69 protein-coding genes, 4 tRNA genes and 1 other RNA gene (1 of these 74 running past the window's edge) are annotated in these 53441 nt (G+C 53.7%); 47 read left to right on the forward strand and 27 right to left on the reverse strand.

The features are described from left to right. Positions 1-626, forward strand: a 626-nt coding sequence (locus tag QXU72_04590; GenBank protein ID MEM0494537.1) for a TCP-1/cpn60 chaperonin family protein, incomplete at its 5' end; no start/stop codon positions are given. A gap of 55 nt (positions 627-681) precedes the next feature. After that, a complete protein-coding gene (locus QXU72_04595; protein MEM0494538.1) occupies positions 682-957 on the forward strand; it encodes a DNA-directed RNA polymerase subunit K in 276 nt (91 codons plus the stop codon). Here QXU72_04595 and QXU72_04600 read toward each other — a convergent pair. Beyond that, the gene (locus QXU72_04600; protein ID MEM0494539.1) at positions 954-1295 is read right to left on the reverse strand and encodes an arcadin 1; all 342 of its coding nucleotides are present in this window, start codon (positions 1293-1295) and stop codon (positions 954-956) included. The two genes, QXU72_04595 and QXU72_04600, sit on opposite strands and share 4 nt — an antisense overlap. A 107-nt stretch (positions 1296-1402) precedes the next feature. Further along, positions 1403-1502: transfer RNA gene (locus QXU72_04605), tRNA-Thr, on the reverse strand. Positions 1503-1721: 219 nt separating this feature from the next. Here QXU72_04605 and QXU72_04610 point away from each other — a divergent pair. The 5 genes from QXU72_04610 to QXU72_04630 all read left to right on the forward strand — a co-directional run bounded on the left by QXU72_04610 (position 1722) and on the right by QXU72_04630 (position 3795). Next, positions 1722-1813, forward strand: a tRNA-Val gene (locus tag QXU72_04610). Between the two features lie 146 nt (positions 1814-1959). After that, an RNA gene (gene rnpB, locus QXU72_04615) (RNase P RNA component) lies at positions 1960-2249 on the forward strand. A 27-nt stretch (positions 2250-2276) separates the two neighbouring features. After that, positions 2277-3260: a DNA cytosine methyltransferase gene (locus tag QXU72_04620; GenBank protein ID MEM0494540.1), complete on the forward strand. Its 984-nt coding sequence runs from the start codon at positions 2277-2279 to the stop codon at positions 3258-3260. Between the two features lie 54 nt (positions 3261-3314). After that, entirely contained in the window at positions 3315-3587 is a 273-nt protein-coding gene (locus QXU72_04625) for an LSm family protein (GenBank protein MEM0494541.1), read from the forward strand. A 10-nt stretch (positions 3588-3597) separates the two neighbouring features. Continuing rightward, entirely contained in the window at positions 3598-3795 is a 198-nt protein-coding gene (locus tag QXU72_04630; GenBank protein ID MEM0494542.1) for a 50S ribosomal protein L37e, read from the forward strand. On the opposite strand, the gene QXU72_04635 is transcribed toward QXU72_04630, so the two are convergent. Beyond that, entirely contained in the window at positions 3781-4254 is a 474-nt protein-coding gene (locus QXU72_04635; GenBank protein MEM0494543.1) for a RecB-family nuclease, read from the reverse strand. The genes QXU72_04630 and QXU72_04635 overlap by 15 nt on opposite strands. Positions 4255-4368: 114 nt before the next feature. On the opposite strand from QXU72_04635, the gene QXU72_04640 reads away from it, so the two are divergent. The 3 genes from QXU72_04640 (at position 4369) to rpsJ (ending at position 6739) form a co-directional block, all read left to right on the forward strand. Then, on the forward strand, positions 4369-4797 hold the full coding sequence (locus QXU72_04640) for a translation initiation factor IF-2 subunit beta (GenBank protein ID MEM0494544.1): 429 nt from the start codon (positions 4369-4371) through the stop codon (positions 4795-4797). Between the two features lie 265 nt (positions 4798-5062). Beyond that, positions 5063-6364: a translation elongation factor EF-1 subunit alpha gene (gene tuf / locus QXU72_04645; GenBank protein ID MEM0494545.1), complete on the forward strand. Its 1302-nt coding sequence runs from the start codon at positions 5063-5065 to the stop codon at positions 6362-6364. A gap of 66 nt (positions 6365-6430) precedes the next feature. Then, entirely contained in the window at positions 6431-6739 is a 309-nt protein-coding gene (gene rpsJ / locus QXU72_04650; protein ID MEM0494546.1) for a 30S ribosomal protein S10, read from the forward strand. 238 nt (positions 6740-6977) lie between these two features. On the opposite strand, the gene QXU72_04655 is transcribed toward rpsJ, so the two are convergent. Next, positions 6978-7085: transfer RNA gene (locus QXU72_04655), tRNA-Arg, on the reverse strand. A 101-nt stretch (positions 7086-7186) separates the two neighbouring features. Here QXU72_04655 and QXU72_04660 point away from each other — a divergent pair. Then, positions 7187-8011, forward strand: a complete 825-nt coding sequence (locus QXU72_04660) for a UbiA family prenyltransferase (protein MEM0494547.1) — start codon at positions 7187-7189, stop codon at positions 8009-8011. A gap of 284 nt (positions 8012-8295) precedes the next feature. Here the strand turns inward: QXU72_04660 and QXU72_04665 are convergent, their stop codons facing one another. After that, positions 8296-8433, reverse strand: coding sequence for a hypothetical protein (locus tag QXU72_04665; protein MEM0494548.1), 138 nt, complete (start codon positions 8431-8433; stop codon positions 8296-8298). 375 nt (positions 8434-8808) lie between these two features. On the opposite strand from QXU72_04665, the gene QXU72_04670 reads away from it, so the two are divergent. The 8 genes from QXU72_04670 to QXU72_04705 all read left to right on the forward strand — a co-directional run bounded on the left by QXU72_04670 (position 8809) and on the right by QXU72_04705 (position 12980). Further along, positions 8809-9153, forward strand: coding sequence for a hypothetical protein (locus tag QXU72_04670; GenBank protein MEM0494549.1), 345 nt, complete (start codon positions 8809-8811; stop codon positions 9151-9153). Positions 9154-9237: 84 nt separating this feature from the next. Then, positions 9238-9795: a hypothetical protein gene (locus QXU72_04675; protein ID MEM0494550.1), complete on the forward strand. Its 558-nt coding sequence runs from the start codon at positions 9238-9240 to the stop codon at positions 9793-9795. Between the two features lie 28 nt (positions 9796-9823). Then, on the forward strand, positions 9824-10363 hold the full coding sequence (locus QXU72_04680) for a hypothetical protein (GenBank protein MEM0494551.1): 540 nt from the start codon (positions 9824-9826) through the stop codon (positions 10361-10363). 35 nt (positions 10364-10398) lie between these two features. Then, positions 10399-10578: a hypothetical protein gene (locus QXU72_04685; protein MEM0494552.1), complete on the forward strand. Its 180-nt coding sequence runs from the start codon at positions 10399-10401 to the stop codon at positions 10576-10578. 149 nt (positions 10579-10727) lie between these two features. Continuing rightward, complete coding sequence (locus QXU72_04690; protein ID MEM0494553.1) at positions 10728-11276, forward strand: 50S ribosomal protein L16; 549 nt, start codon at positions 10728-10730, stop codon at positions 11274-11276. Further along, entirely contained in the window at positions 11260-12027 is a 768-nt protein-coding gene (locus tag QXU72_04695) for a DUF2192 domain-containing protein (protein ID MEM0494554.1), read from the forward strand. The genes QXU72_04690 and QXU72_04695 overlap by 17 nt, the downstream gene beginning before the upstream one ends. A gap of 38 nt (positions 12028-12065) precedes the next feature. Continuing rightward, positions 12066-12362 carry a 30S ribosomal protein S26e gene (locus QXU72_04700; protein ID MEM0494555.1) on the forward strand — a complete coding sequence of 99 codons (297 nt, stop codon included), beginning with the start codon at positions 12066-12068 and terminating at the stop codon, positions 12360-12362. Positions 12363-12365: 3 nt separating this feature from the next. Further along, positions 12366-12980, forward strand: coding sequence for a hypothetical protein (locus tag QXU72_04705; GenBank protein MEM0494556.1), 615 nt, complete (start codon positions 12366-12368; stop codon positions 12978-12980). A 28-nt stretch (positions 12981-13008) separates the two neighbouring features. Here QXU72_04705 and QXU72_04710 read toward each other — a convergent pair whose 3' ends face one another. Then, on the reverse strand, positions 13009-14784 hold the full coding sequence (locus QXU72_04710) for a helix-turn-helix domain-containing protein (protein MEM0494557.1): 1776 nt from the start codon (positions 14782-14784) through the stop codon (positions 13009-13011). A 157-nt stretch (positions 14785-14941) separates the two neighbouring features. On the opposite strand from QXU72_04710, the gene QXU72_04715 reads away from it, so the two are divergent. Genes QXU72_04715 through QXU72_04725 form a run of 3 tightly spaced genes read left to right on the forward strand, consistent with a single transcriptional unit; the run spans position 14942 to position 16708 of the window. Next, complete coding sequence (locus QXU72_04715) at positions 14942-15319, forward strand: hypothetical protein (protein MEM0494558.1); 378 nt, start codon at positions 14942-14944, stop codon at positions 15317-15319. Between the two features lie 31 nt (positions 15320-15350). Beyond that, positions 15351-15677: a hypothetical protein gene (locus tag QXU72_04720; GenBank protein ID MEM0494559.1), complete on the forward strand. Its 327-nt coding sequence runs from the start codon at positions 15351-15353 to the stop codon at positions 15675-15677. Between the two features lie 8 nt (positions 15678-15685). Then, on the forward strand, positions 15686-16708 hold the full coding sequence (locus tag QXU72_04725) for a THUMP domain-containing protein (protein MEM0494560.1): 1023 nt from the start codon (positions 15686-15688) through the stop codon (positions 16706-16708). Here QXU72_04725 and QXU72_04730 read toward each other — a convergent pair. Both QXU72_04730 and QXU72_04735 read right to left on the reverse strand, forming a co-directional pair. Then, positions 16666-17745: a hypothetical protein gene (locus QXU72_04730; protein ID MEM0494561.1), complete on the reverse strand. Its 1080-nt coding sequence runs from the start codon at positions 17743-17745 to the stop codon at positions 16666-16668. The two genes, QXU72_04725 and QXU72_04730, sit on opposite strands and share 43 nt — an antisense overlap. Beyond that, the gene (locus QXU72_04735; protein MEM0494562.1) at positions 17723-18454 is read right to left on the reverse strand and encodes a 16S rRNA methyltransferase; all 732 of its coding nucleotides are present in this window, start codon (positions 18452-18454) and stop codon (positions 17723-17725) included. Before QXU72_04735 ends, QXU72_04730 begins: the two co-directional genes overlap by 23 nt. 612 nt (positions 18455-19066) lie before the next feature. Here QXU72_04735 and QXU72_04740 point away from each other — a divergent pair. From QXU72_04740 to QXU72_04750, 3 genes are read left to right on the forward strand one after another with little or no spacing between them, the layout of a single operon-like run. After that, positions 19067-19453 carry a hypothetical protein gene (locus QXU72_04740; protein ID MEM0494563.1) on the forward strand — a complete coding sequence of 129 codons (387 nt, stop codon included), beginning with the start codon at positions 19067-19069 and terminating at the stop codon, positions 19451-19453. Next, positions 19440-20975, forward strand: a complete 1536-nt coding sequence (locus QXU72_04745) for a DUF402 domain-containing protein (GenBank protein ID MEM0494564.1) — start codon at positions 19440-19442, stop codon at positions 20973-20975. Before QXU72_04740 ends, QXU72_04745 begins: the two co-directional genes overlap by 14 nt. Beyond that, entirely contained in the window at positions 20935-21432 is a 498-nt protein-coding gene (locus QXU72_04750) for an HIT domain-containing protein (GenBank protein ID MEM0494565.1), read from the forward strand. The genes QXU72_04745 and QXU72_04750 overlap by 41 nt, the downstream gene beginning before the upstream one ends. Before the next feature lie 161 nt (positions 21433-21593). Here QXU72_04750 and QXU72_04755 read toward each other — a convergent pair whose 3' ends face one another. From QXU72_04755 to QXU72_04775, 5 genes are all read right to left on the reverse strand, one after another. After that, positions 21594-22859, reverse strand: coding sequence for a translation initiation factor IF-2 subunit gamma (locus QXU72_04755; GenBank protein MEM0494566.1), 1266 nt, complete (start codon positions 22857-22859; stop codon positions 21594-21596). Positions 22860-22986: 127 nt separating this feature from the next. Continuing rightward, entirely contained in the window at positions 22987-23538 is a 552-nt protein-coding gene (locus QXU72_04760; protein ID MEM0494567.1) for a hypothetical protein, read from the reverse strand. Next, positions 23535-24107, reverse strand: a complete 573-nt coding sequence (locus tag QXU72_04765; GenBank protein MEM0494568.1) for a phosphoribosyltransferase — start codon at positions 24105-24107, stop codon at positions 23535-23537. The genes QXU72_04760 and QXU72_04765 overlap by 4 nt, the downstream gene beginning before the upstream one ends. A gap of 107 nt (positions 24108-24214) precedes the next feature. Then, a complete protein-coding gene (gene prs, locus QXU72_04770; protein MEM0494569.1) occupies positions 24215-25108 on the reverse strand; it encodes a ribose-phosphate diphosphokinase in 894 nt (297 codons plus the stop codon). Between the two features lie 24 nt (positions 25109-25132). Continuing rightward, the gene (locus tag QXU72_04775) at positions 25133-25423 is read right to left on the reverse strand and encodes a Gar1/Naf1 family protein (GenBank protein ID MEM0494570.1); all 291 of its coding nucleotides are present in this window, start codon (positions 25421-25423) and stop codon (positions 25133-25135) included. A gap of 67 nt (positions 25424-25490) precedes the next feature. Between QXU72_04775 and QXU72_04780 the strand changes: the two genes are divergently transcribed. From QXU72_04780 to QXU72_04830, 11 genes are all read left to right on the forward strand, one after another. Further along, the gene (locus tag QXU72_04780) at positions 25491-26708 is read left to right on the forward strand and encodes a C/D box methylation guide ribonucleoprotein complex aNOP56 subunit (GenBank protein ID MEM0494571.1); all 1218 of its coding nucleotides are present in this window, start codon (positions 25491-25493) and stop codon (positions 26706-26708) included. Between the two features lie 18 nt (positions 26709-26726). Then, entirely contained in the window at positions 26727-27431 is a 705-nt protein-coding gene (locus QXU72_04785) for a fibrillarin-like rRNA/tRNA 2'-O-methyltransferase (protein MEM0494572.1), read from the forward strand. 71 nt (positions 27432-27502) lie between these two features. Further along, positions 27503-28420, forward strand: coding sequence for a helix-turn-helix domain-containing protein (locus QXU72_04790; GenBank protein ID MEM0494573.1), 918 nt, complete (start codon positions 27503-27505; stop codon positions 28418-28420). Then, positions 28417-29646, forward strand: coding sequence for a hypothetical protein (locus QXU72_04795; GenBank protein MEM0494574.1), 1230 nt, complete (start codon positions 28417-28419; stop codon positions 29644-29646). The genes QXU72_04790 and QXU72_04795 overlap by 4 nt, the downstream gene beginning before the upstream one ends. A gap of 92 nt (positions 29647-29738) precedes the next feature. Further along, a complete protein-coding gene (locus QXU72_04800) occupies positions 29739-30317 on the forward strand; it encodes a 50S ribosomal protein L15e (GenBank protein ID MEM0494575.1) in 579 nt (192 codons plus the stop codon). Beyond that, positions 30298-30708, forward strand: a complete 411-nt coding sequence (locus QXU72_04805; protein ID MEM0494576.1) for an RNA-binding domain-containing protein — start codon at positions 30298-30300, stop codon at positions 30706-30708. Before QXU72_04800 ends, QXU72_04805 begins: the two co-directional genes overlap by 20 nt. 17 nt (positions 30709-30725) lie before the next feature. Further along, positions 30726-31496, forward strand: coding sequence for an RNase P subunit p30 family protein (locus QXU72_04810; GenBank protein ID MEM0494577.1), 771 nt, complete (start codon positions 30726-30728; stop codon positions 31494-31496). Further along, positions 31486-31815 (forward strand): Rpp14/Pop5 family protein, encoded by a 330-nt coding sequence (locus QXU72_04815; protein ID MEM0494578.1) that lies wholly within the window; start codon positions 31486-31488, stop codon positions 31813-31815. Before QXU72_04810 ends, QXU72_04815 begins: the two co-directional genes overlap by 11 nt. A gap of 42 nt (positions 31816-31857) precedes the next feature. Further along, on the forward strand, positions 31858-32706 hold the full coding sequence (locus tag QXU72_04820) for a TFIIB-type zinc ribbon-containing protein (GenBank protein ID MEM0494579.1): 849 nt from the start codon (positions 31858-31860) through the stop codon (positions 32704-32706). Positions 32707-32858: 152 nt separating this feature from the next. Then, the gene (locus tag QXU72_04825; GenBank protein ID MEM0494580.1) at positions 32859-33773 is read left to right on the forward strand and encodes a hypothetical protein; all 915 of its coding nucleotides are present in this window, start codon (positions 32859-32861) and stop codon (positions 33771-33773) included. A gap of 283 nt (positions 33774-34056) precedes the next feature. Next, entirely contained in the window at positions 34057-36243 is a 2187-nt protein-coding gene (locus tag QXU72_04830) for an STT3 domain-containing protein (GenBank protein ID MEM0494581.1), read from the forward strand. Here QXU72_04830 and QXU72_04835 read toward each other — a convergent pair. The 4 genes from QXU72_04835 to QXU72_04850 form a co-directional block, all read right to left on the reverse strand. Next, entirely contained in the window at positions 36233-36439 is a 207-nt protein-coding gene (locus QXU72_04835) for an RNA-protein complex protein Nop10 (GenBank protein MEM0494582.1), read from the reverse strand. The two genes, QXU72_04830 and QXU72_04835, sit on opposite strands and share 11 nt — an antisense overlap. Before the next feature lie 6 nt (positions 36440-36445). Next, complete coding sequence (locus tag QXU72_04840) at positions 36446-37249, reverse strand: translation initiation factor IF-2 subunit alpha (GenBank protein MEM0494583.1); 804 nt, start codon at positions 37247-37249, stop codon at positions 36446-36448. 106 nt (positions 37250-37355) lie between these two features. Further along, the gene (locus QXU72_04845; protein MEM0494584.1) at positions 37356-37556 is read right to left on the reverse strand and encodes a 30S ribosomal protein S27e; all 201 of its coding nucleotides are present in this window, start codon (positions 37554-37556) and stop codon (positions 37356-37358) included. 1 nt (position 37557) lies between these two features. Continuing rightward, entirely contained in the window at positions 37558-37845 is a 288-nt protein-coding gene (locus tag QXU72_04850; GenBank protein ID MEM0494585.1) for a 50S ribosomal protein L44e, read from the reverse strand. An 84-nt stretch (positions 37846-37929) separates the two neighbouring features. Here QXU72_04850 and QXU72_04855 point away from each other — a divergent pair, with 84 nt between their 5' ends. The 6 genes from QXU72_04855 to QXU72_04880 all read left to right on the forward strand — a co-directional run bounded on the left by QXU72_04855 (position 37930) and on the right by QXU72_04880 (position 43202). Further along, positions 37930-38289 (forward strand): transcription factor S, encoded by a 360-nt coding sequence (locus tag QXU72_04855; protein MEM0494586.1) that lies wholly within the window; start codon positions 37930-37932, stop codon positions 38287-38289. Positions 38290-38368: 79 nt separating this feature from the next. Continuing rightward, positions 38369-39112, forward strand: a complete 744-nt coding sequence (pcn, locus tag QXU72_04860; protein ID MEM0494587.1) for a proliferating cell nuclear antigen (pcna) — start codon at positions 38369-38371, stop codon at positions 39110-39112. Beyond that, positions 39109-40173 carry a DNA primase large subunit PriL gene (locus tag QXU72_04865; protein MEM0494588.1) on the forward strand — a complete coding sequence of 355 codons (1065 nt, stop codon included), beginning with the start codon at positions 39109-39111 and terminating at the stop codon, positions 40171-40173. Before pcn ends, QXU72_04865 begins: the two co-directional genes overlap by 4 nt. A gap of 6 nt (positions 40174-40179) precedes the next feature. Beyond that, a complete protein-coding gene (locus QXU72_04870) occupies positions 40180-41319 on the forward strand; it encodes a DNA primase small subunit PriS (protein MEM0494589.1) in 1140 nt (379 codons plus the stop codon). Between the two features lie 48 nt (positions 41320-41367). Further along, positions 41368-42726, forward strand: coding sequence for a serine--tRNA ligase (serS, locus tag QXU72_04875; GenBank protein MEM0494590.1), 1359 nt, complete (start codon positions 41368-41370; stop codon positions 42724-42726). A 77-nt stretch (positions 42727-42803) separates the two neighbouring features. Beyond that, complete coding sequence (locus QXU72_04880) at positions 42804-43202, forward strand: translation initiation factor IF-5A (protein ID MEM0494591.1); 399 nt, start codon at positions 42804-42806, stop codon at positions 43200-43202. Positions 43203-43492: 290 nt separating this feature from the next. Here the strand turns inward: QXU72_04880 and QXU72_04885 are convergent, their stop codons facing one another. From QXU72_04885 to QXU72_04895, 3 genes are all read right to left on the reverse strand, one after another. Then, the gene (locus QXU72_04885) at positions 43493-44290 is read right to left on the reverse strand and encodes an S-methyl-5'-thioadenosine phosphorylase (GenBank protein ID MEM0494592.1); all 798 of its coding nucleotides are present in this window, start codon (positions 44288-44290) and stop codon (positions 43493-43495) included. A gap of 103 nt (positions 44291-44393) precedes the next feature. Beyond that, positions 44394-45353 (reverse strand): MBL fold metallo-hydrolase, encoded by a 960-nt coding sequence (locus QXU72_04890; protein ID MEM0494593.1) that lies wholly within the window; start codon positions 45351-45353, stop codon positions 44394-44396. After that, on the reverse strand, positions 45350-46024 hold the full coding sequence (locus tag QXU72_04895) for a phosphoribosyltransferase (GenBank protein MEM0494594.1): 675 nt from the start codon (positions 46022-46024) through the stop codon (positions 45350-45352). Before QXU72_04895 ends, QXU72_04890 begins: the two co-directional genes overlap by 4 nt. A 59-nt stretch (positions 46025-46083) precedes the next feature. On the opposite strand from QXU72_04895, the gene endA reads away from it, so the two are divergent. Both endA and QXU72_04905 read left to right on the forward strand, forming a co-directional pair. Next, on the forward strand, positions 46084-46659 hold the full coding sequence (gene endA / locus QXU72_04900) for a tRNA-intron lyase (protein MEM0494595.1): 576 nt from the start codon (positions 46084-46086) through the stop codon (positions 46657-46659). A gap of 70 nt (positions 46660-46729) precedes the next feature. Next, entirely contained in the window at positions 46730-47143 is a 414-nt protein-coding gene (locus QXU72_04905) for a hypothetical protein (protein ID MEM0494596.1), read from the forward strand. Positions 47144-47232: 89 nt separating this feature from the next. Here QXU72_04905 and QXU72_04910 read toward each other — a convergent pair whose 3' ends face one another. Then, entirely contained in the window at positions 47233-47547 is a 315-nt protein-coding gene (locus QXU72_04910) for an AbrB/MazE/SpoVT family DNA-binding domain-containing protein (protein ID MEM0494597.1), read from the reverse strand. Between the two features lie 87 nt (positions 47548-47634). Between QXU72_04910 and rsmA the strand changes: the two genes are divergently transcribed. Then, a complete protein-coding gene (rsmA, locus tag QXU72_04915) occupies positions 47635-48468 on the forward strand; it encodes a 16S rRNA (adenine(1518)-N(6)/adenine(1519)-N(6))-dimethyltransferase RsmA (protein MEM0494598.1) in 834 nt (277 codons plus the stop codon). Here the strand turns inward: rsmA and QXU72_04920 are convergent. Genes QXU72_04920 through rrp4 form a run of 4 tightly spaced genes read right to left on the reverse strand, consistent with a single transcriptional unit; the run spans position 48431 to position 51028 of the window. Then, positions 48431-48739 (reverse strand): 50S ribosomal protein L37ae, encoded by a 309-nt coding sequence (locus QXU72_04920; protein MEM0494599.1) that lies wholly within the window; start codon positions 48737-48739, stop codon positions 48431-48433. The genes rsmA and QXU72_04920 overlap by 38 nt on opposite strands. Positions 48740-48793: 54 nt before the next feature. After that, complete coding sequence (rrp42, locus tag QXU72_04925) at positions 48794-49606, reverse strand: exosome complex protein Rrp42 (GenBank protein MEM0494600.1); 813 nt, start codon at positions 49604-49606, stop codon at positions 48794-48796. A 1-nt stretch (position 49607) separates the two neighbouring features. Further along, a complete protein-coding gene (gene rrp41 / locus QXU72_04930; GenBank protein ID MEM0494601.1) occupies positions 49608-50345 on the reverse strand; it encodes an exosome complex exonuclease Rrp41 in 738 nt (245 codons plus the stop codon). Next, positions 50342-51028, reverse strand: a complete 687-nt coding sequence (gene rrp4 / locus QXU72_04935) for an exosome complex RNA-binding protein Rrp4 (protein MEM0494602.1) — start codon at positions 51026-51028, stop codon at positions 50342-50344. Before rrp4 ends, rrp41 begins: the two co-directional genes overlap by 4 nt. 151 nt (positions 51029-51179) lie before the next feature. On the opposite strand from rrp4, the gene QXU72_04940 reads away from it, so the two are divergent. Then, positions 51180-51365, forward strand: coding sequence for a zinc finger domain-containing protein (locus QXU72_04940; protein MEM0494603.1), 186 nt, complete (start codon positions 51180-51182; stop codon positions 51363-51365). A gap of 16 nt (positions 51366-51381) precedes the next feature. Next, positions 51382-51654 carry an elongation factor 1-beta gene (locus tag QXU72_04945; protein MEM0494604.1) on the forward strand — a complete coding sequence of 91 codons (273 nt, stop codon included), beginning with the start codon at positions 51382-51384 and terminating at the stop codon, positions 51652-51654. A gap of 150 nt (positions 51655-51804) precedes the next feature. Here QXU72_04945 and QXU72_04950 read toward each other — a convergent pair. Further along, positions 51805-51912, reverse strand: a tRNA-Arg gene (locus tag QXU72_04950). A gap of 123 nt (positions 51913-52035) precedes the next feature. Continuing rightward, a protein-coding gene (gene leuS / locus QXU72_04955) for a leucine--tRNA ligase (protein MEM0494605.1) crosses the window boundary here: on the reverse strand, positions 52036-53441 show its final stretch. Its footprint extends 1534 nt past the window's final position; 1406 of the gene's 2940 nt are visible here — the last part of the coding sequence; its start codon lies beyond the right edge, outside the window; its stop codon occupies positions 52036-52038.

The following is a 53441-nucleotide window of genomic DNA, read 5'->3' on the forward strand; positions in this document are numbered from 1 at the left end:
AGGATATTTCGCCGGAGGCGCTTGGCTTCGCGAAGCTAGTAGAGGAGAGGAAGGTTGCAGACGAGAAAATGGTCTTCGTAGAAGGGTGCCCCAACCCCAAGAGCGTCACCATCCTCGTCAGAGGCGGCGCGGACCACATAGTTGATGAAGCTGAAAGAGCGATTCACGACGCTCTCAGCGTTGTGAGGAACGTTATACGCGAGCCTGCCGTCGTTGCAGGAGGTGGCGCTGTCGAGATGGAGGTTGCGATGAAGCTGAGAGAGTTTGCGAGAACGCTGCCGAGCAAAGAGCAGCTGGCCGTGCTCCGGTACGCGGAAGCTGTCGAAAGCGTAGTATCAATACTTGCCCAGAACGCTGGCGCGGAGCCCATCGACATCCTCACCGAGCTCCGAAGGCTACACGCCAAGGGTGAAAAGTGGAGCGGAATTAACAGCTACACAGCTAAGGTTGAGAACATGTGGAATGCTAACGTCCTAGAGCCGGCTCTCGTCAAGAAGCAGGTGTTTAAGTCAGCAACAGAGGCAGCAATAATGATCCTAAGGATCGACGACGTGATCGCCGCTCAGCCGCCAAAGTCGAAGGGTAAGAAGGAGGAAAAAGAGGAGAAAACTCCCGAGTTTGACTAGAGCTGTTAGATAAAAACTTTTTATATACCGTTTAGCTCCCTCTTTCTCTGTTCTTATGACGGCAGAGCAGAGTGCTCACGAGGAGAAAATCAAAATTGAAATCGGACCACCTTGGCTAACCAGGTACGAGAAAGCGAGGATAATAGGGATAAGAGCGTTGCAGATCGCGCTTGGGGCACCAGTCCTAGTTAAAGCAGAGAGAGGGAGCAGTCCTGTAGAAATAGCTGAGAAAGAGCTTAGAGAGGGGGTACTCCCAATAATCATCGTACGCTGGACTCCTAGCGGGCGGTACCAGGAGATACCGCTCAAGTACTTGAGAATGCAGCCTTAGCTTTCCTTTCCGACTCCTATTTTACCGGTTTTAACCTCTACTTCAAACACGTCTCCTATGCTCGGCCTCTCGAGCAGTTTATCCCACTCGTCCTCCGTTAAGATTAAAGTCAACCTAGGTAGGCGGTAAGAACCTTGACTCATGCCCGGCAGCATTCTAAAGATCTGGCTAAGGACCGGCACGAGCTCTCTCGACAGCTCGCTTTCCTCTCTCTGGATTACTACGGGGCCGGGGAGCTCGCGCTCCTCGCTCAGCTCTATTCTCACGAGCTTCTCGCCTGTGGGTGAGTCTATGAGAGATATGTTCGTAACCCTTGCTCTGAATACTACTGCTGACATTACCCCTCTTGCCGACATCCGGCTGATAAATATGCTTGCGTTGTACTCTTCAGGAAACTTCGAAGGAATTGTATGGAAAAATTACCATGTAGGAAATAAAATTCTCGTGGAGCCCCGGCCGGGATTCGAACCCGGGACCTCCGGCTATCTTAGGAATTCTCTCACACCCTTACGAGGCCGGCGCTCTACCGGCTGAGCTACCGGGGCTCTTTAGGAAAGAAAGCCTCATGCTAATTTACTTTTCTCTAACCTACCGCTTCTTTGCGCGTAAGAAAGATAAGGCAAAGCGCCTCAAGGTTCTTAGCTGACGGACATCGGGTGTTGATGACTGACCTGCCGCCGGAGCTACAGCGATGACGACACAGTTTTTTCGCGGCAGTGAGGGGAAAAAGAAAAATACAAGAAACTAGCATCCAGAACGCGGCGGGGCCCGTCGTCTAGTGGCAGGATGCCGCCCTCACAAGGTTTGCTCCCGAGAGCGGCGGTGGTCCCGGGTTCGAGTCCCGGCGGGCCCACCAATCTTCTTCATCTAGCCTCCTGCAGCGATACAACCTCGGGAGACCTTAAAAGCTGCAGAGAAAAAAGCACGGTAACTTATTCCTTGAAACAAGCTTCACTTACCAGCAAAAGGGTTTTTACCGGTAGAACCCCTCTAAGGTAGGGGGTGGGCCGGCGGGCGGGCTACGGCTCACTTCGGCGACGAAGTGAGCTGTGGAACCCCCTCACCTCTGCGGCTCCGCGGCGGCGTAAGCCGCTCGGTGAAGAGCCGAGGGTGAGAAGCCCCGGCCACCAGTGGATATGACCCGGTAAGGGAGATGACGTGGCCGGTGTGCGTGAAAGAAGAATCCCCGCGGAGGAGGGTCAAGCAGCACCGATGAGGTGCCGCAGTGAGGTGCGGGTGGACCCTTAGACTAATCCCGCCTAGAAACAGAAGAGGGGGTACGACCGGCCCATCCCCGACAAGATTTTTTACGAGAGAGGATGGACGACCTTAGAGAATGCATCATGTACGAGGTGATTGATCTATTTGCGGGAGCCGGCGGGTTCTCCCGGGGGTTCAAGGAAGAGGGCTTCAGAATTGTAGCAGCTGTAGAGAATATGCCCCCTGTCGCAGAAACATACGAAGCTAACTTTCCCGAGGCTGCTGTAATTCAGGAAGATATAAAGAACGTGCACTCTCTGGACTTGCTGAGGATAGCTGGACGGAAACCTGATGTCGTGATCGGAGGACCCCCCTGCGAGGCTTTCTCGCGGGCTAATCCCAGAAGGCGGGAGGACCCCTATGAGAGGCTGTATGATGATCCTCTCGGCTCGCTGGTTTTGCACTTCATTAGAGTGGTGGGCGATCTCCAGCCTCGGGTTTTTGTAATGGAGAATGTGCCAGGCATAATGGACGATGGTCTTGACGGTGTCATTAGAGAAGAGTTCGCCCGCGTAGGTTACGATAGAGTGTACTTCAACGTCCTCCGCGCCGAGGATTACGGCACTCCTTCTCATAGGCTCCGTGTTTTCATCTCGAACATTCCAATTAGGCCTAAGCGCTCTGGGCGCTACGTGAGGGTGATAGACGCTATCGGAGACCTACCCGAGCCGGACCCCTCCTGCGAAATACCCAACCATGCTCCAGTACCTCTGAGCGCTAAGAAGCTAAAGCGGGTGGCAAAGCTTAGGTGGGGTGAAAGCCTTGTCCGCTATAGCGGCTATAGGGGGAGAATTCTAGGAAACATAACTAGGCTGCACCCCTATAGGCTTGCGCCGACAGTCATGGGCTCCTCCAGGTTTGTTCACCCCTTCGAGAACAGGCTCCTAACAGTACGCGAGCAGGCAAGGCTCATGGGCTTCCCCGATACGCACGTCTTCCTCGGGGGCCGTGACGTGCAGTTCAACGAGGTGGGTGAGGCTGTTCCTGTGCCTCTAGCTCGAGCAATCGCGAGGGTTGTGAAAGAGTACCTTGCAAGCAGCTAAGCAAGGCTTTTAAACACGAGTGCTAAGCTTGGCTGCTATCGAGGTGTGTAGAAGATGACAGATGTGTTTTCCGGCCTCTCCGGCAGTTCCGAGGAAGAAATGTTGCAGGTCAACGCGATAGACCTGCTCTCAGAATCGATAGGCAAGAGCGTGCTTGTCAGGCTAAAAGGTGGCCGCGAGCTGAGAGGGACTTTAAAGGGGTACGACTACCATCTGAACCTGGTGTTAGAGAATGCTGAAGAAACCAAGGGCTCGAAAACCCGACAGCTCGGAACAATCGTGATTCGCGGCGACAATATAGTACTCATAAGCCCTGGCCCAGAGTAGGTGGTACTTTATGGTCAAGGGTACAACGAGCTTTGGAAAGAGGGGTAGAGGAATAACGCACATACGATGCAGAAGGTGCGGCCGTCACAGCTACAATGTAAGGAAAGGCTACTGCGCCCACTGCGGCTTCGGCCGCTCCAGGAGAATACGAAAATATACTTGGCAGAACAAGAAACCAGTCACGCGGGTGCGACTACCGAGTAAGTAGGTTCCTGACCAAGTACATCGCTATCACGGCGAGTGCTGTCGGTCCGACATCCTGCTCGATACCGTCCACGTAGACCTGTTCCCCTAGAGCAGCTTCCCTTGCCGAAAGACCTGGTTCGGTCCCCCCAAACACGAGGAGAACGCGGCTCACGTTTCCTGAGGCAAGCTCCTTGAATCTCTGGGTCAATGGTTTATCGGAGAACCTCCTCTGAAGGACGAGAACCAGTGAATCCGCTTTCAAAACTTCTGCAGCATCCTCTAAGTCAGGTAGTACGAGAAGGCTTTTCCCCTCTCTCAGTGCCACTTTCTGCGCTTCAGGCACTCCAACTTGCGCTGCCGCTCCCGCAGGTTTCGTAACGACGAAGACCGGGAATCCCAGCCCGTACGCTGCTCTAGCGATCTCGACAACCCGCTGAGGGCTGTTCACGTTGTGCAGCACCGGTAAGACTTCTAGCCTCACCACGCTTCTTACAGGTCTCAACTCAGCAGAAATAAGTTACCCTGGCTGTGCACCGATGCGCCACTGTAAAGGCTTTAATAGCCGTGTGCTTCACAACCAGGAAAGGTGCTGCGAGTGACTGAGGCGAATTTTCCAAAGTACGAAGAGCTCCTTGAGAGAGCTTACAGGTTACTTCCCGAGAGGCGTGCAGGTACAGGAGAGAGATTTACGATGCCGAAGTTCGAGGTCTCGGTCACCGGGAGGAAGACATTCATACTGAACTTTTCGCAAGTTTGCGACTTTCTCAACCGCGATCCACGTCTCCTGAACAGGTACATTTTGAAGGAAATAGCTCTTCCGGGTTCCGTCGAGGGGCACACAGCGGTGATACAGGGAGAGGTGAGACCTCAGCTTCTAAACAAGCTTCTCGAGAGGTTCGTCAGAGAGTACGTTATCTGCCCTGTTTGCGGCAGCCCTGACACACAACTGCAGAAGGGCCAGCGGGGAGTGTTTCTAATGCGCTGCATGGCTTGCGGTGCAGTCACGCCCGTCAAGAGCTTCTAGCATGCTTGCCCCACGCCGATGCTCACCACCCATGGTTTTTCAGACCTCTGAGGGGCCGCCTTTGCGGCCTCCACGGTTTGGGCTGCGGGGAGAAATCACCCTCAGCGGGACCTGATGGCCGGTAACATGGGCCCCGGTGAAAAGAGCGCCGGAGGCAAAGGCCCAAGAGCCGTAAGGCCCGACCCCAGTGATATCTAGCATCTAATGCACTAGGGAGCAGTAAGTTTATAATCCGTGTAGTGTTAGGGTCTGCGGAGTGGAGAGTATGTCCCAGAAGAAGCCGCACCTAAACCTGGTAGTAATAGGGCACATTGACCACGGTAAGAGCACGCTGATGGGCCGCTTCCTTTACGAGGTCGGAGCTATAGATGCGAGAGTAATTCAGCAGTACGAGGAAGAAGCCAAAAAGCTGGGCAAAGAATCCTTCAAGTACGCCTGGGTTCTCGACAGATTAAAGGAGGAGCGGGAGAGGGGAATCACCATTGACCTGGGCTTCTACAAGTTCGAAACTCAGAAGTACTTCTTCACGCTCATAGACGCGCCCGGCCACAGGGACTTCGTGAAGAACATGATAACTGGCGCCAGCCAAGCCGACGTTGCTCTTCTGGTGGTCTCAGCGAAGGAGGGTGAGTTCGAAGCGGGCATCAGCCCCGCAGGCCAGACTAGGGAGCACGTTTTCCTCGCGAAGACGATGGGCATCGACCAGCTCCTCGTAGCTGTAAACAAGATGGACACGGTCAACTACAGCCAGCAGAGGTACGAGGAGATCAAAACCCAGCTCGTAAGGCTCCTCAGGATGGTCGGTTACAAGCCGGAGGAAACGCTATTCATTCCCACTTCCGCATGGGAGGGCGTAAACGTCAGCAAGAGAAGCCCTGATAAGACTCCGTGGTATAACGGCCCCTGCCTGTACGAGGCATTCGACAACTTCAAGGAGCCGCCTAGGCCCATCGACAAGCCGCTGCGTATACCGATTCAGGACGTGTACTCGATCAAGGGCGTGGGCACCGTACCCGTCGGCCGTGTCGAAACCGGTGTGCTCCGAGTAGGAGACAAGGTGATCATTAACCCGCCCAAGGCTGTCGGAGAGGTGAAATCCATCGAGACGCACCACACACCGCTTCAGGAGGCTATACCCGGCGACAACATAGGTTTCAACGTGAAGGGAGTTGAGAAGAGCCAGATTAGGAGGGGCGACGTGGCAGGGCCGCCGACCAACCCGCCGACGGTTGTCGACGAGTTTGTTGGAAGAATATTCGTAATCTACCATCCTACTGCGATTGCAGCGGGCTACACCCCGGTGCTCCACATCCACACGGCGACCGTACCCGTGACCTTCGCTGAGCTCATTCACAAACTCGACCCGCGGACAGGCTCTGTGCAGGAGGAGAACCCGCAGTACATCAAGCAAGGTGACTCCGCTGTTGTGAAGTTCAAGCCAAGGAAGCCCGTGGTCGTCGAGAAGTTCTCCGAGCTGCCTCAGCTGGGCCGCTTCGCCATCAGGGACTCCGGAAGAACAATCGCCGCCGGCATCGTAATCGACGTGAAGAAGGCCGAAGGGTATTAAGGGAAACCGAAGCATTCTCTCGCGGAAGTTTTTAATACCCCTTTTCTTGCTCGCAGAGGGGCATCCATGCCGGGTAAGATCAGGATCAAGCTCACGAGTACTTCAATAGAGGACCTTAACACAGTTTGTGAAGAGATAAAGGAGATAGCGAGACGCACAGGCGTTAATATGAAGGGGCCTATCCCCCTACCTGTTGAAAGACTGAAGGTGGTTACCAGGAGAGCACCTTCCGGCCAGGGCTACGAGACCTTCGACCGGTTCGAGCTTAGAATCCATAAGCGCCTAATAGACATGGACGCGGACGAGAGGGCTACACGGTTGCTCATGAGGACAAGGGTGCCTCCCACAGTCCGGATAGAGATAAAGGTTGTCTAGAGTACACAGAACACTCCTTGCAATTGCTGCAGCCCTTTCTACGTTTCTCAACGCTCTGAACCGCTGGAAGCTGCACTTCTCCTCTTTTCGAGTTCACTCTAGGTAAGGAAGCCTCAGCAGACACTGTACCGCGCAGAACAACGTTCCTACCTGCATTACAGCGCGGCAATTTCGAGGAAAAACACACTACTCGCGAAGAGAGAGCGCCATCTTCAGCAAGGAGAAAACTCTAAGCTTGTGGCGGGCCCGCCGGGATTCGAACCCGGGACCTACGGCTATCTTCTCGTATTAGGACAGCGGCGCCTGGAGGCGTGGCCGCCGCGCTTCCTGGCTGCGCTACGGGCCCTTCGCCAGGCTTGACAGGGGACGGTAGCCCTATAAGCTTTTTCCTCTAGAGCGCGCGAGCTCGCTGCGGAAGGTTTATCGCTTAAAGTGCCTTTCTATCCTGTGAAGTTGAGAGAGGTTGCACGGCTGATACGAGCCGAGCACGGTGTTATGGTCAGCATAGCTGTCTTAGCTGGTTACCTGGCCTCTGGAGGGAAAAGCCTCTTAGGAGCTCTTATCGCGTGCATAGCAACCTTTTTCATAGAGGCAGCTTTATTCGCCACCAACGATATATTTAACCTTGAGGAGGACCGGCTAAACAGGCCGAACAGGCCGCTGGTTCAGGGTACAGTAACCTTAAGGGAGGCTTGGAGCATAACAATCCTGAGCGCAATTCTGGGCATTATTCTTTCGGCTCTTCTGGGAACGTTTCCTTTCGTGCTAGCCTGCGCGGCTCTCGCGCTCGGACTCCTCTACAACTACTATCTGAAGCGCACAGCCTTCTTCGGAAACCTCATAGTAGCGGCTCTAACATCTCTCTCCTTTATGTACGGAGCTTTCTGCGCAACTACCAGCCCTCCAGCTAGAATCGCGGTTTTCACACTGATAGCCTTCGCAGCAAACCTAGGCAGAGAGATAATTAAGGGTATAAGGGATCTGGAAGGGGATATGCGTGCAGGAATCTGTACGCTTCCCTGCGAAATCGGTGTCGCCCCCTCCGCGGCAGTTTCCTCGGCGTTCATTTTTTCGGCGGTTGCACTAAGCATTGCAGCAGCAAGGTACTTTACGCCAATCTACCTGGCGTTGATCATCGCGACCGATTTAATTTTTGCATATGCTGCTCTGACTGTCCTCTTAAAGCCTGTAGAGAACGCGGAAAGAGCCCGAAATTTAACACTGATTGGAATGCTTCTCGCAATACTCGCACTCCTGCTGTCGAGCCTCTAGTTAGTCCACACCTGCGCTGAACCCCCTCCGTGTTTTCCCACCTTACCGTAGCTGCAAGTTGAAAGCTGCTCCAGGGTTCCAAAACTTCGCATCCCCACTGCTTAGCTTGGCGAGAAAGAGCTTAGCGTGCCAGCGCTTGACTCGAGAGGCGCGCGTGCGCCCCGAGGCGCTGAACGTCACGCTCACCGGCTCCAAGCCGCAGTTTTAAACCTTCACCTCGCGCGGAGGCGCCGCGCTAGCCCCGGAGCACGAGAGAGAAAAAAGGAGGAATAGCTTGAGGGTTTTCAGCGCGGCAGGGCCTCCTCTAGTACCTGCTTAACTTTTTCCTCGAGAAGCTTCCCCGCGTGGAGGAAGGTCGCGCCCTCCTCTGTGACAACCCTCACGTCTTCCGGCGGGATAATGTTCCCAGCCCTCAGCGCCACCACCAACCCCTGGGGCCTAGGCCCCCGGGGAGAGCCCCCTATCCCGGGACGCGGCCGGGCTCTGCGCTCGGCCAAGTGCCCGGGGGCTCCGCGCGCGACGAGGGGCATACCGACCCCGCCGACCGGCGCTCCGGCGACGGCGCGCTGGGAGGCGGGCGAGCAGGCCGCCACGAGCAGCCGACCCCATGACGCCCGCCCCGGCCATCCCGCGAGGAGGTCGCGGGGCGGGCCCTCGGAGGCGAAAAGCCTATGAAGGGGGGAGTGATCCGGCGCGGAACATTGGGGTTCATTTCATTTCTCGAAAAGAAGCAGAGTTGTTCAACGACCGGGCCAAAAAGTAAAGGTTTATAGTAGCGGTAGTTCGTTCTTTGCTCGATGGTGAGCAGAAAAGTAGCGGAGCTCCTTGAGCCGAAAGCGCTGGCGATCATAGCAGTCGCTGTTACTATAATGCTTTCCGCAGGCATCTTCTACGTTCTTTCGGAGAGGCCGCCGTTTTCTCTCGGAGTGCGCCTCGTCTACCCCGGAGGAGGTGCGCAGACGGTAAGCGAATTTTTTATAGTGGCTTTTCTCTACGCTATGGGCTTCGCGGGGCTCATGCTGATCTACGAAGCGCCTCGACACAGGTACAGGCGCAGCTTCATGATCTCCACTCTACTATCTGGAGCCGCTCTTCTCGTCATTTCCACGCTCTTGCTGCTGCTAGTTTACGGGATGAAGTGAGAGGAGTTCCTCCAGCACCGGAGGGTAAGAGTGGCAGTGCCCGAAAGCTTGAGAAGCGCCTTCAGAATTCTCGGTAGCCGCGGCTTGAAAGTACTCTATGGCCCACCCCTCTCGTGTAAGACCAGCCTCGCCCTCGCGTTCATTCACTCCCGCGGGGAGAAACCAGCCACGTACGTTGGCCTCGGCAAGCACTACCGCACCGCTGAAGAGCTTAAAGGTTTCGTGAAAACTTACGGGATTCTGAACTTCAAGGAAGAGCTGGACTTCCTGCTGAGCTTACACTCAACCCTGAGGGAGGGAGAGTTCTTAGCGTACGATGGTTTCGGAGCCACACTGCTTCCTCTTCGGAGCGAGCTTAAAGAAAGCTCGGTAATTCGGCTGGCAATGCTTGTCGTTGCTCTTCTCAAAGTAGCTGCGCAGACCCATTCAGCCTCAGTTCTCGTGCTCACAACAGAGACCGGTAAAAGTAGACCGCTGATGTTCAAGGCTCTCAGCAGTTACTCGGACTTGTTTATAAGGGTGCAGAGAGAGGAGAAAACACTTCAGCTAATTATGCAGCAACCCAACTTGCTTGAGCTCCATAGGGTTATCTTACCGCTCGACGAGATTTACCGCGCTATAGCACCCCTGAAGAAATATTGATCTAGCAAGCTGCTACGGAAAATCGCGGATGCGCCTCAGCGTGCCTAGAGACTGCATTCACGGTAGGCGTGTTCTAGCCAGCATCATGCCGTACTTGATCGAGAAACACTTTCTCGATGAAAGGGGTGAAGAGCTTTACTTGCCGTGCGATATCCTGGATGAGCGTTTTGCACACGTGCTAGTGCCACTCTACATTGATGCTTTGCGGTTAGGAGTGAAGCTCGTCGAGGTCGGCGTGGATCCTGGTACTGCGAGGTGCGGTATAGCGCTAGCCATCGGCGAGGAAGTGATTGCGACTTTTACCTTACCGCAGCAAGCTCTCGCCGACTTTCTAGGCATTCTGAAGCGCTACTTCGAGATGAGACTTTACTGGGGAGGAGCTATCGAGCCGGAAGAGACAATCGTGGAGGGAATCTCAGATGTAGTCCACGTTAGCGAGAAAGATCTTCCCCTCGTAAAGCTGGAGCACTGTGGCTCCAGTGATCACGAAAGGGACGCTGTGAGAATTCTCGTTAAAGGACGATTAAAGCTGGCGAACGCGAAGCTGAGAGAAGAAATAAAGGATTAAAAGCTTAAAGCGAGGTTTTCGAGTATAGATGCGGAATGTTCACTGTGAAGTGCGAGAAGTGCGGGTTTGTATTTTATAAGGGGGCAAAGCCTCCCACTCTCTACCGTATCTACGTGCAGTACGGAGGCAGGTGCCCCAGGTGTGGGCGGGAAATAGGTTGGGTGCCGAAGGAGATAGAAGTAGAGCATAAGAGAAAAGTTCAGATGAAGAAGTAGTCAGGGCGGGCCCCAGAGGCCCGCGACGGCCGAAGGGGAAGATGAGCACCGGCGCGGATCACGTGGATCCGACAGAGCTACGCCGAGAGCGCTATGCTTTTAAAGCTGCTGGCGTGTTTCGTGCGGGTACTGCGCTTCGGTGATGCGAGATGCCGCTGAGACCTGGAAGGTGCTACAGGCACTTCGGCACACCACCTTACACTAGGCTAGAGTACATAAAGAGCAACCCGCCTGTACTCGTGCCAAAATTCGACCTAGGTAACCCACGTGGTAGTTTTGACACAGTATTGAAGCTCGTCGTAGAGAAAGCTGGCCAGATCCGGGCCAATGCCCTTGAGGCGGCGCGCCAGCACGCTAACAAGTTCTTGTCAGCAAAGCTCGGAGATTCGAGCTACTTTATGCGGATCGCAGTCTATCCCCACCATATCCTGCGCGAGAACAAAATGATGGCAATGGCAGGCGCGGACCGACTGCAAGATGGGATGAGACTATCCTTCGGCACCCCTATCGGCAGAGCCGCGCGTGTGCGAAGTGGTCAGGCTGTAATACTGGTTTTCGTGAGCGAGAAGAATGTGGAGACCGCTAAGGAAGCGCTCAGGCGCGCGGCCTCGAAGCTGCCGCTGCCTACGAGGATAGTTGTGGAGAAGGTATCAGGAGCTCAAGGAGAAGGGGCCGTGATTGATGCCGCAAGCACCTAGCTACCACAAGGAAAGGTTAGAAGCGGCTGTTGAAATTTGGGGAGAAATTCTCAACGGGTCTGTGACCACTCGCGAGCAGCTTGCAGAGCTATTGCGGCAAGTGTACACTTCCTTAGATATTGAGCCAATACGGGGAAAAACTAAGATTGACATCTACGATAAAGAGCTTGCCACAGTCTTCCTAGTAGGTAAGTACGGCCTAGGATTAGAGGAAGAGCTCGAGAAGTACCAGCACTTATTCAGCGTGGAGATTGCGGCCAGCCGAGTTCTAGAGAACATTCTTAACGGAGATGACCCTCGGAAGGCCCTAGCTGAGCACTTCTACAGGGTTGATGAGAACGCAGTTTTTCGCGTGCTCAGGCTAGCGATGACCGCTAACGTGCTAAATTATATGAGCGAGGAGCAGTTTCTCAAAGTTCTGCAGAAGTTTGAAGCCAGCTTTCCGGAATACTCTTCAAACTTCTTGGGTTTCAAAAGATTCTACATAGCGTATAAGCTGGCCGAGAGCATAGCTCGCGGTGATGTAAGAAACAGAATCGAGAAAGAAGCCCTGAAGCATGCGTTGTGTTTAAGGTTGGGTACGGAAAAAGCCGCACCTCCCGATTGGTTAGTTCGCGAAGTCGCCGTAAAAGTTCTGCGCGTACCCGAGCATAGAGCTAACGACTCTCTAAGCATGTCTAGAGAGGAGCAGAAGCATAGAGGAGGTTTTAGAGAGCGGAGAACAAGACGGGCTGCCGAGCAATCCGGGTAAGCTTTTTAAGCAGAGACGAGGGTTGATGCGGGCGTTTCATGCCTAAGAAGAGGAAGAGCAGGGGTAGGCATAAAGGAGGAAAAGGCAAGGAGGATATCGTGCAGTGCGACGAGTGTGGAGCTCTGCTCCCCAGATCAAAGGCAGTGAAGATGACGAAGCCCGTCACACCTCTCGACCCTCAGCTCGCTAAAGAGCTGCGCGATAAGGGGGCTGTGATACCACAGTACACAGTCACGAAGTACCTCTGTTTAAGGTGCGCGATTCACAGAGGAATAATCAAGATAAGACCAGAGGACGAGCGGAAAAAGGTAAAGATGCGCTTCGAGTTCTTCTGATGAATGACCATCGCAGTGAAGCGTGTCTTCGTTCTGCACTCGAATACCGGAGTCACGGCACCTACTTTCACTGAAGCGTCTCTAGCGACCGAAGGGGGCCGTATGGACGTCGTAGCCCGCTCGCTGATCAGCGCGCTCTATGACACAGGAAGGCCTAGACGAGACACGCTTTTCATTGCCGTGCTGCACGGACCTCCAACGCCTCCTTTAGCGATATACTTGAGGCCCTGGCTCCAGGCGGAGCGGAAACCCAGCGAGAGGGAGGCTGGGGCACACCTACTGCGGGTATTAAAAGGAGCAAAGGCTCATGCGTCTGAAGTAAAGCGGGAGGAGACAATAGAAGCTGTGCGCAGCCTTAAGAAGCTCGGCTACCGGATCCACTTGATGTTAGAGAGAGGAGACGATATTAGAGGTGTGCGTCTCGAAGAGGGGAATGTCTTCGTTTTGGGCGACCACATAGGGTTTCCGGAGGAGGTTCAGGAGGAGCTGGAGTCGGAGTGTGATGAAGTTATTAGCCTTGGAAAGGTATCTTACCTCGCCAGTCACTGCATACTCTACCTTCACGAGATACTCGACCGCTTTGAACAGTTCGAGAGGTACCGGGCCCCTTCTACCTGAGGGGCTGACCGGGCATTCTTCGACCTCTTCACACCACTGTAGATTCAGGAACGTATAGCAGCGCTCTGCGGACCAAGGGTTCCACTCGAACCGATTGGCAGCGCGGGCAGCGCAGTGCAGCTTTCCCGAAAATGTTGCCGCAGGTTCTGCAGTACTTAAGGCCGGTAGCAGTCACTGTAAATAGCTTTACACCGCTGTTCTCGAGGAGCTCGGCCATACGCCGCAGCTGCACCGCACTGATAGAGTCTGCTTTCACCTCTAGAACGCTTAGAGTGCTGCCGATCCTTAGGCTGGCGAGACTCTCGAGAGATAGCAGTTCTTCAAAGCGCCGGCCTCCCCTAAACGGAGATAGAGGGTCTAGGGTTCTATCCCCCACCCCAAAGAACTCGGGGTTTACAGCTTCAGGTGGTGCATAAAAAGTAATGTCGACGCTTAGCTCGTCAACGACCTGCTTTATCTTCTTGCTCGACAGCTCGACAAGCTCCCGAGCCCACTCCGCCAGTTGATAGGCGTATACGTCGGGCTTTGAAGCGCCCGCAGGAAGCCCCCTGCCTAGGAAGCCTTCCTCCACATCTACAAGCGACACTTGCGCGCGAAAAATCGGTTTTTCAGGGAGCGATTCCGCTAAGTAGGCCAGCGATGCGCTGGCTATCTTCTTCAATCTCAGGAATAGGCCCCCAACTTTGGAGATTACTTTCTCGAGAAGCTCCAAAGGGTTTTTCCCAAGCCTTTCAGCCCTGCGAACTACCTGGTAGATAGATACCGTGCACGCTCCTAAGTGCACCTGGACGTCTTCTTTAATGCTCCAAGTTAACATCTGCGAAGACGGGATGAGATCCTGGAAGCTGAAAAGAACAGCCGTACCCCCATTTAGCGCCCGAGCTATGTACTGTGCACTATCACCCTCTAGATCAGCGGAACTTCGAAGGCGAACAGCGAGCAAGAGGCTTCTGAGCGTTTGCGTCCTAAAACCCTCCTCTCGGGATATTTCGGGAAATGCTTCAGTGTCTAGAATAAGCGATACGAAAAGGTAGCGGGAAAGCGCCAGCAAGGCCTCCAACATCTCTCTTGATGAATCCTCGGTAACCCTCACTACAACCTCCCGGAGGGGGAGAGAGCTCCCTACAATTTCCCGGAGGAAACTGCTGCCGAGCGAGGGCACGTACGTGGCTAAGACGCCTGAATCCGGCGATGTGAATAAGTTTACCAGCCTGAGGGAAGCAAAATCTAGGAGACCGCACTCGCTGAGCAGTTGAATTGCACCTGCCGATGCCTCTAGCTCCATGCCTGAAGCATGCTTTACCGCTCTTTCTCCAGCCGGTGAACACCCTTCCTTCAGAGCGTTGGCGCTTAAGACGATAGCAGCTAGCTGTGCCGGTATGAGAGTTCCATGCTGAGAAAGGTCTTCGAGAGTTTTTGCTACGACTTTAACTCTCTTAGACCTTGCCCCAGGTTCCTTCAGGGGGCAGGATTCTGCCGCTAATTGATCGAGGTAAACTTTCAAGGGTTTAAGAGTGCCTAGGCTGTTGACAACCAGCAATTCGTTCTCCTCTGCTAGAAAATCGATCTCGAGCTCGAGTATTAATCTCAGCGCTTTGTGACCCCTAGGAGAGAGCAGATACAGGTCATCTGCCTGCGTGACGAGGCCGGCTTCCCTTAACTGCTTTAAGTGATATGCAAGCTGCTCGGGACTGGCTCCTACCTCTTGTGCTATAGCTGATAACTTCTTGCCCCCCCTGCTCAGCGCTTTAAGCACGTTTACGCGGATGGGGCTTGCTAGAGCGTGAAGCACGTCGAGCACCACACTGAGCTCAGGGTATATGGCATGAGTGGAAAAAAGAGCGTTTCGCGCTAGAGAAACCCTCTAGTTTGAGAAGAAGAATCTCAACATATTACTCTCATCACTCGGAGCAGCGCTAAATGTTCAGCTAATCCTTAGAGTAGCCTAACGGGAAGAGGTGATGAAGCCGGAAGTTTATAGGAATTACAACGAATTTTCCGCACTAGTCGTGAACACGCTCTTAGATATGGTGAGGAGAACGAAGGGTAGCGTCGTGACGTTTAATCCCAAGAAGGTAGCCGTCCTCGCGGGAATAGACACGCACCCCGTCGTCTTAACGCTAGTTAAGGATGTTATAGAGAGACTTCGCGAAAAGGGGCTCGTCACAGTGTTCGGTAGAAGCAAACACGGTATCAAGTACGCAGTACATAAAGAAAGCCCTCTGTGGTCCTTAGCCAAGGAGGGTTTCTCGGTATCGCCGTCCAACCCCTTCGACTTCGACAATCTGCTTCTCAAGGTTCGCGTGAGAGGCAGGTTCAAAAGCCAGGCAACCTATTAATCACGTTCTTCTGACGAAAAGTAGGAGCCCCGTGGAGACCTTCGTAAGGAGGGTTTTGAAGCTGGCGGAAGCGGCGGCAGCTGCAGCGGGCTTGAAATCCCCGAACGTAAGCGTCGTTAGAGTGCTTGAAAAGGATCCTGGCTTTAAGCTGGACCTGGTAAAAGTGACCGAGGGGGCCTTTATCGAGCCGGCCTCTATGTCTATCTACGTCGTGAGAGCGACACCGGACTTGACCGTTTTGAGGATCGCGGCAGCGTACTACGCGCTAGCAATGCTGGAAACTTTCGGCTTCTTAGATGTCGAGAAAGCCGCCAGCATGGCTCGGGAGACTTATTACCGGCTGCTCGTACGTCTTTAGGTGGCGGAATGACCGAAACCACCTTGCTTGCTACAACAGTTCCAGGCCTGGAATTCGTAGTAGCTGAAGAGGCTTCAGAGCTTTGCAGGGGCGCGAAGACCTGGTACAGCCCGCTGTCGGGCAGGGTGTTTCTACGAGTGGAGGAAGGCTGCGTACCTCATTTCATCAGCTACGCGAGATCCGTCGAGGGCGTGAGGCTTATCGCAGGCGAAGTGGAGGGCAAGCAGGCTCTCTTAGAACAAGTAGTCAGCTTCCTAAGAAGCTTCGAGCCGGCTGGTCTACGGTTTGCCGTTAACGCGGAGCGCCTGACAAAAAATGCACCTTTCACCTCCTTAGACCTCGCGCGAGAAGTCGGTGAGCACATACGCAGCGAGCTGGGTCTCGAGGTCTCCCTGAACGCACCGGATATTCCCGTATACGTAGAGTACGAGGCAGGGATTTACCGCTTCGGCCTCGACCTGACATTTTACGGAGGTTTGAGAGACAGGCCCTACAGGGCGTTCGTTCATCCCTCAGCACTCAACCCTATAATTGCCTACGCTATGTGCCGGCTCGCAAGGCCCTTCAGGCTGATCCTAGATCCTTTCTGCGGGAGCGGCACGATCCCTCTCGAGTGCTTCCACGTGGACGGCTCGGAGGCTCTCTGCAGCGACGTCCGGTTCGAGTACATGAGAGGAGCTGTTGAGAACTCCAAGCGTGTAGGCTGCTACGCTAAACTGCACTTAGCGGCTGCTGAGGTGGGCTACAGCCCTCTAAGGAGTCGCGTCGATGCAATAATCACAAACCCTCCCTTTGGTCTCAGAGAGAAGGCTGTTGGCGGGCTTCAGCGTGCCTACGGGATGCTTTTCAAGCTGGCGTCCAAGGTCCTGGCCGATGAGGGAAGAGTGGTGATCGTAACGGCCAGGGTTAGAACGGCGGAGCAGGCTGCTAGTAGAGCCGGTTTCGCCCTGGCGAGAAGAGTGCCGATAAGCGAGGGAGGGCTGCGGAGCTACGTGCTCGTCTTCTCTAGGCCGGAGGAGGGTAACTCGTAGTAAAGTAGCGCAGCAGCACCTCCAAGCTTCTTCAGGATGAGGCCGCTCTCGCTCTCAGAGGGTATTACGAGAACTTTACCGGAATTCTCGAGAACGTTATTAAATGCCTCGACAGCCTTGTCCCTAGCTTTCTCGTCCCATAGTAGCTCGTCTACCAGTAGCAGCTCCCTGACTACCCCCCATCTCGAAGCCTCCAACACATTGTCGAGACCTAAGAGCACTCTCCCGGAACCCAGAGAAACATGGCGCAAAACCGTCTCAATCGCTTCTCTTTCCACGTCCGCTCTCACTCCTTTAAACAGCCCTCTCAGGTCCTCCCGCCTCACCACCTCGTATACGCCGGCCTCACCTCCTTCGCTAACTTTGATCAGTTTAGCACGAATCGATAACTCGCTAAGTATCTCGCTTACAATGCTCGCTAACCTCTCTGTGGTAGCAACGAGAATTTCGTCCACTCTCTCTCGACTGTACTCGGACAGTACGCTTTCCAGAAGCTCCTTGAGGTGCGGGTAGAGCTGCTCCCGTATGCTCTCCTCTCTTCCCGTCTTCGAGTGGGTGACCGGCTTCGAAATTCTGAGCTCCAAACCCACCGGTGACAAGAACCCTGCAGCAATCTCTTCATCGCCCACTGAAACCAGAAGTACTTTTTTCACAGCGGACTGCGCTCTAGAAATCATCTCCTTGGTGAACGCGCGTATACCCTTTTGCTTGACCACCTTAACCCTGTCACCCACGCCTAGAGATAGAGTGTGGTACGACCCCCTCCCCCCTACAACCTCCGGCGCGTCTACAATCCTCCCGGTGAGCCTTATCTTGCTGGAAAACTTAGAGTACGAGATCTTCTCCACGGCTATGCCGAGGTAGACTCTAACCCGGTCCCCCTTCTCCTCAGCCTCTCCAACGCGAAGCTGCCTAGTCGTCCAAGCGTAGACGTGGTCACCTCTGTCGAGAATCATCGTCAGGAAGTATAGATCCTCGGGAACCTCTATCACCAGCTCTAGAGAACCCTCCCGCTCATCCAGCATCAAAACTCTCATAGAGTCTCACCTCATCCTCAACAGAACTTACAATCCTCGCGACTACATACCAGGCGTCGAGAGTCTCCTCAGCAATGGAGTAGTGAAGTTTCGAAAGCTTCAAAACTCTCTCGGAGAAGTCGCCATGCTGAAAAGCGCCAATGATCACGGCAGGTCTCTCGTGAGAGGTTATTATCCCGGCCAGGCGCCTAGGGCTAATCCTTTCTCCGCCTTCACGTAGCAGGATGACCACGTCTGGCTGCCAGGACCTCAGGTAATCTTCCAGCGATCCTTCGAAGAGCCAGAGCAGAGGCTTCTCCGCACGAGGTGGCACGCGACCATTGAGGAGCAGCTGCTCCATCAGGCCGACAAAGCGAGGGTAGTTTCTCGGGATTCTGGTGGTGGGATCGACGAGGATTACTAGGTCATTGTAAGTATGCACGACCAGCTCCAACTTACCGGCGAGGTTGAGCATAGAGCTCAGCGCGACGAGCATGCACACGTGGGCAATGTCAGGGCGCCCTCTCTTCCTCCAGTCCCGCAGACTTCTAGCGGCGGCATAATGCAGAGAGATATCGAGAAGAGTTTCACCGGGTTCTTTGCCACGAGCTCTCGCCGCTTTCAGGATAGCGGGGTGGCTTCTAATCTCCTTCGGGACCAGTTCGATTCCTGCCTCGGCGAGCACCAGTAGCAGTTTTTTCAAGTAGGTCTCTCCCCCGAGTAGCCTCACGTAACCCCAGACTGTGGTAAAATAAAGATTTAAGGTCTCTCAGTGGGGCGAAGCCCCTCCAGGCCCTCCAGGGCCGCCTGGATGTTTCTTCGACAAGGTTGCCCGCGCGGAAAGTAGTGATACCCTCCACCCTCCCCAGTAACGACCTTCACCTCCCCTGCCGGGATGAAGTGCTGGGCCCTCGACGCTACCACTAGCCTCGGCCCTAGATGAGCCCCACTTTCCGGGACGCCGCCGCGGAGGCGCTGTGCCCGGGGGCTCCGCGCGCGGGATCGAGGGTCCACCCCCGCTATCAACCGGGAGGCCCCCTCCGGGAGGCGCCCCGGCGACGGGGCGCTGAAAGGCGGGCAAGCGGGCCGCCTTAGGACGACTGCCGGCTCCATGACGCCCGCTTCAGCTATCCCTCGTGGGCCAGAGGACGAGCCACAGAGGCCGGCAACGGCCGCTAGGGGAAAGGGGGCGGCACGGAACGTAAAGGAGGAAGAGGGCGGCTAGTAAAAGCTCTCTGGCCCAAGAAATGCGAGAGGCTAAGACGGGGCGCAAGCACGGGAGGGTTCCGGAGCGGAGGGACGGCGCAACCTTTACACTAGTGTCTTGCATGCACGAGGGCGGATGCAGAGGCGTCGGCGTGATTATGTTCGCGAGCTTGCACTAGAGAGGATTAGGCGGCTGATCAGGCTGGCTGAGCAGATAAGGCATGTGGAGCCAGAGCTGGCAGACCGCTACGGCAGCTTAGCTCTCATGCTTGCGAGGAAAGCGCAGATAAGTTATCCCGGTTTCCTGAAAGCCAGGGTTTGTAGGCGGTGCGGCGCCTGGCTCGCCCCGGGAACCGGGGCCCGGGTGAGGGTGAGAGCTAGAGGTAAGATGAAGTATATTGCAGTCACCTGCATGAAGTGCGGGTACACGCGGCGCTACCCTCTGAGACGCGAAGGGGTGCCGAAGCCTTGGTGCTACCTTTATCCTCACGGGAGAGAGGGGGATAGGCGTGCTGAGAGTTAGGGGGATCTACTCAACTTCACTTGTAGGGCTGCTAGATGAACTGGGGTTCACCTTCTCAGATATAACTGAAAAAGTTAAGGAAAGGATCGGGCACGCAAGGAGTTCAAAAGAGCCCGTAGCGGTGACGGTTAAGGACTTGGAAGACCACAAAGGTATCGTTGTTGTAGGCGATAGTGAGACGGTCCGGTTAGTAGCCTACGGCCTAGCAGCAGTTATTCCCGAAAGCTTTGTAGTGTACGTGGAGTCAGGACCCTACACATCTATGGCTGTTCGCGTTCTCGAGAGAGTTGGCGAGGGGCTGTACAGGGTTGAGTTGCCCTCCGGGAAGAAAGGGTTACTGAGAACCCGCCGGCCAGTCGATGCGGGAATGATCACCGTCGCTTACGTGGTGAGGCCTGACCCCGCTGAGCCGTTCCTCTCCGAGGGGCTCGCCGTAGTGGGGCGTTACGCGCGTCTCGTGGAGCAGGAAAAGCACAGCGTGAGCGAGCATATCTGGGACCAAGGTAGGGCTGCGGAGCTGCTCTCCCTGGCTCAGATGCTCGTGCCTGAAGGCTGGGGCGTGAAGTTCCGGAGCTCTGCGGGCAAGGCGCCTCTCGTAGAGGTGATGTCAGAGGTGAAGCATCTCATCGAGAGGGTAGCTGAGCTGAAGAGAAAGGCCAGCAAGTTAGAGGAGCCTTCTCATCTAGCGAGCGGCGAAGCGATAGCTTTCGTGCACTTCTCCCCCACCGCTTCGGTAGTGCTGGACAGGGTGCGGAGCAGGTACTTTACCACTATCCCGCTGCACCATTTGCTGAAGTCAACGGGTTCTCGAGAAGTTAGCGAGCGTGTTGATAAACTGGAAGCTGAGGGGGGCTGCGACAAAAGCACCTCCTTTATGCTTTACGCAGATCAACTCAATCGTGTCCTTCAAGCTGGAACAGTAACGCTCGTGCATAGAAAGCTACTGGGTAAGCACCACACGTGGGTTGCAAGTGCCACAGTTTCCGCGGAGGGCTTCCTCCTACTAAGCAGAAGTGTGCGCACAGAGGGTGTGTACGACGGGGTGGGTATCCCCAAGAATGTCGGTGACAGCATACTCTCCGTGACCTGGCCTCTCTCCCGAACGGTGGCCCACTTTTATTTCGACAGCAAAGGTAAGCATAAGGGAGCTTACATCAACATCAACACACCGCTGGACTTCTTCGTGGAGCCGCGCCCTACTTTAACGTACATCGACCTGCAAGTGGACGTTGTCAGAGTGGATGATAAAGTTCGGGTGATAGACGAGGATGAGTTTCAGATGCTAGTAAGCGAGGGGGTGATCTTCGAGCGTGATGCTTCTCGATACAGATGCCTGGCTCGCGAGTCGGCCAATATACTCGCGAGAACCGCCGAGCCGACTGACGTAGCTTGGGCTCTGCTGGAAGCTCAGGGAAAATGCTTTAAGGGAGAGAGCGTTGAGGAGGTGGCGGCAGCACTGAGAAGGTTAAGGGGGCTGAGCGATGGACGTGCTTTTCGCGCCTTGGAGGATGAAGTACATTAACTACGCTAAGATCGAGAAGCCACAAAAGTGCTTCATCTGCGAAGCGGCGGAGAGCAGTGATCTGAAATCCAACCTGGTTGTGTACCGCAGCGAGTCAGTTATAGTTCTTATGAACAAGTTCCCCTACAACACCGGTCACCTGCTAATCGCGCCTGTAAGGCACGTCGCCGACTTGGGAGAGCTTAGAGACGATGAGTTATGCGAGCTTGCAAGAACTCTGAGGATGGCGGTCTCGTGGCTGAAAAGAGCATTGTCGCCTGACGGTTTCAATGTGGGGATAAATCTCGGGAAGGTGGCAGGAGCTGGTCTCGAATCGCACATTCACATACACCTGGTTCCGAGGTGGAGCGGGGACACCAACTTCATGCCCGTAGTCGCCGATACTAAGGTTATACCCGAAGCTTTGGAAGACACGTATGAGAAGATAATCTCAGCAAAAAATAGCAGTAGTGCCTAGAGCGAGCTTGAAGCATTACATCTCCTATCCGGCTAGCTCGCAGCCTCTACCTGAGCTGCTAGACTACGGTGTAGATATTCGGACCTGCACTCTCGGAAAGCTAGTAAAACTCCGCCAGGAGGTGGGAGACGGTAGCACGCGAGCAGCGTAGATACTGAGGTTTACTGGACAAAACCGTATCCTATCAGCCTCCACCTACCGCCGTACTGTCTCGAGATAGCGACGCGTTGACCTTTTTCGGCGACAACAGGTATCCTTAGCTTGAGATGCACTACATCGCCCTTAACAGAGCTCACCAAACCTAAGGACAGCGCAGTGCCGACGTTGATCATTAGGGCCTCACCGGCTCTCAGCGGCTCTACAGGGCCAACTTTCTCAACGCCTACCACTCTTTCCATGAGCTTGTACTCTAAGGTTATCTCCTGCAGCGGTTCTGGAAGCCTCCCAGGTTTTCCAACAACGTTCCCGATGAGCCCATCCGCTTTCGTCAAGCTGGGGTCTAAGTTTGTACCTACGGCTATCAAACCCCCTGGGTAAGCTACTTCTAACTGCTCGCTTCCGGACATAAGGGAGGTTATCTCTGCGTAGAGAGGCTCGTAGCGGTCCTGCCCGTCCTGCTTTACTTTGGCGCCCGGCAGTATCTCTACTTCATCACCGATCCGGAACATCCCCTGCACGACCGTACCTCCGAGAACACCGCCCACGAGATCTCTGGCCAGGGTGCCCGGCTTATTCACGTCGAAGGACCTGACGACAAGCATTCTGGGATCCAGGGAGTGGTCCCTCCGAGGGGTTGGGATGTACTTCTCGATAGCCCACACCAGCGCATCAATATTAGTCCTGTGCATAGAAGACACTGGGATTACAGGAGCGTTCTCAGCCCAAGTCCCCTCCAGGAATTCTTTAATCTCCTTGTAGCTCTCGAGAGCCCTTTCCTTGCTCACTACATCGATCTTGTTTTGAACCACGATAACGTTCCTAACACCAACTATCTCCAACGCCATAAAGTGCTCCAGGGTTTGAGGCTGCGGGCACTTCTTCGTTGCATCGATGACTAGCAGGGCGCCATCCATCAGCGCGGCGCCCGACAGCATGACAGCCATGAGCATCTCGTGCCCCGGTACATCGACGAAGGAGATCTTCCTCACCGGCTGCAGCTGGGACCCGCAGTACCTGCACTTCAGGTCTCTGGGAGCTGTCGCGTGAGTGTAGTAGGCTTGCGGGGGAGGGCACTGGGGGCACTTGTAGACGATTGCATCTGCATAGCCCACCTTCAGCGTGATACCTCTCTTCAGCTCCTCTGAGTGCCTCGAAGCCCAGATTCCCGTCAGAGATTCAACAAGGGTTGTTTTACCGTGATCAACGTGACCAGCTGTGCCTACATTCACGAGCGGCTGCTTCAAAAGCGACTGCGCATCAGGCCCCATACGCACCCTTTCCTCTCTTACACCTCGTTTATATAAAGGGTAGCGTACGGGAGCCGGCTGCCTGCAGTCGAGCGCCGGAGAACATTGGAGTAGGAGAGAGCGGAACCCCTGGCAGGAGCTTGTCAGGTCAAGTCGAGATTATCTCTACGTAACCTCCTTTCTCCAACTCCTCGGCCATTTTTCTCGATAAAAGTGCTATATCACCGCGCTTGAAGGGCCCCAGGCTTGCGCCGTGATCCACGATCTTGGGGTAAGGTTTCAGGAAAGACACAAGAACCACTTCGCGAGCCCTGCTGGCTGCAGCCTCGCCTCCAGTGGAAAAAGCCTCAGCCTTACTCTCAGGGCCCCTCAACAGGGCCTGCTCATCTTCTTCGGGCGCCTTGCTTCCCTCGAAAAGCAGGAACACTCTCCTAATGCAGTCCACTATGCTTCTCTCTTCTTCTGGAATCCCTGCAGGCACCTCGCCTTTCTTGAAAAGCATCTGCAGCTCTTTCTGGACCCGGAGAGCCAGAAGAAGCTTAAGAGACTGTAATAGCAGCTCGGCAGTAACCTGGTCGCCGCTGCTCTGCGCTTCTTTAATCATCTTGACCGCTTTCTTGTAAAAATCGCTCTCGAGCGGCTCCAGGTCTGGGGAAAGCAGCTCGCGGGAGAGTGCTACCTGCACCTGAGAAGTGCTCAATAGCCTACACCCATCACACCTACCTTACACAGCAAGTTCAGCAGCTTTTTCTCGAACCCCATCTCTATCAGCTCGTCGAGCCTATACCCATTACTTAACAGTTCGCTGGCCACTTCGCAGTACTCATAGGGGAAGACCACCCACCTGTCGATAACGCGAACGAAGTAGTCGGGCTTGAAGCTAGACCTGCTCTTCATATACAGGGTAGCTGTTCTGACATCCTCAGCTCCTGCCCCTCTTACGAGCTCCACCGCGGTCTTAAGAGTCAACCCTGTGTCGGCTATATCGTCGACTATGAGAACACGGCGGCCCCGCAGGTCTGGAAGATCCTGGTACCACACGCTGCTCTCCGCCGACCTAACACCGATGCCTTTGTAAGACTTTATCATCAGGCTCGAAACTTCCTGTATGTTTAAGAGGTCGGAGAGCAGCCTCCCGACGATCCAGCCTCCTCTGGCAATAGCCACCAGCAGATCTGGCCGGTACCCTGACTTCCTTATCTGCCCAGCTAGGAAAGCGGAATCTTCCAAGAACTTGCTCCAGCCTAGCACCAGCAGCTCAGCACTCATTACTCTCTACTGCCCTCTAGAAAAAATAAGCGTTTCATCTGGAGCTCGCCGCCGCGGCAGCTGAACCGCTTTCCGCTGTTCTTCAGGGGGTTGGAGATAGCCTTCCCTTAGGCGCCGCTGAGAGCGCGCCTGATGCCCTCCGCTAAGGCTCTCGCCGCCGTGACTTTCGCGAAGGGGTTGGGAATCGTATCCGAAGCTATCACTTCGCTTACGCCAGCGTGAAGCATGCGGGCTTCAGCTCCCTCAGCGAGTATCGCGTGAGCGCAAGCAGCGATTACTTTACTAACTCCGCTGCTCCGTAGCAGTGAAGCTGCTTCAGCTATGGTGGAACCGGTGCTTATAATATCGTCCACAATAACTGCTCTCTCGGCTTTAATCGCAGTAGCAGTTACGCTGACCTTATCGTCACCCAGCCTCTCTTTTCTAAGGACATGGTAACTAGTACCGAGAACCTCTGCCACGCGGCGTGCCCATTGCTCAGCTTCCTCGTCCGGTGCAACCACTGCACAGTCCCCGCATCGATGAACTTCAAGAAGGTACCTGGCGATGTCCGGCATTACGGAGACGTTGTGCACACTTACGTTAAAGACCGCTGAAGGGTCCCCGACCCTATGAAGGTGAAGGTCCACGGTTATCAGCGAATCTATTCCCGCTGCCTCTAGCTGCCTCGACACGACCGTTAAGCTGATTGCTTCTCCTCTCTGAAACTCCGAGTCCTGTCTCGCGTACGGTAAGTACGGCATCGCCAGCACAACCTCTCTAGCGCCCAGCCTCTTCGCGGTGCTCGCAGCCAGAAGGGCTTCGATGAGGCCATCGTTGGGTCTCCGGCCGGCGCACGTGAGAATAACTACGTCCTGACCGCTGACGTCGACAGGTATCCTGACGTAAAGTTCGCCATCAGGGAACTTCCGCACCAAGAGAGCGGCATGCGGAATACCCGCTGTTTCCGAAGCTCTCCGTCCCAGCTCTGTGCACCAGAGCCCTGAGAGCAGTACTGTCATCGAGATATGAAGCGAGTCTAGTTATTAACTTCCCCGCTTGGTTGAACGGCTTCTAGAACGAGGTGCCTGCTTCTCGCGAGGCTGCGAGCCTTGCCAGTAGAGAAGCTTACCGACCAAAGCTTCAGGCTTCCACCTGCTGGTATCCACTTTAACGAGAACGAGTGGGCTCTTCACGGGCCCTATGACGTCGTAAACGTAGCCTATAAGCATTAACCGGTCATCGTAAATTTTATCGCCGATAGCTGGCACTTCACGGGCCTCGACTACCAGGTTACCTCTCTTGCTGTAAAGCCTAACACGCCCGAGCACACGCATCGCTCAGCCCGAAAGCGATGCGCTGGAAATGGAAATATATGTTCGCTACATGTGAGCATCGAGGAGTATGAGCAGGTACTATCTTGTGCCTACCGCCTTCGGCGTGATACTTACCGATGAGAGGGGAGAGGTCGTAGCGAGCACGATCTCCGCCTCCTCGGCGGAGAAGGGTAAGGCAGTAGAGTACATGAAGAAGATCGAGGCGGGGGAGCTTGCCGAGGAGGATTTCAGGCTTCTTTCCGAGAAGCTCTCTGAGGGCGACAGCCTCGTTGTTGAGGACGAGGACCTGGCGAGATTTCTGGCAAAGACGCTGAAAGTCAACGTGAGTACCGCTCCGGGTTCAGGCGTATTCAAGGAGATACGCCGTAGGATGTCGGAGATAGTCGCCAAGCTTGCCGGAATCGAGGTCGAACAGTACTACGATAGACTGCGGGAGGCATCCATCGAAGTGACCAGGAGCAAGGTAAAGGAGGTTGCAGAGAAGAGGGATCTCTTCATAGCTCAGGCGATACGCGCCCTCGACGACGTCAACAAAACGATTAACTTGTTCGCTTCGAGAGTTCGGGAATGGTACGGGTTACACTTCCCGGAGTTAGATGAACTCGTGGAAGATCACGAGGATTATCTCAAGATCGTTAGCAGGATTGGCGACCGTAGGAATATAACGCCCGAAGCTCTGAGGAAGCTAGGCTTCGAGGATGAGCTCGCTAGAAAGATTATCTCGGCTGCTTCCACTGGAATGGGGGCGGACCTCACGGACTTCGACCTCAACGCGATAAGGCTCGTTTCAGACGTGGGGTTACAGCTCTACTCCATTAGGCGTGATCTCGAGAAGTATATCGACGAAGCGATGTACGAAGTTGCACCAAACGTGAGAGGGCTCGTCGGCCCGCTTCTGGGAGCACGGCTGATAGCCCTCGCTGGAGGGTTAAGCAAGCTCGCAACGCTGCCTGCAAGCACGATACAGGTTCTGGGCGCGGAGAAAGCGCTCTTCAGAGCCTTAAGGTACGGGGCAAAGCCGCCAAAGCACGGCGTTATATTCCAGCACTCTCTGATCCATAAGTCGCCTAAATGGCAGAGAGGCAAGATAGCCAGGGCGCTGGCCGCGAAGCTAGCAATTGCAGCCCGAATCGACGCGTTCACGGGCGAGTACCGTGCCGACGAGCTGCGCGAAGACCTTGAAAAGCGAGTGGAAGAAATACGCGCACTGTATCCCACACCACCGCCGAAGAAAGCGCGAGCAGAGGAAAAAGAAAAGATGCGCAGAAGAGGTAAAAGGAGGTAGTGCAGCTGGGTGAGCGGTATGAGCATTAGGGCTGTGGGCGTTGAACCTCATGAAAAGTTTCCCGGTGTTTACTGGATAGAGTTTGAAGATGGGAGCAAGCGTTTAGCGACTGTGAATCTAGCGCCTCGAGTTAGAGTTTACGGGGAGCAGCTGGTAGTGATGGGGGGACAAGAGTACAGGGTATGGAACCCGTACCGCAGCAAACTCGCAGGCGCTATCATGAAGAATTTGTCGATAAACCCAATAGCACCCGGGTCTAGGATCCTCTACCTCGGTACGGCCTCTGGCACTACTCCTAGCCACATCTCCGACATCATAGGGCCGAGAGGAGTCTTGTACGGTGTCGAGTTCGCACCTCGAGTCATGCGGGAGTTTATAGAAAAAGTCGTGATTCACAGGAGAAACGTGATACCGCTCTTGGCCGATGCACGCTTTCCGACAAAGTACGCTCATATAGTTGAAAGAGTGGATGTAATTTACGCGGATATAGCTCAACCGTTTCAAAGTAAAATAGTAGCTGATAATGCTGATTTGTTCCTCGAGGAAGGCGGGTGGATAATGATGGCGATCAAGGCAATGAGTATAGATGTGACCAAGCAGCCCTCTGAGACTTATAAGAAGGAAATATCGCACCTGGAGGACAGAGGCTACAAAGTTAAGGAGGTACTGCACCTTGAGCCGTACGACGAAGCACATGCGTTCATCGTAGCCAGGAGAGATTGAAGGAGATGGAGCACACTGAGAGGAAAGTTTATTCCACTGGAGCTTCAATATAGTTCCAGAAAGCGGAGGACATGAGAGCAAGAAGCATCAGGCGCGTAGAGCTTAAAACGGGTAAGTATTGCGTAGACGAGGTTATAATTCACGAGGATACCGAGATAGTGCTTAGCAAGAGAGTTGAAGATGCATCTCTGCTATCTAGAGGTATGAGCGAGGAGCTAAGGGCTATGGGCGACTTCCTCGAAGCGCTCCCCGTAATTTCCGCAGAAAAAATACAGGGGGAGAGAGTGGAGGAGGGTATCGTTTACTCGAGGCACAGAATCGCTGTGCTGAGCCGCAGAACTTTGGAGGAGATTTTGCAGAGAGATTCCGAGGAACCTCTGGTGTACATGGATAGGGGAGGCATTTACGTGAAAGTCAGGGGCGACGTTCTGCGGAGATTGCGGGAGAAGCGGGGGCTGAGCCGCAGCGATGTTGCAAACGAGTTAAGGGTATCTCCGAGGATGGTCGCAAGGTACGAGGAGAACCTCTCGGATGCCACTCTTGAGGTGGCGGAGAGATTGGGTAACCTTTTTGGCCCGGAGGTGTTTGAACGGCTCTCGATAAAAGCTTTAAAAAGATTCTTCTACGAGTCGGGAACTGTCAGCACTACACACCCTAAGGATGCTTACCTGGGGCAGCTTCTCGTAAGTTTGGCGAGATACGGCTATAGGGGTTACACCTTCTCGCGGGCACCCATAGACGCTGGCGCTAAGAAGAGTGAGGGCGTGTTGAAAATAGCTATAAAGAAACGCGAAGCTCAGGAGGATGAGCAGGAGCTGAACTTAGCCAGGGAGCTCGCGGAGGAGACCGGGACCAGGCTTGTCGTCGTATCGGAAGCTGCGGAGTACAGGAAGTACGGTGAGAACTGCATAGTTGTTCCAAAGAGCTCGGCAAGCGAAGTTGCAAAAAGAATAATCTCTCAAATCTCATCGTTCGACGAGTCTTCATGAGTAGCACTCCGTGCCCTCTAACCGAAATTTGGGAGGGCAAGGCCAAGATAAGGGTCTGCGACCTTAGCAAATTTGCCGACGAAAAAGGGTATGTAGATCCGGCGTGGGCCCCCGTCTTCTACAATCCTCTCATGAAGTGTTCACGAGACATCTCATCCGCAGCCGTGGGAGCTTTTGCCGAAATTAGGGGGAAGAGGCTGAAAGTTGTAGACGCTTTTTGCGCTACGGGTGTAAGGGGAATCCGCTACGCTCTTGAAAACGAGGCGGTTGAGCTTCTGTACCTAAACGACATTGACCCGGTTTGTTACGAGCTTACTCTGAGGAACATTGAGCTAAACTCCCTCTCAGACATAGCACGTGCCACCAATTTGGATGCCGTACGCTTCTTCTCGGAATTCGGAAAGTTCGACGTTGTTGATGTGGATCCTTTCGGCTCCCCGGTCAAGTACGTTGACCCTGCTTTGAGGGCGGTCGCTAACGGGGGGATGCTATGTGTCACAGCAACAGATCTCTCCCCGCTTGTGGGAAAGTTCCCAGGAGCATGCATGAGAAAATACTTCTCTTACGTGGCCCCGACGGAGTTTGGTAGAGAACTGGCTGTACGGGTCCTCCTATACTTCATCGCTAGAGAAGCTGCGAAGCTGGATCTCAGAATAGAGCCGCTGCTGTCCTACTACATGCTTCACCACGTTAGGGTCTGCGTCCGCGTTCTAAAGAGAAAAGTCAACTACAGCTGGTACGAGAAAAACATCGGCTACGCTGCGTACAACCCTTTAACGCTCGAACGATACATGGTGAGCATAGCGGAACTTCAGAACCTGCGGTCTCCTGTGCGCGCCTCGCCGATGGGACCCCTGTGGACTAGCAAGTTCGCAGACGAGTACTTCGCGGAGAAAACGCTTCTCACGTACTCGAAGCGTGTTGAAGAGGCTGGCTACTGCCCCCAGGGTAAGCGCGTGTTATCGTTGCTGCTCTCCGAGCTATCACTACCCCCGCTCTACTTCACTACCGATGCGATCGCCTCAAAGTACGGCATCCCACTGGAGGCGCCGCTGAGGGAGGTGATCGAGGAGCTTCGCTCCAGAGGCTTCGCAGCTTCGAGGACGCACTTCGACCCTAAAGGCTTCAGGACAACGGCGCCGCTCGAGGTTACGGTGAAGGTACTGGAGGAGATTGCGGCTCGGAATAAACCTGCTGATCAGTTCCCGAAAACGCTACCCGGATAGCGCTCGACACCTACTCTCGAGACCGCCCGACTCTCCGTGCTTCATCGAAGGGTTTTTATTTAGTGCCGCGGGTAGCAGCCGGTGCTCTTTAGATGGGATACTTCAAGTACATCGCTGAAATGTGGCATAGTCGAGCGGACGCTCACAGGGCAGTGCAGCGTGAAAGGATGACTAAATGGCGCCGCGAACCTGCTGTGGTCAGGGTTGAACGCCCCCTAAGACCTGACAGAGCTCACGCGCTAGGGTACAAGGCCAAGCCAGGCTACGTAGTGGTCAGAGTAAGGGTCCGTAAAGGCGGCCTCAACAGGCCTAGACCTCGGAGCGGCAGAAGGCCGAAGAGAATGGGGGTCGCAGGGTACAGCCCCCACAAGAGTACTCAGTGGATAGCTGAGGAGAGAGCTGCGAGAAAATTCCCCAATCTGGTCGTTCTGGGATCGTACTGGGTCGGTGAAGATGGCGTGTACAAGTGGTACGAGGTAGTAATGGCTGACCCCAGTCACCCATCTATTAAAAACGATCCCGAGCGAAGATGGATTGCTGGCTACGTCGCTAGAAGGAGAGTTAGGCTCACGCGCGAGAGAGCGTTAAAGATACTCTCAAAGATAGAGTTGGAGCCGCCGAGCGGACCTTCCAGGACGCAAGGAGAGGTTGATGGAGCTACCAGGACTTAAAGAGCCTGTACGCATCGAGCTTTCTTGCCATGTTCACGCCACCGAAGACGAGCAAAAAGTTCTGAGAGCGCTTTGGAACGTTTTGCCCGAGCACATGCGTGAATCAGGTAGGGTATCGGTAACTAGCTTCAAGGCCCGCGGGTACTACGGCAACCCTATTCTTATCATCACCGCGAGCGTATCGGGTCCGGAAGCTAAAGAAGTTCTGGAGCACCTGTTCGAAAAACTAAGCAGTGAAGACAGAAAGTACTTGTCAGCGACTTTAAATGCTCGCCTCCAGGGTGGGAAGCTCTACTTAAGGTTGAACAAACAGAAAGCCTACGCTGGAGTTATCGGTCTCAGCGAGGGCGATGATGTAATCAGGGTGGTCGTATCCTTTAAGAGAAAGTGAGTTCGAGGCTTCGCCTCATGCCGCGCCGTAAACTCTACGATGCCTTTGCAGGTGGCTTTAAGGTAGAGGACATCGAAGAGGGTGAAGACAGGGTCTCCTCGATTCTGGAGCAGGTAATCAGGGAGAGTAAAAGGTCAATGTTCCGCGGCTGCCTGCCCGTACTCATGCTCGATAGCTATGGTGCGAGAACTGCGAGGGCGGCAGCCGCCGCAAGTAGCTTGGTCGAAAAGGTGGCAGCCAGGGAGAATTACAGATGTTATCTGCGTTGCCACGTATACGCCAGAAGTTTAAGCGAGGTGAAAAGGTTAGTCGCGGGAGTAAGGAAGCACTGCGTGATAGTATCCGTGGAATCAACCTCCAGGGAAATTACAGCATTTGCGTGCAGAGATAGGAGAGTGGACATAGTTACGGTAGTTCCGGGGGTCACTCAAGCGATCCCTCGGGGAGACCTCTTATACGCCATCGATAGAGGTAGAATCTTCGAGCTCACGTTAAGCCACCTACTTGGAGGGGATAAGCTGGAAATCGCGAGAAGATTATCATCAACCCTGCCTGTTGTGCGCAAGCTTACCCAGAAAGGCTTACCCCTGATACTATCCTCCGGCCCTCGCCTGCCTTACACGCCTGCGAGCTACAGGGCTACGCTCTCCTTCGCGAAAGAAGTCTTGGAAATCCCCACAGATGTAGTGGCACGGTCGATGGGGCCCGTACTGGAGTCGAGGATTAGGCAGAATCTTGAGAAGATTTCCGGGCTAAGGCCAGTGGAGGGTGTTATCATTGAAAGCTAAGCGCCGGTACGTGATAATCCGATGCAGGGAGGGGCCGATGGAGCCTGAGAAGATTCTAGCTAGGATTTCTGAGGCTGTCGCTAACGCTTTCGGTGTCGTTGGGCTAGCGCACGTCAATCCCCGGCTCGTGAGCAGGGAGCCGGGGTCCCTGCTTATAGTATCTGTAAATAGGGAGGGCCTGGATAAGCTTCTGGCAGCTCTGCTCATCAGCGAGGAACGTTCCTTCGAGATCATTAAAGTAGCTGGAACGGTTAGGAGGGCGGCAAGAATACTAGCTTCGCTTAGCCCGGCTGGAAACGAGTGCAGGGACGAACGATAGACTAAAAGCGGTGGCTGCGCAGTTGAGGGGCATGCGAGGGGTTTGTCTGAAGTAGTATGTCCAGAGTGCGGCTACCGAGGAGTACTCGTGCTGCATGAAGACACTGGTGAGTATGTTTGCCCCCAATGCGGCTACGTTTTCCCAGAGCCCACGTTTGAGCGGAGTCCACCATTAGCGCGCGATATAGAGAAAGGGCGCATACACTACGCTGTTAGCCGCGGTACTTCAACAACTCCACCATCGGTATCTAAGCAGTACGCTCGCGGTTCTTACAAGCTCGAGACCACTACTAGAGGTCAGCGGCGCAGCAGCAGTGTACTGCGCTTGCTCTCAAGCCTTAAGGTTCCAAAGCATATAGCAGAGGAGGTGCTTCAGCTGGTTGAGAAGGCGGCAAGAGGAGGCTTACTTAAAGGAAGAAGTACACGGATAGTTGTGGCAGCCCTTCTCCTTTACGAGATGAAGAGAAACCCGAACCTGCAGGTAGCTACCGAGGATATAGAGAAGCTTGCCAGAGCAGAGATGAAGAAAGTGTACAAGTGCTACCGCCTGCTGCTTAGCAGCGGTATTATACAGGAAGCGCAGTCCGCGAGACCGCGGAAGCCTAGCCACGTCGTAGCAAGCTTGGCTGGTAAAGCAGGGCTGAGGGAAATTTTTGCGCAGCAGAATATACCGATAAGAGTAGTTGCCCACTTTGCGGACGAGGTGGCGGTAAAACTTCAGGGGAGAAAGCCGGCCGGCATAGCTGCTGCGGTGATGTACTTGGTGTTTAAAATGATGAACATTAAGAAGACCCAGGTAGAGTTAGCGAGGCTTGCTGGAGTTTCGCCGCTCACTCTTCGACGATTGTCCAGACAGATACCCGAGCAGCTTGAAATAATCATCAAGGTTTAGGTGCTCTGAGCGGTGAGGCGCCGCAAGGAGATGAGAGACAAGAAGATTTATATCCACTCGGCGTGCTGGTTCGTGCTGCCTCATAAACCGCGTTAAGGCGTGGTCTCATGGCCGACCTGATAACCGAAGACGTACAGAAATTAAGGGAACAGATGGTTGAACTGAAGAGAAGACTGCAGGAAATTAACCAGAGAGTTCTCGAGGCGCGCAGCAGCCGAGACTCCGCTAACGGGGAGATCAAGAGACTGAGCGCAGAGCTGCGAGCTCTTCGAGATCAGTACCAGCAGGTGAAGCAGCAATACCTCGACTTGCTTAACCGCAAGAAGGAGATCTACGAAGCACTGGCCAAGAAGAGGGAAGAGCGCAGACGAGTCGCTGAAGAGCTCCGCAGCACGAGGGAGCTTATAAAGCGCCTTCTTAACGAGTATAGAGCTCTCCAGAACTTTCTCGGAGCGAAGCGCTACGATGAAGAAGAACTGCGGGCTAAACTAGAGCAGCTTGAGTGGCAGTACCAGACAATGACTTTACCACCCGAAGTTGAGAAAGTGGTTATTAACAGGATTCGGAGCCTTGAGTCAATATACGTTAACGTGAAGCACCTTAACGAGCTCAAATCCAAGATCGAGGAGCTGAGAAACAAAGTGCAGGTGCTCCGCGAAACGGTGGCGAAGCTCAGCGAGGAGTTGAAGAGCATGGTCGACAACTACCTTAGAATCAAGAGCGAAGTTGCAGAGCTGCGTGCAAAGCGTGATGAGCTGCGCAGTAGGATGAAAGAGATCTACGATCAACGCGAGAAGATTAGAGAGGTAGCTAACCAGCACCACCAGGAGTTGGTGCAGCTTCTTGCTGAGGAGAGGGCGCTCAGGGAAGAGCTCGAGAGAGTTGCCATCCTCCTCAAAGCTAAGGAGCTGTCCAGGCACATTGAGGAGAGGCGCAGGCTTCTCTACGACAAAGCAATGGAGGCTCTCGCCAAGTATCAGCGCGGGGAACCCATTACGTTAGATGAGTTCAAAGTGCTGGTAGAGTTCAACCTCATCCAGCCTGGAAAAAGCTCCTCGGAGAGCTAGCCCCCAAACTTAATGATTCAGCAACTCTTATGCTTCGCAACCAGGTTCTCTAGCTAGTGTCGGAGCACTATAGCACAGCTAACTCTGAAGCTATCGCTGAGGATGAGCCGGCGGTGTATCTCCTAGCGCCAAATTCAACCTGCTGTACGCGAAGCAGGCAGGATATCCCCACCTGGCTTCTGATAACCTCAGTGGGAGCAAGAAGCCCAACCAGCGCGGCGGATTGGGCACCTAGGTATAAGGAAACTAAAGCTTTAATACTAGTTGTAGACCGGTGCCTCCTGTGCTCCGATTGAAGCTTAGTAGAGAGAACTTCGCCAAGCTTGCGGGTCACTTGCTTGAAGTTTTGGGAAGCGAGAGAGTGGCCATCGCCACCATCTTGACGCTAGCATTCATCGTAGCACTGCTCTCAAGGCTCACGCCGATGCATTGGGGAGTGTACCTCAACGAGTTCGACCCGTTCTATGAGTACTACTTAGCCGAGAAGATGCTTGAAGAGGGTGGTGGAAACCTACTGGGTGCTATAGCTTGGTGGTATCGATGGTGGTTCGAAGACCCTAAGCCTCGGGACACGCTCTTCTGGGCTCCCTACGGGAGGGATCTAAGGGCCTCAAGCCAGCCCGGTGCAGCGATATTCACGCTTATCATGTACTTTGCCTTGAAAGCTATAGGAGTGGACGCTAGCTTGTACTTTGTCCACGCGATTTCGGTGCCTTTGGGAGCCGCAACCGCTGTGTTCGCAGCATACCTCCTCGGGAGGGAGATAAAAGACAGCAGGGTCGGTGTTCTATCCGCGCTGATGCTAGCGCTGAGCTGGGCTTACGCTTACCGTACAAATTTTGGAGCGAAGCACGAGGGGTTCGCCATACCCTTCATGCTGCTGGCTTTCTACCTCTTCCTCAGCGGGTACAGGAGGGGGTCGCTTACGAGAGCTGTACTCGCTGGATTATCGATGGGGGGCGTCGTCCTGTCGTGGGGGGCGTACCTCTACCCCTGGAACCTCTTGGCTCTCGTTACCCTAGCTTGGCTCCCCATCCACTGGAGTGATACGAAACTCGCTAAAATGTTCCTCGTAACCAACGCCATAACGACTCTCTTTGTAGCTACCACCCCACGCTTCGGCCCTACAGCAGCATTTTTCTCGATCACCGGCGCTCTGCCGCTAGCTGCAACGATACTGTCGGTGCTGGCTCTTCTGGGCGCTGGCTACTCTGCGGTTCCCAGGGTCGACATGAGAAAGCTAGCTTTAGGGATCGCCGTAGCGCTCATTCTCTTCGCTGTTATCGGAACAGCTACGGGAATCCTGGCCCGCATAGCGGGGAGGATGGTAGCTGTCCTGGTGCCCCTAGTGCGCGAGCCCGGAGTCACGACGGTAGCGGAGCATACTGTAACCACGTGGAGCAGCATGTTCGACGACTTTCAGACGGCCCTCCTCTTCGGCATAGCGGGAATGTATCTCTGCTTCCTTAAAGCGAAGGAGCGCTTCTCCGAGCTTTTCTCGGCCTTATACTTCGCCACATCGGTGTACTTCTCCGCATCGATAGTGAGGCTTTTGCTACTCTTATCCCCGGCTGTAGCCGTTATCGGCGCAAAAGGCCTCATAGAGATCTTGGACAAAGCCTCGGAGACTGTAGAGGCGAGAGAGGCGAGAAAGCGCGGAGAAACATCGCCGGGGTGGTTCCTCCTAGTAGCGGTAATAGTTCTTCTTGTTTTCTCTCCATCCATTCTAGCGTCGAAGATTCCCCTATATTCACACCAGCCGCCGCTCATACTCTCGTCCTCCGTCCCCGTTGTCAGATACAACTACGAGTACATGGACTGGCTTTCAGCGCTTGAGTGGATAAAGTTGAACATCCCCAGAGACGCAACGATCGCGACGTGGTGGGACTACGGCTACTGGATAAGCGTGAACACGGAGCGGAAAACCACGTGTGATAACGCCACTATCGACACTAAGCAGATACAGCGGATAGCCAAAGCGTTTATGTCGGACGAGGAAACGGCTCTGGAGATTTTCAGAGAGCTTAATGTCACCTACGTGGTCGTCTTCGAACCACTGCAGTCCATACAGATCTACCCCGGTGTCAACGTCTACTTCTCAATGATACACCCAGCGCTCGGCGGCGATATGGCGAAAAGCCCACAAATGCTGAGGTGGATAGGGCTCAGTGCGTCAGACTACATCTACGGCTACAGGAACGGAACCTACGCGACACTAACCGACCCTCAAGGCTACACGGTTTACTTGCTACTACCCGAGAATAACCCGAAGGCATTGAACGCGACACTGTACAAGATGATCTTCGCGAGAAACTTTAAGCAGCAGCTATTCATATTCGACAGCTTCGTCGCGAGCCAGCTACAGGGCTATAAGGGACCGATCCTCAGCATACCTCCCCTCAGAAACTTCGAGCTCGTGTACGTGTCAGAGCCCAACGGATGGGTAAAAATCTTTAAAGTTAAGTCGTAGACCCCCCTCCACCACTCGAGCTTTCTGAAGTAGCTCTTAGCTTCATCAACCTTCTATACTTACCATAAGGATCTTCTGGCGAAAACTTTGCTGGGTGCGGGGACCTCACGGGCCCACCACAGTAAGGGCACTTTTGCGTGTTAAGCGTGTAGCGTCCGCACGAGACGCATCTCCTCAGGAGGCCTCTCCTACCCATAGCTAATCACTTCTTCCCCTTAAGCACGCTGACCGATACCGCGCAGCTTTCTCTCTTAGCTCTTTCTGTGATCGCCTTCAGTATCTCCTCGAGAACTTTCTCGCATGTCATGGGGTCTAAAGACTCTATATCAAGCCTGTACTTGGGTGCTCCGATAGTGTATATTTTTACACTGACGTTATCAGGAAGCTTCAGTTGCTCCTCCCATGATATGAGAGAATCTTTAACGCTTTTTAAACCTCCTTTAAGGCAGCTCAGAGTAATCAAAGCACTTGCTCTAACTTTCTTAAACTTTATACTCTGCTTGGCGACGTTCGCTACCGCTCGCGCCCACTTCTCGCTCACACCGACTGCTGTAAGAGCATCTACACCTTTGAGAGCGGCTTCCTCAAGCCCTTTGAAGATCTCCCCATAGTGATCTTCGAGCTTCCACCCAACTTCCTCGTATGCTTCGTCGAGAGTCCGTCTAAGAGCTCTCGCAGCCAGCTCGAGAATTTTCTCGGCCCTCTGAGCTCTCTTCCACTCTAAGAGCTTGCTTCTCTTCTCACTGTCTGAAACCCTCCTCAGCGAAACGTCTACAATACCCTTCCTGGAGTCGGCGCGGATGACCTTAAAGATCGCTTTCTGCCCCACCTTCAACACATCGCGAATGCTCTTAAACCAAGAGTGGCTGACTTCACCTAGAGGAACGTACGCTCTGAGACCATTATACTCATCGAGAGTAACGAAAGCACCGTGATCATGTATCTCCGAAACCGTTCCCACGACAAGCTCGTTAAGTTGAGGGAATGACGCTCTCTTTCTAACCATTCTAACCCCTTCGCTGCTCTGAAACGCTTTATAAAAATCCTCCTCGCACCCTCTCAGAAACTTGGCCGAGGCTGCGACCCGGGCTTGCACCTTAGCCTCAGCTTCGCTACCTAAGAACTTCTATCACCTCAGCGATAACGGTAGCTTTGCCGCCGCTCGGCTCCACGAGAACTTTACCGCACTTAAAGCACTGCACGGTTGTGGAGGCGTGGCTGAACGTGACCTGTACATTTCCGCACTCGGGGCATTTTATGCGTATGAAACGACTTCTCGGCTGGGGAACAAGCGTTCTCCCGGGCCGCGGCAACCTACTTCACCCTTTCAACGATTTCTAGCTTCTTCAGCCTTATTCCCTTCCTGTGGTAGGTGTAACCGCAAACCTTGCACTTGAGCTTCAATACCTGCTTCTTGGTAACCTTAGCCGTTCTTTTCTGCTCAGGCTTCCTCTTAGAGCCGTAACCTTTCTGCTTTCTCAGGTATCTTCTCTGACCTTCTGCCAGGGTCCTTCTCTTCCCAGCCTTGTACAGCGATACTTCATGCTCTGTGTGAGCTCGGCACTTGGGGCAGTAGGTTCTGATCAAGTTGGGCACTTGCATTCTGACCCCCTAGAGAGTCCCCTCTCTCCGCTAATTGACAGGATTTAAGCATTTCCTCCTTTTCGCATAGCAACGTTTAAATAGATGCTTTCAGAGCCCGAGGAGAAGGGACTCCTCATGGAGTTCTGCCCCGTCTGCGGCTCCCTCCTCTTACCCGCGTCCGTCAACGGCAGGAAAGTACTCAAGTGTAAAGAGTGCGGCTACGTGAGTGAGAAGTCTAACCCTCGCTATAAGGTTACTGAGACTATAGCGCGATCTCCTCTAGACAAGGTGGCAGTTGTCGATTTAGATTTCTCTACTCTACCCGTAGTCACCTACAAGTGCGAGAGCTGCGGTAACGACAAGGCGTACGCCTACGAAGTGCAGACGAGAGCCGGGGACGAACCAGCGACGAGGTTCTATATCTGCACGAAGTGCAGGAAAGTCTACAGAGAGTACGCTTAAAATTCTCCAGGCGCAGCGCAAGATATGGTACACATTAACCTTATTTAGAGTCGCTACGAGGTAGTGGAGGTGACCTCAAGTGGTCAGGTTCGTGTTCCCCGAGGCTCGAGAGTGGAGGTACATTATTGAAGGGTTGGCGACGATAGTCGATGAGGCTAATTTTCTCGTTGGACCTGAAGGAATAAGACTGAGAGCGCTTGACCCCGGCCGCGTTGCAATGGTGGACCTGTTCATACCTCCGTCCGTCTTTGAAGAGTACAAAGCAGAGGCGGAGGCGCGGATAGGTGTCGTCCTGGACGACTTTGTCGACATAATGAAGAGGGCTAAGTCGGATGACAGGCTTATCGTAGAAGTGTCGGGGAATAGGCTCTCCGTCGTGCTTTCAGGAAAGGCGGAGAGAAGGTTCAGGCTCCCTCTACTCGATATAGCAGGTCAGGAGCTTCCGACACCGAGGCTTAACTTCACGGTAGCCGTGAAGATGCTGAGCGATACTCTTCGAGATGCTCTTAAGGATGCTGAGCTGGTCTCCGAGTCCGTCCGCCTGAAGGCAGAGAATGACTCGCTGTACATGATCGCGAGAAGTGACAAGGGCGAAGTCGAGACTAGGTTTTCTATAGATACGGGCAGCCTCCTCGAGATCGATGTAAAGGAGCCCGCGGAGGCCAGCTATGCGATAGAGTTTCTGGACAAGATCGTGTCGAAAGCCTACCGCGTCAGCGAGGTAGTGGCGCTGAAGTATGCGACAAACATGCCTCTTGAGCTCACCTTCGACGTTGCAGGAGGAGGAGTGCTGAAGTATCTTCTCGCGCCGAGGGTTGAATGACGTCCGAACAACTACGTGTCATCCTATCCAGCGAGGATTATGCTAGATACCCGTTCCTCCCGGAGGCTCTCAACCACTTAAGAGAGTTGGGACTCACTCTCGAAGATCTCTCGAGTACCTCCCTCGGAGCGATAATACTAAGCAAGGCGAAGGACAGGCTGGCAAGGGTAATTGAGAGCAGCACGTACCCTTTGCCGGACGAAGACTACAGGGCCGAGATCGCCGCCTTTTACGCTTCCTTACTCATTCTTGCCGGCATTAGCGACCAGAGGTTAACGGAGAAGTTCGCTATCGCGTACTCTAAAAACGTTCACCTCTTTCTTAAGCAGGAGGTTGAGAAAGGTAATTTTTCTAAGCTCTTCTACATAGCTCACCACCTGCTAGGGTGGAGGGTTCGGCAAGTTGGCGAAGGAGTAATGGTGCACTTCAGCGACTATGTGCAAGCTCAGCCGGAGTATGTTGGTCCCTGGAAGCTCGTGAACAGGCTTGTCGACCGTGGATACGTTTTCATCAGCTGGCAGGAGCTGGCGAGGTTGCTCGAGACGGGAGTAAGAAAGTACGTGGTTTCGCTGGTGAGAGACGTGAACGTTCCCACCAGTTTGCCTGAGAACGTTTACAAAGCCGTAGAGGAAATATCAGCAGCATGGTCTTCAAGGCAGCACGACCTTAGGGCTATCGCGAGGACGGTTTACTCGGAGAAAAAGGAGGGCATGCTACCTCCTTGCATGCGGGAGCTGCTTCGAAAGCAGTCATCGGGAGAGAACCTGTCCCATAGCGCGAGATTCGCGCTTGCAAGCTTCCTCATCAGCATAGGTCTTTCGGTAGATGAAGTCTTGGATCTTTTCCGCTCCTCACCAGACTTTCGCGAAGATATCGCCAGGTACCAGGTGGAGCACATCGCAGGGTTGCGGGGTTCCAGAGTGAAGTACTCACCTTACAAGTGTGATAACATGAGATCCTTGGGCCTCTGCAGGTGGGAATGCGAAAAAGTATCTCACCCCCTTCAGTACTTCTACCGTGCTGCACGCGGTAGGGTGCCTTCTAGCAGGGAGCTTTGGTGATCTCCTGTGGCGCGAGCTTTGGAGAGCTTGTTCAAGAGCTACTACAGAAGGACGAGCATTCCTCCTCCTCCAATGGTAGAGTCTAGAGAGTTCGGTTTTCAGTTTTTCGACTCCCAGAGCATGCTGAGACACCTGGCTTTCTCGAGCGGTGAAGAGCTTAACAGGTTCCTTCGGGAGCGTGTTCCGAGGCATGCGTACTACTCTACTGCGCTCTACGAGCACCCTTCGGTCCCGGACATGTCGGAGAAAGGGTGGAGAGGCGCCGAGGTGGTTTTCGACATCGATATCGATCACGTGTATACGCCCTGCAAGGATTTACACGACAGCTGGAAGTGTCTAGACTGCGGTGCTGAAGGAAGGGGAGCGCCCCTGAAATGTCCTGCATGCGGCAGCGAAAAGCTGGAGAGAAGTAACTGGGTATGTAACCTATGCATAAATGCTGCCAGAGAAGAGATCCTGAAACTTTTAGACTTCCTAGAGCTAGATTTTGGCATAAACAGAAAGGAGATGCGCGTGTACTTCTCAGGTCATCGAGGTTTTCACTTACATGTTGAGAGCGAAGACGTCCTACCGCTCGAGCAAGATGTTAGAAGGGAGCTGAGCGACTACGTGAGAGGTTTAGGGTTAGATCCCGAAACTCTACTCAAGCGGACAAGAAGCGGCAAGTACTCCTTAAGGTACGGTGTAGATGCTCCGGGCTGGCCTGGCAGAATAGCGAAGTACGTTGCGCTTATACTCGCAGAAGACCCTTCCTCGAGGGGCGGCACTCCACTCGAACTGCCGCTGGGCGCGTGGAAAGAGCTCATCTCCAGAGCTGTAGACGAGCTAGGTGTTAAGATAGACGAGAAGGTGACAATAGATACTAGGAGGTTGATTAGGCTTCCCTGGACGCTTCACGGTAAAACAGGCCTTCGGGTGGTAGAGTTTTCGGTTGGTGAGCTCGAAGCATTCACGGCGGAAGATCTACTCGGCAAGGCTATAGTTTTCAGCCAAGAAGAAACGAGGGTGAGGATGCCTAAGAGGCCTAAGAGGGTTCTCTTCTACGAGCTGGAGGAAGATGGGGAAGTAATCAGGGTACCTTTCTATTTAGCGGTGTACCTTCACGCGAACGGTGGGGCGGAGATACTCGATTGGAGACCAGGCTGAGTAAAAACATAATTTCTTCCGAGTGCCATTGAGAGGTCAGCGGATAGTATGTGGTCAATACTCTACTACCTGCGTAACGACCCGGAAAAGCTCCGCTGGAATATGCGAGCGCGATTCATGGACGAGAACCTCGTGGATGAAGCTTTAAAGCTGGATATCGAGTGGAGAAAAAAGAAGAGAGAATACGAGGAGACGAAGCATAAGCTAAACGTCGTATCGAATGCTATACGCTCTGCAGGCACAGAGGAGAGAGCGAAGCTTGTGGCTGAAGCGAGGAGACTGAGCGAAGCGGTGAAGGCGCTGGAGCAGGAACTCGCCACTCTCGAAGAGGAACGTGAAAAGCTCCTGAGGAGGATACCTAACGTCATCCATGAAAGCGTCCCGGTGGGTCCTGACGAGAGCTTCAATGTTGTCGTGAGGTGTTGGGGAAGGGCGCGCGTTCCCAGAGCTTTCGAGGAAAGCTTCCTTCAAGAAACCAAGGGTAAAGGGTGCGAGATGAGCTACGAGCTGATAGACTGGACCCCGGTAATTCACGCGGATTTCCTCGAGAGTAGAGGGTTGACAAACGTCACTAAAGCTGGAGAAGTAGCTGGTGCACGCTTCTACTACATGATGGACGACTTAGTCTGGTTAGAGCTAGCCCTTATCGCATACGCTTTGGAGTTCCTCGCAGAGAAAGGCTTCCGCTTGGTAGTTCCCCCTCTGATGCTACGTGAAGAGGTATTGGCTGGCGTGGTCAGCTTTGAAGACTTTCGAGATATGATCTACAAGATCGAGGGCGAGGACCTCTACCTGATAGGTACCGCGGAGCACCCCCTTGCCGCGTTGCACGCCGGCGAAGTAATTTCTGAGGGAGAGCTGCCGATCCTGTATGCTGGCGTGAGCCAGAGCTTCAGAAAGGAGGCCGGTGCCCACGGGAAGGACACCAAAGGGATATTCAGGGTTCACCACTTCAGCAAAGTAGAGCAGTTCGTGTTCGCCCACCCCGACACGTCGTGGGAGTGGCACGAGCGGCTCATACGCAACGCTGAAGAGCTGTGGCAGGGTTTAGGTCTACCTTACAGGGTAGTCAACATTGCTTCTGGAGACCTTGGAGTCGTCGCCGCGAAGAAGTACGACATAGAGGCTTGGATGCCCGCACAGGGCAAATTCAGGGAAATGGTTTCGTGCAGCAACTGCACTGATTGGCAAAGCTACAGGCTGAACATACGCTATGCCGAGACGCGCGGTGCTCCCAGCAAAGGTTATGTGCACACGCTGAATAGCACCGCTCTAGCCATTCAGAGGACGATCACCGCAATCGTAGAGAATAACCAGCGGGAAGACGGGCGGGTCATTCTACCTAGGGTTCTGAGAAAGTACCTCGACCACGTTGAACACAAGCTTAGAGTCTTTGCCTTCGAGTAAGTATTTCCACGCTGGTCTGTGAACTCGGAAGAGAATCAATATATTGCAGCGTTGACGCGGAGCACAGGGTAGTTAGCATGTCCACACGCCCAGAGGAAGCGGGTAACGTCAAGGTTGGATCTTTCATAGTCATCGACGGAGAGCCCTGCAGAGTAGTCGAAGTAGAGAAGAGCAAAACCGGTAAGCACGGATCAGCTAAAGCGCGGATCGTCGGGATAGGCTTCTTCGACGGGGTGAAGAGAAGCATCGTCGTACCGACAGACGCGAAGGTGGATGTACCCGTGATCAGGAAGTTCAACGCCCAGGTTGTATCGCTGATGGGCGACTCAGTGCAGCTAATGAGCTTAGAAGATTACGCGACATTCGAGATACCCATGCCAACAGAGGAGGAAATACGAGGAAAGCTCGGTGAAGGAGTAGAGGTAGAAGTCTGGGAGATCATGGGACGCTATAAAATCCAGCGCGTAAGGGGATAAATCACTCCGGCAATCAAGTACCGGATAAGAGGAATTTTTGCCGGAAAGCACCTATATAGCTCACCCCCATCTGTTAGCTGGAGTGATGAGCCAGGCAGGCCACGACCCCTACGGGGGATGAACGCGATCTTGAGTGCTGATTTCCTTTTCGAACTGCCAGTCTGGAATCCTCACATAGAAACCTCTGTTCCCGGACGAGCATTCAGAGAAGAAACCCCGAGCACAGAGGATCAGGGGGATGCGAGGAAAACAATATCGTCCTGGATAAAAAGGGCTCGACCCGGCACAATCTAGAGCAGCGCCTCATCAAGGTACTTGTGGCAGCTGCAGCTTCTCTGCTCGGGTATTTGAGGAATCAGCTCCAGGAGCAACCTCTTGACCTTCTCGGTGTTCTCCGCCATGACTCTGGCTACCTCATGAGCGGTTACGGGTTTCTCCGCCCAAACGTCGTAGTCTGTAACCATCGCTATGTTCACGAAACACATCCGTGCTTCGCGTGCCAAGTTGACTTCGGGAACTAGAGTCATACCGATTATGTCAGCGCCAAACTGCCTCCAAAGCCTCGATTCCGCGCGTGTAGAGAACCTAGGGCCTTCAATGCACACGTAGGTTCCCTTCTCGTGTATCGGTATGCCGAGCTTCTGCGCCGAGTTGACGCAGAGTCTCCTTAGTTCAGGGCAGAAGGGATCTGCCATGGAAACATGGGCCACAACAGGGCCCTCGTAGAACGTGTACTCCCGCTTCTTGGTCATATCGATGAACTGGTCTGTGCAGACGAAATCTCCCGGCCTATAATCCTCTCGAAGGCTTCCCACAGCTGAGACAGATATTAGCCTCTCAACTCCCAGCTCCTTCATGGCCCATATGTTAGCGCGGTAATTAACCCTGTGAGGCGGAATCTCGTGCCGCTTACCATGCCTAGGCAAGAACGCTACCTTAACTCCGCGAACCTCGCCAACTACGACGTGGGCTGAGGGGGCCCCGAAGGGTGTGTACACCTTCTCCTCTCTGGAGTTCTCTATGAAATCAGGGGAGTAGAGGCCGCTCCCCCCTATGATGCCGATCAGAACTCTCTCCTGTTTTTTCATCACGTGAGAAATTTTCCTACACTTAAAGCTCTTACTCCGCCATGCATAAAAAGCAATATCAAGAACGTTAACCAGGCCTCCGGCTTCATGAAATGCTACGCCATTACGTTGCAATCACCAGTTTATCGGCCCAGCTCGACTCTATACCATACTCCGACTTCAGACGCTCGGCGAAAGCTTTCCTGTAACCTACGAAGGGGATGACGACGGATGCGCCGCTCCTCAAAACATAGTCTAATATCCTCGCGTAGCCGACATGACTCGAGAGTGGTATACCCCTTCGAACAGCCCAGCCCGTGCAGATAATCGACTTGCTGAAGCCTCGCGCCTGCGAGCTCAAACCCGCGATAGCTATGCCGCCATTACCCCCGAGCGAGGAAGATGAAATGTAGCTTCCGATGAACTCTCCCGATTCCTCATAAAATCTGTTGTACCGTGCTATCCTCTCCTCAACTACCGGGGGTGTTCGCAGCGAAAAGCTGATGAGAGCAGTGATTTCCTGCGCGACTCCCAACCGCCTACCCTTGATGAGCACCCTGCCCCCCGACTCTACCTCCTCTCTCACCGCTCTAACCAGCCGGCCGTAGAGCTCGGCACGCTCAGGGAAGCTGAAGGAAGGGTTGCCGTAGGTGGCATCAATTACTAGAATATCACTCTTCACAATTTCGGCTGGACGAAGAATAACTCGCCTCTCAGAGTTAAAATCGCCCGTGTAGGTTATCGCCTTACTCTGCAGCTCGAACGAAAACTGCAAGCTGCCGATTATGTGCCCTGCCTCGTATGCCCGAATGTTCAAACCAGCGACTTCAACTTCACCGCCGGGTTCTACCTCTACTACGTTGGCAAGCTTGCCGTGAGGATCGACAAGGCGGCGTGTAGCTCTACTCATAACTATCGGAATCTTCCTGAGAAACTTGATCACGGAAGGGGAGTAATGATCTCTGTGAGCGTGGCTAAGCAGCACAACATTCGGTAGCTTCGGCGGTCTGCTCCTGGGGTCGGCAAGGATGTACCTTCCTCCCCCTTCGATGTGAACGCCTCCCTGAACTTTGATAGTTATCATGCAGAAACCTTGTATGTCGTACCCTCCTTTTTAAGGAGACCGGCCATCTCCAGCCTGCTTAGCGCTATCTCGTAGTACGCGCTCCCCACATCGATGCCATACCACTCTCGGAAAGCCTTGATGAGCTCCTCCCTAGTCCAGCTGGTTTTCCCCTCTTTGACCATTTCGCGAATTATCTTCTCAAAGAAGTTCGTCGTGTCCTCTGCTCGCGTCCACGGGTACTGGTACCACACCCACTCCCTAACCTCCTCGACGAAGTAGTCCGGCTTTATCTTAGCCACCGGGGAGATCCACTGCATGGCAGCTACGCGCACCTCGAGGGGGCGCCAGTTCCTTAGCACGAACTCCCTAGCCACGATTACAGAATCTCCTGTATCGACAATATCGTCGACGATAAGCACGCGCTTACCCGAAAGATCTAAGGTGTACGGGTACTTCACATGAGCCTCAGCCGTTATCTCCGCCGCCCTTCCCCAGTGAAGGATCTGAAGGCTGACAAGATCGTGGACATCAAGGAAGTCGCAGAGGAGCCTCGCCGGCACGTATCCGCCTCTGGCTACTGCCACTACGACATCAGGCTTGAAGCCAGAAGCTTGGATAGCATCAGCGAGCTTCCTTACCCAGGTAACGACTTCCTCCCAGCTGACGAGCTTGGTGTTAACTTTGGGCACAGGAAACGCAGTCCAAAGTGGATATTTAACTCTGATGCTTCTCTGACCTGCGATCATCCATGAGTGCAGAAGCCGCCGACCGGGAAAGAAAAATCGAGGCGATCCTGCTAGGTAGCAGGGTGGTGGTTCTAGACGTAGAGAAAGCTAACGAGCTTTACTTTAAGCGAGGTTTCTTCGGCAGATTCTATACTATTCCGAAGCCGAAGTTGCCAGACGTGAAGAAGGAGCTGGAGCTCTCCTACTTCGACGCTCTATACCTCATGGAGAAAGGTGTACTGGAAGTGCGTAATGCGGAGGGGAGGCCTATAACTAGGGAAGAGCTAGCCGCGACCGCCTCCTCCCACTACGAAAACTTCTTCGACGCATATGCCGTGTACAAGGATCTCCGCGAGCGCGGTTATGTAGTGAAGTCCGGGCTGAAGTTTGGGACTACCTTTGCGGTGTACAAGTTTGGCCCGGGAATCGACCACGCTCCTTTTCTAGTCCACGTTCTAGATTACGCTAGCCGCTTGGACCCCCTCGAGATAGTGAGAGCGGGTAGGCTTTCCCACTCTGTTAAGAAAAAGTTGCTGCTGGCTTACCGCGACCCTCGTGAAGACAAAATCAGGTACTTCGTTTTCAAATGGCTTTTCTGAGCAGAAAAGAGAAGGTTTGAAATAGTAAGCCAAAAAAGCGGGTGATGCTTTAAGCATGCGAGAAGGTTGAATGGTCAGCGTGCAGGAGCTCAGCGAGGTCATGAAGAGGTACATGCAGGATATTAGCCTCTCCATCGATCGTGGAAACTACGATGAGGCAATCGACCTAGCTATGAAGACTCTGGAGGTTCTTCTCTCCGTTGCGCAGAACGATGTCGTAGCAAACCTCGCAGATGCTAACGTGAGAAAAATCGCTGCAGACTTCCTAGTGAACTACGAGAAAACACTCTCCTATGCTAGGGGTGTTAAGGAGGGGTTGAGGTACATGTCTCCGATCTACCAACCGGGAGAGAAGCTTCAGCTGCTGCAGGTGCTATCCTCAGCAGTATCGGAGCTTTTCAGCTTTATTATGGGCGCGCTGCTGGTGGTCGCTTCACTGACAGGGCCTGCGGAGAAGCGCGAGGAAGTGAGGATGGTAGTATGATGGTCCCGCGCGCCGGTGTTCATACCCCCCTCATACCTCTCGACCCTACGAGGGTCCGCCGAGGTCGACTCGCGAGGCACCGCAGCTACTCACTGCGTTTCCAGCGGAGCTACATCGATAACATCTATGATGGCTCCCGCCTTCAGCTTGTACTTCTCCCGAAGCTCTTTGGGTATTGTAAACTGCCTTGAATCAGTGTACCTCGTTCTCAGCAGGCGCACGCGGAGAACGTGCTCGTTCCCCTCGACTCGTATCTTCACGACTGCGAACTTGAGGTCCTGGAGCCCGAGTTTTCTAACAAGCCTAGCCGGTATCAGTACTTGATTATTCGAGTACAGGCGTATAGAGTAAGGTAGAGAATCTATGTTTAGCCCGCGAGCCCCCCGGCGACCACCTCCCCCCATGCCTTTAGGGGATATATACTGCAAATAAAAAAGAATTTCCCCCAGGGTTGCAGCAGCCACGGTGAATGACACGGGTTGGTAGAAAGCATGAAAGAGAGCATCAGGGTGTATGTGACGAGGTTGATTAAGCAGTACGGGCTGAAACCCTCGCGTAAGCTCGGCCAGCACTTCCTCGTGGATGAGAGAGCCGTTGAAAGGTTCGTGAACGCAGTAGATCAATGCGGAGTAGTTTACGAAATAGGCTGCGGCCTCGGTAGTCTTACGATACCTCTAGCTCATCGAGCAAGCTATCTTTTTTGCAGCGAGCTAGACGAAACACTCGCAGGCATTCTTAAAAACGAAGTGGAGAGCAGGGGGATCGCCAACGTCGACATCATTAAAGCTGATGCTATGCGCTTCGAGATTAGCAAGCGCGCACACATCGTGGTTTCGAACACTCCCTTTAACATCTCTTCACGGCTAGTGGTCAAGCTCTGCAGAGATGAAGGGCTGCTCTACGCAGTGCTGGGGGTGCAGAACGAAGTGGGGCTTCGGCTCCTCGCCAAGCCTGGGGAAAGCAGCTATGGGAGATTAAGCGTGATAGCTCAGCTGTGCTTCGACATCGTGAAACTTTTCAAGATCCCACCACGCGCGTTCATACCGAGGCCTGAGGTGGCGACACTCGTTTTGCGCCTAACGCCGAAGCACAGCTTGACCGAAAAGGAGATCGCGGATGTAGAGCTGCTTACGCGGCGGCTCTTCTCGTTAAGAAAGAGGAAAGTACCGGGGGCTTTGAAAGAAGCTTTCAACCTTAGCGACGAGGAGATACGGAAACTGCTATCCCGGTGCGGGGTAAGCCAGGACCTGCGTGTTTACGAGCTGACGCCGAGCCAGCTCCTGAGAATCACTCGCGAGGGCTTCCTCGAGCTCCACTCTCTTTAGATGCTTTCAGAGCCTTAAGCTCCTCGGGGATGAGCGTGCGCCCGAGCTCGGTGCGAGGAATGTAGGCTCCACCTGCAAAAGTGTATCCGCACTTCTTGCAGGACCAGATCCCCACACTAACCCTGCGAACAGTGCCTAGAGACTCGCATCTAGGGCATCGGTGCTTGGCTTTCATTTTCCTCTCGATGTAGGCTACCTTCTTCCTAAGCGTGGCGCCGTAGCGGGCTCCAAAACGGCCAGCTGGCCCCACTATCCTTGTGTGCTTTCCCATTTTACTCCCTCCGCCTACTATGCCCCGGCTTTAAAAGGATTGTTTTCCTACTCTCTATAGAGAGCGAAGGACGCTGAAAATCCGTTCAGCAGCCTGAAAAGCTGTTTCCTGTGCGTCCAATAGCTCCTTCACCGTGAATGAGCCCGCACCGCCTTTCTGGATTGCGCAGATATTCCCATCCTCGGTGATGGCGAAGGTTATTCTCGCATCCGATACAAACTCTTCCTCCAGCGTTGGGTCAACGACGAGGTGATTCCCAATTTTCACGATGGATACGTAAGCCACTCTTCTGACGATGGGCATTCTTTCGTACTCCTCGAGGAGTGAGACCCTGTTATCCTCCACCTTCACTTTCGGCAGTTTAGCTGTCAGCAACGCAGCCATCGCCGCGATACCGGAAGCGTCTATCAGGTTCCCGTCGTAGTCGAGAGGGTATATGTCGACGTAAATACCCCATACTTTCACTCCCGGAATTATAGCGAGCTTCCCAAAATCGATAGCTGGCGCGCTCCGCAAACCTCGATCTATAACCCTGGCCAGTTCGATATCCTCCTCGCCAGGAGGGCCCGCCTCGAAAAACGGTGAGGCCAGCGGTGACAGCTCGGCGTTAACAATGAGCACCCCCTGGTCGGGCGTGTCCATGAACGGGTTTACTAAGGAGGTTTTAACGCCGGCAATTACTTTCGTTTTACCCAACTCTACGAGCGCTGACCCCTCGGCCTTGGAGACGTAATTTGTTCGAACTGTAAATTGCCGCACGTCCTGGAGCCCTCTCCCATCTAGCCGCTCTCCACGCTTTAAGGACGCGAGAATTAGATCCCTCCGAAGCAGCGGGATTACTGTTCGGACAATCCTCTGCTCAGCCACTCTACTCACCTTCTTCGATTTTCGCGTAAGTTTCTTTTAGCGCTTTTATCTGAAGCCTGTGTATCTCATCTATGTGCTTCGAGGCGAGCTCTAACGCACGCTTTACCTCTTCCTTAGTGAAAACTCCATCAGCCTGAATTAAAGTGATTTCACCATACCTCGGCATCATGGCGATAGGCATGTCTCCATCCCCGTACTGGTCTTCTACACCGTTAATATCCACTACGAGCAAATTGCCTATCTTACCGATGGCGACCGCTGCTACGAGGTCTCTCATAGCGATTCCCGCATCGGCAAGCGCTGTAGCAGCGGCAATTATGCTAGCAGTCCTCGTACCTCCGTCGGCCTCAAGAACGTTGATGTAGACGTCGATTGCGGTGCGAGGGTACTCCTCCAGGAATACTGCTGGTACTAACGCCTCCCTAACGACCTTTGATATTTCAATCTCTCTGCGAGTTGGCTGCGGGCTTTTCCTCTCAGCCACGGAGAAGGGAAGCATCGCGTACCTACAACGCAGGAGAGCTCTATCAGGAATTACTTCGTGGCGCGGTACCACTTCCCTGGGTCCGTAAACAGCAGCAATTACTTTGTTATTACCCAGCTCAACGTACGCCGAACCGTCAGCGCTCTTCAACTTACCGACCTCTATCCTCAGGGGGCGCATCTCATCTGGCAACCTACCATCTACGCGCCTACCCTGCTCGTCTATTAGTTTCACCTGTGCAGCTCGCTTAATCATGTGAGCCTCGCCTTGATATACTCTCTTACTTTCGAGGTAAGCCCCTCCGTGTGAGCTTCTGCCTCTATCTTTTTTATCACTATTGCTGCCAGCTCTTCTCTCTTCTCGTTTCTCCCCACGACGAGCACCCTCCCATTCTGACCTACGATTATGTTCACTTCGAGAAGTTCCTCGAGAAGTTTAACCATCGATCCCTTCTTACCGATAACTCGAGGAACCTTGTTAGGAGATATCTCGACGACAATACCTCGCTCGATTTTACCTAGCCTCGACTCCTTTATCGTCAATACGGGTTCTTTTGATTTGTCAAAAGAAACAACTCTAGCGAGAATCAAGTCACCTTCATCGAGTATCTTGGAAAGATCCGAGCGAGGTATCGTAACGGGCTTGGAGGTGACTTCCGAGACCGGTAATACCGCAAGATAAGGTGAGTTAATGTCAACAGTCCAGCTGGTGAAACCAACCTCGACGATCTTACCGATGACAAGGTCTCCCTCCGAGGGTATGTATTTGCCCTTCAGCGGAACCACCTTCAAGGTTTTACCGCCATCATCGCTGAGAACTACTCCTAGAACCTTCGACCTAATCTGCGAATTCACTTTATAGACCGCTCCCTCGACTCTCGCCTTAGCTCTATCCTGAACTAGATCCCCTGGCACTACTATGCGCTTCTCGCCACTCATCAGTGTCGAAGCCATGAACCGGCTGGGATTATTTAAGCAGACTGCTTCTCTCACCCACGAGTAAGACCCTTAAAGGTGGCGATGCAAGAACAAGCGGCACAGTCAACGAAGCGGGCAAAGCTTTTTATCACCACGTGGAGAAGCTGCCAGTATGTCAATTCAGCTGGAACGAGCCTTACCGAAGTGCACGTCGTGCGGTAAACTAATCTCCCCTTACGAGCACGCAGTGAGCTTTCGCTGCCCTCAGTGCGGTGAGGTGCAGATATGGAGATGCGAAAAATGCAGGAAGCTAAGCAACCCTTATGTATGTCCTAAGTGCGGCTTCAGAGGTCCTTAAACCGCGAGGTGGGAGCATGAGCCAGGTAGCTGCACTCGTGAGAGTACTTCCGGAAGATGCGGAGATAAAGGCCGAGGAACTATACAAGTCCATCGTAGAGCTGCTTCCTAGCAAGTTTAAGGTCATCGAGCATAGAGCTGAGCCGATCGCATTCGGCATAGAAGCGCTGCTCCTCTTAGTCTTAATGCCAGAGAATATAGAGGGAGGAACAGAGGAGCTAGAGCAAGCTCTGATGAGCGTCAAAGGCGTGGGTCAGGTTGACGTCCTTCGGGTAACAAGAGCCGGGTGAAAGCTCAGTCAGCGGACGCTGGGAGCTATACCTGCTCGATGATTTGGGCTGCAACTCTCTATCTAGAAGACGATAACGGCCATTTAGCAGGCCCGTTCTCTCACCTTGATCGCAGATAACCTTAGGAGCGCGCGGAAATATCTCTCTTTGTGGCGGGCCCGCCGGGACTTGAACCCGGGACCTGTGGCTTTCCTCCACGGTCCGGAGGCTTGCGGCCTCTCCAAAGGTCACCGCGCTTCCATTCTGCGCCACGGGCCCTTGGGGCTCCTTCCACCTCCTTCTCCACACCCCTCGGGAGTCAACGCTCAAGTCATCGCCCGGGTACGTTGCTTCACAAACAGGTATTAGAGGCTTATCTTAGCCTCTAGTGCAGCGCAAAAGCTAAGAAACGATAATTGCAGGACGGGCCGGCAGAGCAAGAGCAGCCTTCGGATACTTATCGGCGACTTCGTCTTCGTGCACAATCTCTATCGAGCAGCCCAAGGTCTCCTCAAGGAATTTTTCAGCATCCTTCAGGGCCTCTCCCTCCAACTCTGGCGAAACCAGAAAGTCGAGCAAGCCAGGGTTCTTTGCAATGATCTCGATAAGTCTTGACGCCTTGCTGCGTAGCTCCGGTGGCAGAGCTCTTAGAGCCTCTCTCGCCGCTGAGGGAAGGTTACCGGAAGCAGCAGCCGCGTTCGCAACACTTTTGAGGTAGTCGTACTTCCAACGCGAAGGTAGTACTAAAGTGACGGTAACGCTCTCTCTACTCTTCTTTGAAACTCTCAGAACTTCCTCAAGATCGGCCGCCACCTTCTTTACTATCTCCTCCGCTCTCTCCAGCTCCTCGTTGACAAGATCTCTCCTGACTTCAGGCCATTTCTCGAGAGAGGCGAAGTTGGGTTTCCCGAGCCTCTCCCAGATCTCCTCAGCGATGTGAGGCGTTATTGGGGCCAGAATCAGGGTCTGGATTTCTATAAACTTCTTAAGCAGCTCCCTGTTTGCTACTCCACCTCTCCTCCTAATGTACCACTTGTACGCGTTCTGAAGATTGAAGAAGCCCTCAACGATGACGTTTTTTGTGTTAAGAAACTCGTACTCTTTTTCAACTTTTTCAAGGGTTCTGAAGAGCACACTGGTAAACCACCTATCTATGAACCTCTCAGTATCATCCCCACTTCCATAGTTGGAAGTGGCGAATTTGTACCAGTCGTACAGAAGCTCCACGGCCTTTGACGCCACTTCCGGTTCAAAGTTACCGTCATCAAGGCCGCTGTTTCCAGCGTATGCCTCCGCGAAACGTGTCGCATCAGCACCCCACCACGAGAGCGCTTCCCTCAGCAGGATGAAATTACCCTTGGATTTCGCCATCTTTTCTCCCGCGACGTTTATCCAACCATTAATGCAGATTCCACGAGGCCAGAGCTCTTCTGGAAAGATGGCTACGTGGTGCAGTATAAAGAATACAAGATGGTTGGGCATCAGATCTTTACCGGAAACTCTCATATCTACCGGGTACCAGTAGAGAAACTCCTCGCGCATTCTCTGCAGAAGAGCTGGGTCGACTCCTACCTTCGCGGAGACTTCGCGGGGGTCTCCTGAGCCTAGGAAGATGTAGTCGAAGAAGCTCTCGTTAAGCTTATCCCAGTCTATCCCCCACTTCTCCGGATGCTGGAGGTACTTAGAGATCGTGTAGTACGCCATGTATATTGTTGAGTCGCTAAGCGACTCGAGAGTCCATTTCGGGTCCCACGGTAAGGGTGAGCCGAGCTCTCCCTCGTGCGCGCAAGCCCAATCCTTGTACCAGT

Source organism: Thermofilum sp., from assembly GCA_038741495.1.
In the GTDB taxonomy this organism is placed as follows: Archaea; Thermoproteota; Thermoprotei; order Thermofilales; family Thermofilaceae; genus Thermofilum.

Coding starts and splice junctions, on each gene's coding strand:
- QXU72_04805 (MEM0494576.1), top strand. CDS start 30,298: ATGGAGCTACCAGGACTTAAAGAGCCTGTACGCATCGAGCTTTCTTGC.
- QXU72_04695 (MEM0494554.1), top strand. CDS start 11,260: ATGCCGCAAGCACCTAGCTACCACAAGGAAAGGTTAGAAGCGGCTGTT.
- QXU72_04630 (MEM0494542.1), top strand. CDS start 3,598: ATGGTCAAGGGTACAACGAGCTTTGGAAAGAGGGGTAGAGGAATAACG.
- QXU72_04685 (MEM0494552.1), top strand. CDS start 10,399: ATGTTCACTGTGAAGTGCGAGAAGTGCGGGTTTGTATTTTATAAGGGG.
- QXU72_04595 (MEM0494538.1), top strand. CDS start 682: ATGACGGCAGAGCAGAGTGCTCACGAGGAGAAAATCAAAATTGAAATC.
- QXU72_04755 (MEM0494566.1), bottom strand. CDS start 22,859: ATGGGGCCTGATGCGCAGTCGCTTTTGAAGCAGCCGCTCGTGAATGTA.
- QXU72_04670 (MEM0494549.1), top strand. CDS start 8,809: ATGGTGAGCAGAAAAGTAGCGGAGCTCCTTGAGCCGAAAGCGCTGGCG.
- QXU72_04810 (MEM0494577.1), top strand. CDS start 30,726: ATGCCGCGCCGTAAACTCTACGATGCCTTTGCAGGTGGCTTTAAGGTA.
- QXU72_04730 (MEM0494561.1), bottom strand. CDS start 17,745: ATGAGAGTTTTGATGCTGGATGAGCGGGAGGGTTCTCTAGAGCTGGTG.
- QXU72_04800 (MEM0494575.1), top strand. CDS start 29,739: ATGGGATACTTCAAGTACATCGCTGAAATGTGGCATAGTCGAGCGGAC.
- QXU72_04840 (MEM0494583.1), bottom strand. CDS start 37,249: ATGGTTAGAAAGAGAGCGTCATTCCCTCAACTTAACGAGCTTGTCGTG.
- QXU72_04765 (MEM0494568.1), bottom strand. CDS start 24,107: ATGAGTGCTGAGCTGCTGGTGCTAGGCTGGAGCAAGTTCTTGGAAGAT.
- rsmA (MEM0494598.1), top strand. CDS start 47,635: ATGAAAGAGAGCATCAGGGTGTATGTGACGAGGTTGATTAAGCAGTAC.
- QXU72_04600 (MEM0494539.1), bottom strand. CDS start 1,295: ATGTCAGCAGTAGTATTCAGAGCAAGGGTTACGAACATATCTCTCATA.
- prs (MEM0494569.1), bottom strand. CDS start 25,108: ATGACAGTACTGCTCTCAGGGCTCTGGTGCACAGAGCTGGGACGGAGA.
- QXU72_04625 (MEM0494541.1), top strand. CDS start 3,315: ATGACAGATGTGTTTTCCGGCCTCTCCGGCAGTTCCGAGGAAGAAATG.
- QXU72_04910 (MEM0494597.1), bottom strand. CDS start 47,547: ATGGGGGGAGGTGGTCGCCGGGGGGCTCGCGGGCTAAACATAGATTCT.
- QXU72_04700 (MEM0494555.1), top strand. CDS start 12,066: ATGCCTAAGAAGAGGAAGAGCAGGGGTAGGCATAAAGGAGGAAAAGGC.
- QXU72_04795 (MEM0494574.1), top strand. CDS start 28,417: ATGAGTAGCACTCCGTGCCCTCTAACCGAAATTTGGGAGGGCAAGGCC.
- QXU72_04740 (MEM0494563.1), top strand. CDS start 19,067: ATGCAGAGGCGTCGGCGTGATTATGTTCGCGAGCTTGCACTAGAGAGG.
- QXU72_04825 (MEM0494580.1), top strand. CDS start 32,859: ATGGTTGAACTGAAGAGAAGACTGCAGGAAATTAACCAGAGAGTTCTC.
- QXU72_04920 (MEM0494599.1), bottom strand. CDS start 48,739: ATGGGAAAGCACACAAGGATAGTGGGGCCAGCTGGCCGTTTTGGAGCC.
- rrp4 (MEM0494602.1), bottom strand. CDS start 51,028: ATGAGTGGCGAGAAGCGCATAGTAGTGCCAGGGGATCTAGTTCAGGAT.
- QXU72_04690 (MEM0494553.1), top strand. CDS start 10,728: ATGCCGCTGAGACCTGGAAGGTGCTACAGGCACTTCGGCACACCACCT.
- QXU72_04880 (MEM0494591.1), top strand. CDS start 42,804: ATGTCCACACGCCCAGAGGAAGCGGGTAACGTCAAGGTTGGATCTTTC.
- rpsJ (MEM0494546.1), top strand. CDS start 6,431: ATGCCGGGTAAGATCAGGATCAAGCTCACGAGTACTTCAATAGAGGAC.
- tuf (MEM0494545.1), top strand. CDS start 5,063: ATGTCCCAGAAGAAGCCGCACCTAAACCTGGTAGTAATAGGGCACATT.
- serS (MEM0494590.1), top strand. CDS start 41,368: ATGTGGTCAATACTCTACTACCTGCGTAACGACCCGGAAAAGCTCCGC.
- QXU72_04785 (MEM0494572.1), top strand. CDS start 26,727: ATGAGCATTAGGGCTGTGGGCGTTGAACCTCATGAAAAGTTTCCCGGT.
- QXU72_04885 (MEM0494592.1), bottom strand. CDS start 44,290: ATGAAAAAACAGGAGAGAGTTCTGATCGGCATCATAGGGGGGAGCGGC.
- QXU72_04835 (MEM0494582.1), bottom strand. CDS start 36,439: ATGGGTAGGAGAGGCCTCCTGAGGAGATGCGTCTCGTGCGGACGCTAC.
- QXU72_04945 (MEM0494604.1), top strand. CDS start 51,382: ATGAGCCAGGTAGCTGCACTCGTGAGAGTACTTCCGGAAGATGCGGAG.
- QXU72_04715 (MEM0494558.1), top strand. CDS start 14,942: ATGAAGCCGGAAGTTTATAGGAATTACAACGAATTTTCCGCACTAGTC.
- QXU72_04890 (MEM0494593.1), bottom strand. CDS start 45,353: ATGATAACTATCAAAGTTCAGGGAGGCGTTCACATCGAAGGGGGAGGA.
- QXU72_04780 (MEM0494571.1), top strand. CDS start 25,491: ATGAGCAGGTACTATCTTGTGCCTACCGCCTTCGGCGTGATACTTACC.
- QXU72_04725 (MEM0494560.1), top strand. CDS start 15,686: ATGACCGAAACCACCTTGCTTGCTACAACAGTTCCAGGCCTGGAATTC.
- QXU72_04850 (MEM0494585.1), bottom strand. CDS start 37,845: ATGCAAGTGCCCAACTTGATCAGAACCTACTGCCCCAAGTGCCGAGCT.
- QXU72_04855 (MEM0494586.1), top strand. CDS start 37,930: ATGCTTTCAGAGCCCGAGGAGAAGGGACTCCTCATGGAGTTCTGCCCC.
- QXU72_04790 (MEM0494573.1), top strand. CDS start 27,503: ATGAGAGCAAGAAGCATCAGGCGCGTAGAGCTTAAAACGGGTAAGTAT.
- QXU72_04620 (MEM0494540.1), top strand. CDS start 2,277: ATGGACGACCTTAGAGAATGCATCATGTACGAGGTGATTGATCTATTT.
- endA (MEM0494595.1), top strand. CDS start 46,084: ATGAGTGCAGAAGCCGCCGACCGGGAAAGAAAAATCGAGGCGATCCTG.
- QXU72_04750 (MEM0494565.1), top strand. CDS start 20,935: ATGGACGTGCTTTTCGCGCCTTGGAGGATGAAGTACATTAACTACGCT.
- QXU72_04865 (MEM0494588.1), top strand. CDS start 39,109: ATGACGTCCGAACAACTACGTGTCATCCTATCCAGCGAGGATTATGCT.
- rrp41 (MEM0494601.1), bottom strand. CDS start 50,345: ATGATTAAGCGAGCTGCACAGGTGAAACTAATAGACGAGCAGGGTAGG.
- QXU72_04940 (MEM0494603.1), top strand. CDS start 51,180: ATGTCAATTCAGCTGGAACGAGCCTTACCGAAGTGCACGTCGTGCGGT.
- QXU72_04775 (MEM0494570.1), bottom strand. CDS start 25,423: ATGCGTGTGCTCGGGCGTGTTAGGCTTTACAGCAAGAGAGGTAACCTG.
- QXU72_04680 (MEM0494551.1), top strand. CDS start 9,824: ATGCGCCTCAGCGTGCCTAGAGACTGCATTCACGGTAGGCGTGTTCTA.
- QXU72_04905 (MEM0494596.1), top strand. CDS start 46,730: ATGGTCAGCGTGCAGGAGCTCAGCGAGGTCATGAAGAGGTACATGCAG.
- QXU72_04705 (MEM0494556.1), top strand. CDS start 12,366: ATGACCATCGCAGTGAAGCGTGTCTTCGTTCTGCACTCGAATACCGGA.